Source organism: Rhizobacter sp., assembly GCA_019635355.1.
Taxonomy (GTDB): domain Bacteria; phylum Pseudomonadota; class Gammaproteobacteria; order Burkholderiales; family Burkholderiaceae_C; genus Rhizobacter.
Genome location: JAHBZQ010000001.1, coordinates 4,594,823 through 4,650,917 on the forward strand (window position 1 = coordinate 4,594,823; position 56,095 = coordinate 4,650,917).

At 66.9% G+C, this 56,095-nt stretch carries 56 protein-coding genes and 1 tRNA gene (2 of these 57 cut by a window edge); 37 read left to right on the top strand and 20 right to left on the bottom strand.

All coding sequences use genetic code 11. The features are described from left to right. From cyoA to KF892_21420, 8 genes are all read left to right on the top strand, one after another. Window positions 1-161: the 3' end of a ubiquinol oxidase subunit II gene (cyoA, locus tag KF892_21385; protein MBX3627577.1), read on the top strand. It extends 829 nt beyond the left edge of the window; the window shows 161 of its 990 coding nt (coding positions 830-990); the start codon falls outside the window, past its left edge; the stop codon is at window positions 159-161. Window positions 162-171: 10 nt separating this feature from the next. After that, a complete protein-coding gene (cyoB, locus tag KF892_21390; protein MBX3627578.1) occupies window positions 172-2,178 on the top strand; it encodes a cytochrome o ubiquinol oxidase subunit I in 2,007 nt (668 codons plus the stop codon). Window positions 2,179-2,191: 13 nt separating this feature from the next. Then, window positions 2,192-2,827 (top strand): cytochrome o ubiquinol oxidase subunit III, encoded by a 636-nt coding sequence (cyoC, locus tag KF892_21395; protein MBX3627579.1) that lies wholly within the window; start codon window positions 2,192-2,194, stop codon window positions 2,825-2,827. Next, window positions 2,824-3,240 (top strand): cytochrome o ubiquinol oxidase subunit IV, encoded by a 417-nt coding sequence (cyoD, locus tag KF892_21400; GenBank protein MBX3627580.1) that lies wholly within the window; start codon window positions 2,824-2,826, stop codon window positions 3,238-3,240. Before cyoC ends, cyoD begins: the two co-directional genes overlap by 4 nt. Further along, window positions 3,237-4,067, top strand: coding sequence for an SURF1 family protein (locus KF892_21405; GenBank protein MBX3627581.1), 831 nt, complete (start codon window positions 3,237-3,239; stop codon window positions 4,065-4,067). The genes cyoD and KF892_21405 overlap by 4 nt, the downstream gene beginning before the upstream one ends. After that, entirely contained in the window at window positions 4,042-5,394 is a 1,353-nt protein-coding gene (locus KF892_21410) for a HAMP domain-containing histidine kinase (GenBank protein ID MBX3627582.1), read from the top strand. The genes KF892_21405 and KF892_21410 overlap by 26 nt, the downstream gene beginning before the upstream one ends. Beyond that, window positions 5,384-5,935, top strand: a complete 552-nt coding sequence (locus tag KF892_21415; protein ID MBX3627583.1) for a response regulator transcription factor — start codon at window positions 5,384-5,386, stop codon at window positions 5,933-5,935. Before KF892_21410 ends, KF892_21415 begins: the two co-directional genes overlap by 11 nt. Window positions 5,936-6,033: 98 nt before the next feature. Then, entirely contained in the window at window positions 6,034-7,182 is a 1,149-nt protein-coding gene (locus KF892_21420) for a zinc-binding dehydrogenase (protein MBX3627584.1), read from the top strand. A 23-nt stretch (window positions 7,183-7,205) separates the two neighbouring features. On the opposite strand, the gene KF892_21425 is transcribed toward KF892_21420, so the two are convergent. Then, a complete protein-coding gene (locus KF892_21425) occupies window positions 7,206-9,032 on the bottom strand; it encodes a hypothetical protein (protein MBX3627585.1) in 1,827 nt (608 codons plus the stop codon). Window positions 9,033-9,252: 220 nt separating this feature from the next. Between KF892_21425 and argB the strand changes: the two genes are divergently transcribed. The 3 genes from argB to slmA are packed head-to-tail and all read left to right on the top strand — an operon-like array spanning window position 9,253 to window position 11,542. Then, window positions 9,253-10,167, top strand: a complete 915-nt coding sequence (gene argB / locus KF892_21430; GenBank protein MBX3627586.1) for an acetylglutamate kinase — start codon at window positions 9,253-9,255, stop codon at window positions 10,165-10,167. Between the two features lie 2 nt (window positions 10,168-10,169). Continuing rightward, window positions 10,170-10,868 carry a pyrimidine 5'-nucleotidase gene (locus KF892_21435; GenBank protein MBX3627587.1) on the top strand — a complete coding sequence of 233 codons (699 nt, stop codon included), beginning with the start codon at window positions 10,170-10,172 and terminating at the stop codon, window positions 10,866-10,868. 23 nt (window positions 10,869-10,891) lie between these two features. Beyond that, window positions 10,892-11,542 carry a nucleoid occlusion factor SlmA gene (gene slmA, locus KF892_21440; GenBank protein MBX3627588.1) on the top strand — a complete coding sequence of 217 codons (651 nt, stop codon included), beginning with the start codon at window positions 10,892-10,894 and terminating at the stop codon, window positions 11,540-11,542. Between the two features lie 31 nt (window positions 11,543-11,573). On the opposite strand, the gene KF892_21445 is transcribed toward slmA, so the two are convergent. From KF892_21445 to KF892_21460, 4 genes are all read right to left on the bottom strand, one after another. Further along, window positions 11,574-12,374 (bottom strand): peptidylprolyl isomerase, encoded by an 801-nt coding sequence (locus KF892_21445; GenBank protein MBX3627589.1) that lies wholly within the window; start codon window positions 12,372-12,374, stop codon window positions 11,574-11,576. Beyond that, entirely contained in the window at window positions 12,371-13,369 is a 999-nt protein-coding gene (locus KF892_21450; protein ID MBX3627590.1) for a hypothetical protein, read from the bottom strand. The genes KF892_21445 and KF892_21450 overlap by 4 nt, the downstream gene beginning before the upstream one ends. Continuing rightward, a complete protein-coding gene (locus tag KF892_21455; protein ID MBX3627591.1) occupies window positions 13,366-14,253 on the bottom strand; it encodes a peptidylprolyl isomerase in 888 nt (295 codons plus the stop codon). The genes KF892_21450 and KF892_21455 overlap by 4 nt, the downstream gene beginning before the upstream one ends. Window positions 14,254-14,329: 76 nt before the next feature. Further along, window positions 14,330-14,959 (bottom strand): alpha/beta fold hydrolase, encoded by a 630-nt coding sequence (locus KF892_21460; protein ID MBX3627592.1) that lies wholly within the window; start codon window positions 14,957-14,959, stop codon window positions 14,330-14,332. A 261-nt stretch (window positions 14,960-15,220) separates the two neighbouring features. Between KF892_21460 and KF892_21465 the strand changes: the two genes are divergently transcribed. Genes KF892_21465 through tatC form a run of 9 tightly spaced genes read left to right on the top strand, consistent with a single transcriptional unit; the run spans window position 15,221 to window position 19,580 of the window. After that, a complete protein-coding gene (locus tag KF892_21465; protein MBX3627593.1) occupies window positions 15,221-16,093 on the top strand; it encodes an ATP-binding protein in 873 nt (290 codons plus the stop codon). Further along, on the top strand, window positions 16,090-16,539 hold the full coding sequence (locus tag KF892_21470; GenBank protein ID MBX3627594.1) for an NUDIX domain-containing protein: 450 nt from the start codon (window positions 16,090-16,092) through the stop codon (window positions 16,537-16,539). The genes KF892_21465 and KF892_21470 overlap by 4 nt, the downstream gene beginning before the upstream one ends. A gap of 12 nt (window positions 16,540-16,551) precedes the next feature. Next, the gene (hisI, locus tag KF892_21475; protein ID MBX3627595.1) at window positions 16,552-16,941 is read left to right on the top strand and encodes a phosphoribosyl-AMP cyclohydrolase; all 390 of its coding nucleotides are present in this window, start codon (window positions 16,552-16,554) and stop codon (window positions 16,939-16,941) included. After that, the gene (locus KF892_21480) at window positions 16,938-17,285 is read left to right on the top strand and encodes a phosphoribosyl-ATP diphosphatase (GenBank protein ID MBX3627596.1); all 348 of its coding nucleotides are present in this window, start codon (window positions 16,938-16,940) and stop codon (window positions 17,283-17,285) included. The genes hisI and KF892_21480 overlap by 4 nt, the downstream gene beginning before the upstream one ends. After that, the gene (locus KF892_21485) at window positions 17,282-17,659 is read left to right on the top strand and encodes a hypothetical protein (protein MBX3627597.1); all 378 of its coding nucleotides are present in this window, start codon (window positions 17,282-17,284) and stop codon (window positions 17,657-17,659) included. The genes KF892_21480 and KF892_21485 overlap by 4 nt, the downstream gene beginning before the upstream one ends. A 21-nt stretch (window positions 17,660-17,680) precedes the next feature. After that, window positions 17,681-18,031, top strand: a complete 351-nt coding sequence (locus KF892_21490; GenBank protein MBX3627598.1) for a histidine triad nucleotide-binding protein — start codon at window positions 17,681-17,683, stop codon at window positions 18,029-18,031. A gap of 53 nt (window positions 18,032-18,084) precedes the next feature. Further along, entirely contained in the window at window positions 18,085-18,324 is a 240-nt protein-coding gene (gene tatA, locus KF892_21495; GenBank protein ID MBX3627599.1) for a Sec-independent protein translocase subunit TatA, read from the top strand. Window positions 18,325-18,327: 3 nt separating this feature from the next. Then, window positions 18,328-18,804 (top strand): Sec-independent protein translocase protein TatB, encoded by a 477-nt coding sequence (gene tatB, locus KF892_21500; protein ID MBX3627600.1) that lies wholly within the window; start codon window positions 18,328-18,330, stop codon window positions 18,802-18,804. Continuing rightward, entirely contained in the window at window positions 18,801-19,580 is a 780-nt protein-coding gene (gene tatC / locus KF892_21505) for a twin-arginine translocase subunit TatC (GenBank protein ID MBX3627601.1), read from the top strand. The genes tatB and tatC overlap by 4 nt, the downstream gene beginning before the upstream one ends. A gap of 36 nt (window positions 19,581-19,616) precedes the next feature. Here tatC and KF892_21510 read toward each other — a convergent pair whose 3' ends face one another. Beyond that, window positions 19,617-20,786 (bottom strand): trypsin-like peptidase domain-containing protein, encoded by a 1,170-nt coding sequence (locus KF892_21510; protein MBX3627602.1) that lies wholly within the window; start codon window positions 20,784-20,786, stop codon window positions 19,617-19,619. A gap of 21 nt (window positions 20,787-20,807) precedes the next feature. Between KF892_21510 and KF892_21515 the strand changes: the two genes are divergently transcribed. Together KF892_21515 and pdxA are read left to right on the top strand one after the other, a co-directional pair. After that, the gene (locus tag KF892_21515) at window positions 20,808-21,560 is read left to right on the top strand and encodes a Nif3-like dinuclear metal center hexameric protein (GenBank protein MBX3627603.1); all 753 of its coding nucleotides are present in this window, start codon (window positions 20,808-20,810) and stop codon (window positions 21,558-21,560) included. 28 nt (window positions 21,561-21,588) lie between these two features. Beyond that, a complete protein-coding gene (gene pdxA / locus KF892_21520; protein MBX3627604.1) occupies window positions 21,589-22,578 on the top strand; it encodes a 4-hydroxythreonine-4-phosphate dehydrogenase PdxA in 990 nt (329 codons plus the stop codon). Here the strand turns inward: pdxA and KF892_21525 are convergent, their stop codons facing one another. Next, the gene (locus tag KF892_21525; GenBank protein ID MBX3627605.1) at window positions 22,579-25,305 is read right to left on the bottom strand and encodes a DUF1631 family protein; all 2,727 of its coding nucleotides are present in this window, start codon (window positions 25,303-25,305) and stop codon (window positions 22,579-22,581) included. 163 nt (window positions 25,306-25,468) lie between these two features. Next, window positions 25,469-25,897 carry a large conductance mechanosensitive channel protein MscL gene (gene mscL / locus KF892_21530; protein ID MBX3627606.1) on the bottom strand — a complete coding sequence of 143 codons (429 nt, stop codon included), beginning with the start codon at window positions 25,895-25,897 and terminating at the stop codon, window positions 25,469-25,471. 194 nt (window positions 25,898-26,091) lie between these two features. On the opposite strand from mscL, the gene petA reads away from it, so the two are divergent. From petA to KF892_21560, 6 genes are all read left to right on the top strand, one after another. Beyond that, window positions 26,092-26,691 (top strand): ubiquinol-cytochrome c reductase iron-sulfur subunit, encoded by a 600-nt coding sequence (gene petA / locus KF892_21535; GenBank protein ID MBX3627607.1) that lies wholly within the window; start codon window positions 26,092-26,094, stop codon window positions 26,689-26,691. Between the two features lie 32 nt (window positions 26,692-26,723). After that, window positions 26,724-28,124 (top strand): cytochrome bc complex cytochrome b subunit, encoded by a 1,401-nt coding sequence (locus KF892_21540; protein MBX3627608.1) that lies wholly within the window; start codon window positions 26,724-26,726, stop codon window positions 28,122-28,124. A gap of 26 nt (window positions 28,125-28,150) precedes the next feature. Further along, window positions 28,151-28,921, top strand: coding sequence for a cytochrome c1 (locus tag KF892_21545; protein MBX3627609.1), 771 nt, complete (start codon window positions 28,151-28,153; stop codon window positions 28,919-28,921). Between the two features lie 122 nt (window positions 28,922-29,043). Continuing rightward, window positions 29,044-29,661: a glutathione S-transferase N-terminal domain-containing protein gene (locus tag KF892_21550; protein MBX3627610.1), complete on the top strand. Its 618-nt coding sequence runs from the start codon at window positions 29,044-29,046 to the stop codon at window positions 29,659-29,661. 10 nt (window positions 29,662-29,671) lie between these two features. Next, on the top strand, window positions 29,672-30,202 hold the full coding sequence (locus tag KF892_21555) for a ClpXP protease specificity-enhancing factor (protein MBX3627611.1): 531 nt from the start codon (window positions 29,672-29,674) through the stop codon (window positions 30,200-30,202). A 47-nt stretch (window positions 30,203-30,249) separates the two neighbouring features. Next, window positions 30,250-30,325: transfer RNA gene (locus KF892_21560), tRNA-Thr, on the top strand. 62 nt (window positions 30,326-30,387) lie between these two features. On the opposite strand, the gene KF892_21565 is transcribed toward KF892_21560, so the two are convergent. Continuing rightward, a complete protein-coding gene (locus KF892_21565; protein MBX3627612.1) occupies window positions 30,388-30,669 on the bottom strand; it encodes a DUF721 domain-containing protein in 282 nt (93 codons plus the stop codon). 52 nt (window positions 30,670-30,721) lie between these two features. On the opposite strand from KF892_21565, the gene KF892_21570 reads away from it, so the two are divergent. The 3 genes from KF892_21570 (at window position 30,722) to argJ (ending at window position 35,844) form a co-directional block, all read left to right on the top strand. Next, window positions 30,722-31,714 carry a M23 family metallopeptidase gene (locus KF892_21570; protein ID MBX3627613.1) on the top strand — a complete coding sequence of 331 codons (993 nt, stop codon included), beginning with the start codon at window positions 30,722-30,724 and terminating at the stop codon, window positions 31,712-31,714. Between the two features lie 119 nt (window positions 31,715-31,833). Further along, a complete protein-coding gene (gene secA / locus KF892_21575; protein ID MBX3627614.1) occupies window positions 31,834-34,584 on the top strand; it encodes a preprotein translocase subunit SecA in 2,751 nt (916 codons plus the stop codon). A 30-nt stretch (window positions 34,585-34,614) separates the two neighbouring features. Continuing rightward, complete coding sequence (gene argJ / locus KF892_21580) at window positions 34,615-35,844, top strand: bifunctional glutamate N-acetyltransferase/amino-acid acetyltransferase ArgJ (GenBank protein MBX3627615.1); 1,230 nt, start codon at window positions 34,615-34,617, stop codon at window positions 35,842-35,844. Here argJ and KF892_21585 read toward each other — a convergent pair. Continuing rightward, window positions 35,832-36,605, bottom strand: a complete 774-nt coding sequence (locus tag KF892_21585; GenBank protein ID MBX3627616.1) for a hypothetical protein — start codon at window positions 36,603-36,605, stop codon at window positions 35,832-35,834. The two genes, argJ and KF892_21585, sit on opposite strands and share 13 nt — an antisense overlap. 217 nt (window positions 36,606-36,822) lie before the next feature. On the opposite strand from KF892_21585, the gene KF892_21590 reads away from it, so the two are divergent. Next, window positions 36,823-38,187 (top strand): MFS transporter, encoded by a 1,365-nt coding sequence (locus KF892_21590; GenBank protein ID MBX3627617.1) that lies wholly within the window; start codon window positions 36,823-36,825, stop codon window positions 38,185-38,187. Between the two features lie 6 nt (window positions 38,188-38,193). Here KF892_21590 and KF892_21595 read toward each other — a convergent pair whose 3' ends face one another. From KF892_21595 to ugpB, 6 genes are read right to left on the bottom strand one after another with little or no spacing between them, the layout of a single operon-like run. Beyond that, entirely contained in the window at window positions 38,194-39,792 is a 1,599-nt protein-coding gene (locus KF892_21595) for a hypothetical protein (GenBank protein MBX3627618.1), read from the bottom strand. 53 nt (window positions 39,793-39,845) lie between these two features. After that, window positions 39,846-40,580: a glycerophosphodiester phosphodiesterase gene (gene ugpQ / locus KF892_21600; GenBank protein ID MBX3627619.1), complete on the bottom strand. Its 735-nt coding sequence runs from the start codon at window positions 40,578-40,580 to the stop codon at window positions 39,846-39,848. Beyond that, the gene (locus KF892_21605) at window positions 40,577-41,644 is read right to left on the bottom strand and encodes a sn-glycerol-3-phosphate import ATP-binding protein UgpC (protein ID MBX3627620.1); all 1,068 of its coding nucleotides are present in this window, start codon (window positions 41,642-41,644) and stop codon (window positions 40,577-40,579) included. Before KF892_21605 ends, ugpQ begins: the two co-directional genes overlap by 4 nt. Window positions 41,645-41,661: 17 nt before the next feature. Continuing rightward, on the bottom strand, window positions 41,662-42,513 hold the full coding sequence (gene ugpE, locus KF892_21610) for a sn-glycerol-3-phosphate ABC transporter permease UgpE (protein MBX3627621.1): 852 nt from the start codon (window positions 42,511-42,513) through the stop codon (window positions 41,662-41,664). A gap of 1 nt (window position 42,514) precedes the next feature. Continuing rightward, on the bottom strand, window positions 42,515-43,402 hold the full coding sequence (gene ugpA, locus KF892_21615; protein ID MBX3627622.1) for a sn-glycerol-3-phosphate ABC transporter permease UgpA: 888 nt from the start codon (window positions 43,400-43,402) through the stop codon (window positions 42,515-42,517). A gap of 6 nt (window positions 43,403-43,408) precedes the next feature. Then, the gene (ugpB, locus tag KF892_21620; GenBank protein ID MBX3627623.1) at window positions 43,409-44,722 is read right to left on the bottom strand and encodes a sn-glycerol-3-phosphate ABC transporter substrate-binding protein UgpB; all 1,314 of its coding nucleotides are present in this window, start codon (window positions 44,720-44,722) and stop codon (window positions 43,409-43,411) included. Between the two features lie 211 nt (window positions 44,723-44,933). Between ugpB and KF892_21625 the strand changes: the two genes are divergently transcribed. Then, a complete protein-coding gene (locus KF892_21625) occupies window positions 44,934-48,833 on the top strand; it encodes an FAD/FMN-binding oxidoreductase (protein ID MBX3627624.1) in 3,900 nt (1,299 codons plus the stop codon). On the opposite strand, the gene KF892_21630 is transcribed toward KF892_21625, so the two are convergent. After that, entirely contained in the window at window positions 48,834-49,814 is a 981-nt protein-coding gene (locus KF892_21630; GenBank protein ID MBX3627625.1) for a tripartite tricarboxylate transporter substrate binding protein, read from the bottom strand. 61 nt (window positions 49,815-49,875) lie between these two features. Continuing rightward, the gene (locus tag KF892_21635; protein ID MBX3627626.1) at window positions 49,876-50,685 is read right to left on the bottom strand and encodes an FkbM family methyltransferase; all 810 of its coding nucleotides are present in this window, start codon (window positions 50,683-50,685) and stop codon (window positions 49,876-49,878) included. A 125-nt stretch (window positions 50,686-50,810) separates the two neighbouring features. Here KF892_21635 and KF892_21640 point away from each other — a divergent pair, with 125 nt between their 5' ends. Continuing rightward, entirely contained in the window at window positions 50,811-51,281 is a 471-nt protein-coding gene (locus KF892_21640) for an HIT family protein (protein MBX3627627.1), read from the top strand. On the opposite strand, the gene KF892_21645 is transcribed toward KF892_21640, so the two are convergent. Next, window positions 51,282-52,463 (bottom strand): beta-lactamase family protein, encoded by a 1,182-nt coding sequence (locus KF892_21645; protein ID MBX3627628.1) that lies wholly within the window; start codon window positions 52,461-52,463, stop codon window positions 51,282-51,284. 104 nt (window positions 52,464-52,567) lie between these two features. On the opposite strand from KF892_21645, the gene KF892_21650 reads away from it, so the two are divergent. Together KF892_21650 and ubiE are read left to right on the top strand one after the other, a co-directional pair. Continuing rightward, entirely contained in the window at window positions 52,568-52,969 is a 402-nt protein-coding gene (locus KF892_21650; GenBank protein MBX3627629.1) for a DUF971 domain-containing protein, read from the top strand. A 13-nt stretch (window positions 52,970-52,982) separates the two neighbouring features. Continuing rightward, window positions 52,983-53,714 (top strand): bifunctional demethylmenaquinone methyltransferase/2-methoxy-6-polyprenyl-1,4-benzoquinol methylase UbiE, encoded by a 732-nt coding sequence (gene ubiE / locus KF892_21655; GenBank protein MBX3627630.1) that lies wholly within the window; start codon window positions 52,983-52,985, stop codon window positions 53,712-53,714. 6 nt (window positions 53,715-53,720) lie between these two features. On the opposite strand, the gene KF892_21660 is transcribed toward ubiE, so the two are convergent. Next, window positions 53,721-55,067 (bottom strand): UDP-glucose/GDP-mannose dehydrogenase family protein, encoded by a 1,347-nt coding sequence (locus KF892_21660; protein MBX3627631.1) that lies wholly within the window; start codon window positions 55,065-55,067, stop codon window positions 53,721-53,723. A gap of 235 nt (window positions 55,068-55,302) precedes the next feature. Here KF892_21660 and KF892_21665 point away from each other — a divergent pair, with 235 nt between their 5' ends. After that, on the top strand, window positions 55,303-56,095 hold the 5' portion of the coding sequence (locus KF892_21665; protein MBX3627632.1) for a glycosyltransferase family 2 protein. Its footprint extends 137 nt past the window's final position; the window shows 793 of its 930 coding nt (coding positions 1-793); its start codon is at window positions 55,303-55,305; its stop codon lies off the right edge, out of view.

The following is a 56,095-nucleotide window of genomic DNA, read 5'->3' on the forward strand; positions in this document are numbered from 1 at the left end:
ATGCCGCCGGCGGCATGGGCAAACAAGGCCTCGCCTACCTGGAACGCAAGCCCTGGCGCGACGGCGAACGCGCCTACGTCGCCACCGCCCTGTGCACCCCCGACAACCCGACCGGCTCGCCGCTCCTCGCGGACAGCCAGCCTGCCCTGGCACGCCGCTGAGAGCTTCACGATGTCTTCCGCTTCCCTCGACCTGCAAACCCTCGTCTTCGGCCGCCTCGGCCCCGACGCGATCCCGCACGACCCGATCATCTGGGCCACCTTCGCCGTGGTGGCGCTCGGCGGCACCGCGCTCCTGGCCCTGATGACGCGCTACCGCGTGTGGGGCCCGCTGTGGCGCGACTGGCTCACCAGCATCGACCACAAGAAGATCGGCATCATGTACATCGTGCTGGGCCTGGTGATGCTGCTGCGCGGCTTCGCCGACGCGCTGATGATGCGGCTCCAGCAGTCGATCGCCTTCGGCGACAACCTGGGCTACCTGCCGCCGCACCACTACGACCAGATCTTCACGGCGCACGGCGTGATCATGATCTTCTTCGTGGCGATGCCGCTGGTCACCGGCTTCATGAATTACGTGGTGCCGCTGCAGATCGGCGCACGCGACGTGGCCTTCCCCTTCCTCAACAACTTCAGCTTCTGGATGACGGCCGGCGGCGCCGGGCTCACGATGGTCTCGCTCTTCGTCGGCGAGTTCGCGCGCACCGGCTGGCTGGCGTACCCGCCGCTGTCGGGCATCCTGCAGAGCCCGGGAGTCGGGGTCGACTACTACCTGTGGTCGCTACAGGTGGCGGGTGTGGGCACCACGCTTTCCGGCATCAACTTGATCGCCACCATCATCAAGATGCGTGCCCCCGGCATGACGATGATGAAGATGCCGGTGTTCACCTGGACTTCGCTCTGCACCAACATCCTGATCGTCGCCGCCTTCCCGGTGCTGACCGCGGTGCTGGCGCTGCTCTCGCTCGACCGTTACGTCGGCACGAACTTCTTCACGAACGACCTCGGCGGCAACGCCATGATGTACGTGAACCTGATCTGGATCTGGGGCCACCCCGAGGTCTACATCCTGATCCTCCCGTGCTTCGGCATCTTCTCGGAAGTGGTGTCGACCTTCAGCCGCAAGCGCCTCTTCGGCTATGCGTCGATGGTCTACGCGACCGTCGTGATCACCATCCTGTCGTACCTGGTGTGGCTGCACCACTTCTTCACGATGGGCTCGGGTGCGAGTGTGAACTCGTTCTTCGGCATCACGACGATGATCATCTCGATCCCCACGGGCGCGAAGATCTTCAACTGGCTCTTCACCATGTACCGCGGTCGCATCCAGTTCGACGTGCCGATGCTGTGGACGGTGGGCTTCATGGTCACCTTCGTGATCGGGGGCATGACGGGCGTGCTGCTCGCGGTGCCGCCGGCCGACTTCGTGCTGCACAACAGCCTCTTCCTGATCGCGCACTTCCACAACGTGATCATCGGCGGCGTGCTCTTCGGTCTCTTCGCCGGCATCGTGTTCTGGTTCCCCAAGGCCTTCGGCTACAAGCTCGACCCGTTCTGGGGCAAGTGCTCGTTCTGGTTCTGGCAGATCGGCTTCTTCTTCGCCTTCATGCCGCTCTACGTGCTGGGCCTGATGGGTGTGACGCGCCGCATGAGCCACTTCGACGACCCTTCGCTGCAGATCTGGTTCATCGTCGCCGCCTTCGGCGCCGTGCTGATCGCGCTTGGCATCGCCGCCTTCCTGATCCAGCTGGTGGTGAGCTACATGCGCCGCGACCAACTGCGCGACGTGACCGGCGACCCGTGGGACGGCCGCACCCTGGAATGGTCGACCTCCTCGCCGCCGCCGGCCTACAACTTCGCCTTCACGCCCGTCGTGCACGACAACGACGCCTGGCACGACATGAAGCGCCGCGGTGCGCAGCGCCCGACCTCCGGCTTCAAGCCCATCCACATGCCGGCCAACACAGCCGCGGGCATCGTGATCGCCGGCCTGTCGACCGCGCTCGGCTTCGCGCTCATCTGGCACATGTGGATTCCGGCCGCGCTGCTCTTCGTGGCCACCATCGGCGCCACGATCTTCCACACCTTCAACTACAAGCGCGACTACTACATCCCGGCGGATGAAGTGACCCGCAGCGAAGACCAACGCACGCTCGCGCTGGCCACCGCGCGGGCTTGAGGGCGACCCCACCATGACGATGCTTCAACCCGCTCTCGCCACGGCTGGCGCCCAGGACGCGCCGGTCTTCTACGACAACGGCGACCACCACCCGCAGCAGGGCACGCTGCTCGGCTTCTGGCTCTACCTGATGAGCGACTGCCTCATCTTCGCCGTGCTCTTCGCCACCTACGCCGTGCTGGGTCGCTCGTATGCGGCCGGCCCGTCGGGTGCCGACCTGTTCGACCTGAACCTGGTCGCCATCAACACCGGCCTGCTGCTGCTGTCGTCCATCACCTATGGCTTCGCGATGATCGGTGCGCAGCACAAGCGCAAAGGCCAGGTGCTGGGCTGGCTCGCGATCACCGGCCTGCTGGGCCTGGGCTTCCTCGGCATCGAGTTGTATGAGTTCGCGCACCTCATCCACCAAGGGGCGGGCCCGCAGCGCAGCGCCTTCCTGTCGGCTTTCTTCACGCTGGTCGGCACGCACGGCCTGCACGTCACCTTCGGCTGCATCTGGCTCGTGACGCTGATGGTGCAGGTGGGCAAGCACGGCCTCATCCCCGAGAACCAGCGCCGGCTGATGTGCCTGTCGATGTTTTGGCACTTCCTCGACGTCGTCTGGATCGGCGTCTTCACCTTCGTCTATCTGATGGGAGTGATGCCATGAGCGGCACACACGCAGGCACTCACGAGGAACTGGCGCACGGCGCGCACGACGCGGGTCACAGTGAAGACCATGCACACGGCGACGAGGGCTACCACTTCAGCGTCAAAGGCTACGTGATCGGCTTCCTGCTGGCGGTGGTGCTGACGGCCATCCCGTTCTGGCTGGTGATGGGCAAGGTGCTGCCCTCACCGGGCCTCACGGCCGCGGTGATCCTCGGCTTCGCGGCGGTGCAGATCGTGGTGCACATGGTGTATTTCCTGCACATGAACTCGAAGATCGAAGGCGGCTGGTCGATGCTCGCGCTGATCTTCACCGGGGCGCTGGTGCTCATCATGCTGGCCGGTTCGATCTGGGTGATGTACCACCTGAACACCAACATGATGCCGGTGCACGACATGCGGAACATGCCATGACGACCACTTCCCTCCAGACGCCCGTCGACCACAGCGACGACAACGAAGACTTCGACGCCAGCACCGCCTCGGCCCGCCCGGTGTTGTGGGTGACGCTGCTGCTCGCCGGCCTCTTCGCGCTGGCCGGCTTCGTGGCCCTCGGCATGTGGCAGGTCAACCGCCTCAACTGGAAGACCGAGCTGATCGAGCGCGTCGACCAGCGCGTGAAGGCCGCGCCGGTGGCCGCACCCGGCCCCGCCGAATGGGCCGGGTTGAGCGAGGCCAGCGCCGAGTACCGCCGCGTCACGCTGCGTGGCCGTTATGTGCATGAGCAAGAGACGCTGGTGCAGGCGATGACGGCACTCGGCAGCGGCTATTGGGTGCTCACGCCGATGCGCACCGAGCAGGGTTTCGTGGTGCTGGTCAACCGCGGCTTCGTGCCGCCCGACAAGCGCGACCCGGCCACCCGGCCCGTCGCCACGGGCGATGCGGTGCAGTCGGTGGAAGGGCTGCTGCGCATGTCGGAGCCGCGCGGCCGTGTGCTGCAGGACAACGACGCTGCCGCCAACCGCTGGTACTCGCGTGACGTGGCCGCCATCGCCGCCGCGCGCGGCGTGGGCGATGCGAAGTCGGTGGCCCCGTATTTCGTCGACGTGGCCGCGGCCAACGACGCGCCGCTCGACTGGCCGCGCCCCGGCCTCACCGTGCTGCACTTCAGCAACAATCACCTGATGTATGCACTGACGTGGTTCGTGCTCGCGGGCATGGTGGCGGCCGCGATCGCCTTTGCGGCGGTGGCGGAGATCCGTGCCTCGCGCCGCCGTGCCGCTGCGCAGCAGGGTGCCTGAGGCCGCACACGCCACGCCGGCGCAGGACGCCGGCCAGGCCCCCGAGAAACTCGCGGGCCGCAACAACCTCCTGCAGCTGATCCAGCTGCGCTGGCTCGCGGTGGCGGGCCAGCTCGCCACCATCCTGGTGGTGCACTTCGCGCTCGGCATCACGCTGCCGCTGCCCGAGATGCTCTCGCTGCTGGGCGCGCTCGCCGCCTTCAACCTCGCGTGCTGGCTGCGCAGCCGCACCGCACCGCGGGTGAGCGACACCGAGTTGCTCGGCGGGCTGCTGGTCGACGTCTCCATCCTGAGCGCCCAGCTGTATTACGCGGGCGGCGTCACCAACCCGTTCATCTTCCTGTACTTGCTGCAGGTGGCCGTGGCCTCGGTGATGCTGCGGCCGAGCTACGCGTGGACCATCGTCGGCGTGACGAGCGGGTGCTTCGTCGCGCTCACGCAGTGGTACCAGCCGCTCAAGCTCACCGGGCTCGACGCCGCGGCCCTGTCGGCGCCCTACATCGGCGGCCTGCTGCTGTGCTTTCTGCTCAACGCGGGGCTGCTGGTGGTCTTCATCGTGCGCATCGAGCGCAACCTGCGCCGGCGCGATGCCCGCCTGGCTGACCTGCGCCAGCGCGCCGCCGAAGAAGAGCACATCGTGCGCATGGGCCTGCTCGCCTCGGGCGCGGCGCACGAGCTGGGCACGCCGCTCGCCACGCTGTCGGTGATCCTCGGCGACTGGTCGCGCATGGCGCCGTTTGCCGCCGAGCCCGAGCTGCGCGAGGAGATCGAGGAGATGCAGATCCAGATCCAGCGCTGCAAGACCATCGTGAGCGGCATCCTGATGTCAGCGGGCGAGGCGCGCGGCGAGGCACCGGTGCAGACCACGCTGCACGCCTTCCTCGACGACCTCGTGTCGCACTGGCGCCGCACGCGCGCCGCGGAGGGCCTGCACCATGAGCGCATCGACGTGCCCGACCTGCCGATGATTTCCGACTTCGCGCTGCGCCAGATGATCGACAACGTGCTCGACAACGCCCTCGAAGCGGCGCCTCACGCCGCGCCACGGCTCATCGCGCAGTGCGAGCACGACGAGCTGGTGCTGCGCGTGCAGGACGAAGGCCCCGGCTTCGCGCCCGGCATGCTCGAGCGCTTCGGCAAGCCCTACCAGTCGAGCAAGGGGCGGGCAGGGGGCGGGCTCGGGCTCTTCCTGTCGGTGAACGTGGCCCGCTCGCTGGGCGGGCGCATCAGTGCGCGCAACCGGATCGAGGTTGGCGCCGAAGTGGAGATCCGCCTGCCGCTCGCGGCCTTGGCCCCCGCTGAGGACAATGCGCCCGATGAGCACTGAAGACAACGTGCCCGACCCGCTGCTGCTCATCGTCGAAGACGACGATGCGTTTGCGCGCACGCTGGTGCGCTCGTTCGAGCGGCGCGGCTACCAGGTGCTGCGCGCGACCAGCCTCGACGACGTGCGCGCGCTGCTGGCCGAACAGACGCCCGAGTTCGCCGTGGTCGACCTGCGGCTCGCCGGGGGCGCCTCGGGGCTCGCGTGCGTGCAGGTGCTGCACGAGCACGACCCGACCACCGTGATCGTGGTGCTCACCGGCTACGCGAGCATCGCCACCGCGGTCGAGGCCATCAAGCTCGGCGCTCGCCACTACCTCGCCAAGCCGGCCAACACCGACGACATCGAAGCTGCCTTCGAACGCGAGCAGGGCGACGCCGGGGTCGAGCTGACCGAGCGCACCACCTCCATCAAGACCCTGGAGTGGGAGCGCATCCACGAGACCCTCGCCGAGACCGGCTTCAACATCTCGGAGACGGCCCGACGGCTGGGCATGCACCGGCGCACCCTCGCCCGCAAGCTGGAAAAGCAGCGCATCAAATAGCCCTTCCGGTGGGTGGCATGTTGGCGACAGCCTCGCCGGATCGCGCTTCCTACACTGCGCCTCTTTCCCATCCCATTTGGGCCACAGAGGAGACCTGCATGAGCACCCCCACCATCCCCGCCACCGCGCTGCAACTGCGCTCGCTCGTCAAGAAGAGCGGCGAACTCGAACTCTCGCTGCAAAGCGTGCCCGTGCCACAGCCGGCCGACGACGAGGTGCTGGTGCGCGTGGAAGCCACGCCGATCAACCCGTCGGACCTGGCGCTGCTCTTCGGCCTGGCCGACATGTCGACCGCCAAGGCGTCCGGCACCGCCGCCAACCCGGTGATCACCGCCCAGGTGCCCGAGAAGATGATGCGTGGCCTCGCTGCCCGACTGGATGAGTCGATGCCCGTCGGCAACGAAGGCGCCGGCACGGTGGTGAAGGCCGGCTCGTCGCCGGAAGCGCAGGCGCTGGTCGGCAAGACGGTCGCCATCCTCGGCGGCGCGATGTACGGGCAATACCGCGCCGTGAAGGCCAAGCAGGCCCTGCTGCTGCCGGCCGGCACCACCGCGGCCGAAGGCGCGTCGTGCTTCGTCAACCCGCTCACCTCGCTGTCGATGACCGAAGTGATGCGCCGTGAAGGCCACAAGGCGCTGGTGCACACCGCCGCGGCGTCGAACCTCGGCCAGATGCTCAACAAGATCTGCATGAAAGACGGCATCGCGCTCGTCAACATCGTGCGCAAGCCCGAGCAGGCCGAGATCCTGAAGAAGATCGGCGCCAAGTACATCGTCGACTCGAGCAGCCCGAGCTTCATGGAAGACCTCACCAAGGCGCTCATCGAGACCGGCGCCACCCTGTGCTTCGATGCCATCGGCGGCGGCAAGCTCGCCAGCCAGGTGCTCACGGCGATGGAAGCGGCGGCCAACGCCAACGCCAAGGAATACAGCCGCTACGGCTCCAACGTGCACAAGCAGGTCTACATCTACGGCGGCCTGGACCGCGGCCCGACGGAGCTGACCCGCAGCTTCGGCATGCAGTGGGGCGTGGGCGGCTGGCTCTTGACGCCCTTCCTGCAGAAGATCGGCTTCGCCGACGCGCAGAAGCTGCGCGAGCGTGTGGCCGCTGAACTCAAGACGACCTTCGCCAGCCACTACACCCGCGAGGTGTCGCTGGCCGAAGCGCTGTCGCTGGAGGCGATCAACGCCTACGGCAAGCAGGCGACGGGCACCAAGTACCTGATCACGCCGCAGAAGGGGCTGTGAGCAGGGGCTGAGAGCACGCGCGCTCAGCGCACGTTGGCGGGCTTTTCGTCGCCGCGTGCCGAGCGCAGCCAGTACTTCAGGGTGGCCTCGGTCGGGATGTAGAGGCGCAGCTTGAAGCCTTTGCCGAGGCGGTCGTCGGCGGCGAGTTCGCCGTCGTCGATGCCCTTCGCGTTGTAGCCGAGCGCGAGCACGATCTTGCGCTTCATCTGCACGGACAGCTCGGCCCCGTAGCCGCGCTGCACGCCGTAGAACTCGTCTTTCCAGTGCGCGACGTGGAAGCCGAAGCGCCAGCGCCTGTCGAGCTGGTAGGTGGGGCGCAGCACGTAGAGGTCGGTGATGCGCTGCGCGCCCGCCTGGAACGACTCGTCGCGGTCCCAGCGGCGTGAGCCGCGCAGCAGCAGGTCGATCTTGTCGGTCGGCTGGTATTCGAATTCACCGAAGGCGATGCGGGCGCGGCGCTTTGCGGCACCCGCTGTCGTCACACCGTCCTGCTGCGGCTCGCGCGCCAGCACGGTGAAGCGCCAGAAGGTGCTGAGCTTGCGCTCTTCGGGTTCCTGCCAGCCCAGGCCCATGCTGGCGTCACCGGAGACGACCGGAATCTCGCCCGCCACCGTCGACTTCAGCTCGGTCGCGCTGGCGCGGGTGACGAAGAGCATGTTCTCCCCCACGCGCTGCGTGTAGTCGGCGCTGGCGAAGTCGCTGTTGCGCACCGGCGTGCGCACGGCCTGCAACTCGGTGCCGAGTGCGCGGTGGGGGAAGTCGTTGTGCTGGATGCGCAGGTCGAAAAGCGTCGAGCGCAGTGCGTCGCCCGCGACCGGAATGCCCGATTCGATGAGCGACTGCGATTCCCACTTCGGCGCCAGCGTGTGGGTGTGGCGCCAGCCGACCACGAGCAGCGCGTCGTCGTCCGACGCCAGGCTCTGGTGGCGCACCTGCGCGTAGACCATGCCGTCTTTCGAGCCTTCGGGGATCTCGCCGCCGATCACCCGCTTGTAGGTGGTGCGCTCGTCGACCCCGGTAGACGACAGCAGCCCGAGCTGCGGCGCTTCGCGCCAGTACACGCGCGAGCCGCTCCAAGCGCCACCGGGGCGGTAATCGGCGCCGAACTCGGTGCGCGCGTCGGCCAGTCGCTCGTCGCCCGGCGCCATCTCGGGCTTGATGGCGCGCTGGTGCTGAGCGCTGAACGCGAGGCCGGGGGCGGCTTCCCACTGGGCCTGCACGCCACCGAAGTTGGCCTTCGGTTGGCGGTCGGACCACGGCTCGCGCAGGCCCCGGTCTTCCAGTTCGGCGTGGTGCACGAAGCCTTCCACCCACAGGTCGCGCGGGCCGTAGCGCAGGCCGAGTTGCGCATCGGTGCGGGCGACGTTGAGGGTGTCGTCATGCAGGTGCCGGCCGCTCGTCTGCAGCGAAAAGCCGTGGCCGAGCGTGGTGCCGATGGAGCCGCCGTTCTCGAGGCCGGTGCCGTCGTGCTGGTTGTAGAAGCGCACGTCGTTGATCTTGCCGGCGTGCGTCAGCTCGTAGGTGCGCGAGGGCCGCCCCGCGGCCGGGATGCCGGTGCCGGCGTTGTTGAGCAGGCCGGTCTGGCGTTCGTCGAGCGAGAGCATCCAGCGCTTGCCGAGGTCCACCGTCTTCTTCTGGCCGAAGACGCGGTAGCGCCGCTCGTAGTTGGGGCCGAGGGCGTCGACCAGCAGCTCGTTGAGGAACTCCTCCCAGGAGTCGAGCGTGTCTTCCACGCGCTGCTTGAGCTTGTCGACCGGGCCGGTTTCGCTTTCGGGCACCGATTCGGGAGTGGTCGAGTCGGCCGGCAGCGTGGGGGCCGAGGCCGCAGGCTCCGCCGGGGAGGGCGGCACGGGGGGAGCGGCTGGGGCTGGCTCTTGCGCCGCCGCCAAGGCACACAGCCCTGCAGCGAGGGCCAGGACGAGTGCGCGTGGGGCGGATCGGAGCATGAACATGGCGCGCAGTGTCGCAGTGGTCGCCCTTTTCATCTGTAGGAGGACGTCGCGCGCCGGCCGCAGCGAAACGGTCGACCCCTACAATTTGCCGCATCCAACTCTCCTCACCGCGCCGCCCATGAGCACCGCTGCCCCCGCCCACACCGCCGAGCTGGCCAACATCGCGCCGCGCGACAAGGCGGAGATCCTCGCGCAGGCCCTGCCGTACATCCGCAAGTTCCACGGCAAGACCATCGTCATCAAGTACGGCGGCAACGCGATGACTGACCCCGAGCTGCAGCAGGACTTCGCGGAAGACGTGGTGCTCTTGAAGCTGGTGGGCCTGAACCCGGTGGTGGTGCACGGCGGCGGCCCGCAGATCGAAGACGCGCTGGCGAAGATCGGCAAGAAGGGCACCTTCATCCAGGGCATGCGCGTCACGGATGAGGAGACGATGGAAGTCGTCGAGTGGGTGCTGGCCGGCCAGGTGCAGCAAGACATCGTCGGCCTCATCAACGTGGCCGGCGGCAAGGCGGTGGGCCTGACCGGGCGCGACGGTGGCCTCATCCGCGCACGCAAACTGAAGATGGTCGACCACAAGGACCCGAGCAAGGTGCACGACGTGGGCCAGGTGGGCGAGATCGAATCGATCGACCCATCGGTGGTGAAGGCGCTGCAGGACGACCAGTTCATCCCCGTCATCTCGCCGCTCGGCTTCGGCGCGGAGAACGAGAACTACAACATCAACGCCGACGTGGTGGCGGGCAAGCTGGCCGAGGTGCTGAAGGCCGAAAAGCTCATCATGCTGACCAACATCCCCGGCGTGCTCGACAAGAACGGCAAGCTGCTCACCAACCTCTCGGCGCGCGAGATCGACGAGCTGTTTGCCGACGGCACGATCAGCGGCGGCATGCTGCCCAAGATCCAGTCGGCGCTCGACGCGGCGAAGAACGGCGTGAACTCGGTGCACATCATCGACGGGCGTGTGCCGCACGCCATGCTGCTCGAGATCCTCACCGAGCAGGCCTACGGCACGATGATCAGATCGCATTGAGCTTGCACGCTCGCCAGCGTGTCTGGCTCTTCGACCTGGATGACACCCTGCACGACGCGAGCCATGCGTCGATGCCGGGCATCAACCGAGGGATGACGGACTACGTCGCCAAGTACCTCGAGCTTTCGTTTGAAGACGCCTCGGCGCTGCGTGCCCAGTACTGGCGGCGTTATGGCGCCACGCTGCTCGGCCTCATCCGCCACCACGGCGTGAAGGCCAGCCACTTCCTCGAAGAGACGCACCAGCTGCCCGGCCTCGAGGCGCAGCTGCGCATGAGCGCCCATGACCGCGCGGTGCTCAAGCGCCTGCCGGGCCGCAAATACATCCTGACCAATGCGCCGCGTGCCTATGCGCTGCGGGTGTTGAACGCGCTCAAGCTCATCGACTTCTTCGACGGCGTGATCACCATCGACGAGATGCAGATGTTCGGCCACCTGCGGCCGAAGCCCGACGCGCGCATGCTGCGCCATGTTGCAGCGCAACTGAAAGTGCCGCCCAGCCGCTGCGTTTTGGTGGAAGACACGCTGCAGCACCAGAAGGCGGCACACGGCATCGGGATGAAGGGCATCTGGATGCGGCGCTACCTTCACGCAGCCCGGAAGAGTGTGAACAACGGCATGCAAGTTGGCGTTCACCCATGCCCTGCGCCCTCCTATGTCTATGCAAGAATTCGTTCGCTCAAGACCCTGCTTGCCTTGTGACTAAACAAGGTTCGAACGACGAGATGACCGACGCCACCCTGCCTGAAGAAGCGAACGCGCCATCCGCCACCGCCGTGGCCGAACCCGGTCGCAAGCGACCCAAACCTGGCGAACGCCGCGTGCAGATCCTGCACACGCTGGCCAGCATGCTCGAACAGCCGGGCGCCGAACGCATCACCACGGCCGCGTTGGCCGCCAAGCTCGAAGTCTCGGAAGCGGCGCTGTACCGCCATTTCGCGAGCAAGGCGCAGATGTTCGAAGGCCTCATCGAATTCATCGAGCAGAGCGTGTTCACGCTCGTCAACCAGATCAGCGAACGCGAGACCAGCGGCCAGGTGCAGGCGCAGAAGATCCTGTCGGTGCTGCTGCAGTTCGGCGAAAAGAACCCCGGCATGACCCGCGTGATGGTGGGCGATGCGCTGGTGTTCGAAAACGAGCGCCTCGTCTCGCGCATGAACCAGTTCTTCGACCGCATCGAGTCGCAGCTGCGCCAGAGCCTGCGCCTGGCCGCTGAATCGGCCGGCTCGCAGACGCCGACCGTCGATGCGAATGCGCAGTCGTCGGTGCTGACGGGTTTTGCCGTCGGCCGCCTGCAGCGTTATGCCCGCTCGGGCTTCAAGCGCATGCCCACCGAACACCTCGACGGCGCGCTCGCGCTGCTCGTCCCCGCCTGAGCGGGGCGCGGGCGCCGAGGGCTCCGGCCGCTCAGGGCGCCTGCAACACCGTCAGCTTCGCTTCCTTGCGCCACTGAGCCACCTGCGCCTGCAGGCGCTCCATAGCGATCTGCTTGCGCATCTCGGCCTTCACCCTCTCGTAAGGCGGCTTCGGCTGCGTCTGGATCGATGTGAGGCGAATCACGTGCCAGCCGAATTCCGTCTGCACGGGTTGCTTCGTGTATTGCCCGGGCTTCAGCGCTTGCGCCGCTGCGGCGAAGGGCGGCACGAGCTGGCTCACCGACATGCTGCCCAGCGCGCCACCGCGCGGCACGGTCTCGGTGTCGAGCGTGTGCTTGCGCGCGAGCGCCGCAAATGACGCGCCGCGGTCGAGCTGGGCGATCAGGTCGCGCGCGGTCTTCTCGTCTTTCACGAGGATGTGGCTGGCATCGATCTGCACGTCGAGCTGCAGGGTGCGGTAACGCTCCTGGATGTCGGCCTCGGCGATTTGCATCTCGTCGGCCTTCTGCTGCAGGAAGCGTTGGCCGAGCAGCGTCTTGTGGGCGAGTTCGAGTTCGGCGCGTGTCTGCGCGCGTGAGGCCACACCGGTCGACTTGGCGCGCTGGCTCAGCAGTTCCATGTCGACGAGGTCGTCGAGCATGCGGCGGCGCTCTTGCATCTCGGGCGGCGCGCCCCCGGCGGCACGCGACCGCGCCAACTCGTCGAGCATGGCGCGGCTGAGGGGCTGGCCGTTGACGAGCGCGGCGGCGTCTGGCGGCAAGGCGGGGTCGGCGGCCCAGGCGGCCGGTGCCGTGAAGCTGGAGCAGATCAGGAGGAGGGCGAAGGCTCTCATGGTGCGGTGCTGCGGTTGCGGTCGTAGGCGCGGGCGGCGGCCAGTTCTTCTTCCTTGAAGTGCTGGCGCAGCGCGGCGTCGAGCTGGGCGGCCATGTCGGGCGATGCGCTGGCGACGATGGCTTTCTTCTGCTGGGCGTAGGCCTGGTAGCGCGACTCCCACTGGTCGCGCTGGGCTTCCATGTCGGTGATGGCCTTGGCCGCGTCTTCGCCGAGGTAGCGCCGGCGCAGCTGCTCGACCTGTGCAGGGGTGGCCCCCTGCTGACGCAGGGTCGCCACCTGGGTGTCCATCTCGCCGAGCGAGGCCGACACCGGTGCTTGCAGGCCCGGCAGGTCGCGCGGCATACGCTCGCGCAGGGCGCTGATCTGTGCGGCCTTTTCCTGTGCCGAGAGCTTGGGGTCGGCCTGGATGGCGTTCATCGCCAAGTCGAGCCGGGTGAGCTCTTCTTCGGCGCCGAAGAGGGCGCGCGCCGTGTTCTCGTCGAAATGCTGGCGGCGCAGGGCCACGGTCTTGTCGAGCAGTGCCTTCAGCTCCTCGGGGGTGCCGGGAGCTTGCTGCTCGGCGGCCTGGGTGGTGGCGGCACGTTGGTAGGCGTCGTAGTTGCGCACGAGGGCGATGGCCTGGGTCGCGGCCTCGCCGGGCATCGAGCGGCGCAGCGCGTCTTCGAGCCGCTGGAAGTCGGCCGGCGTGGCCTCGGGCCCGAGCAGGCCGAGCAGCACGTCGAGCGCAGCGCGGGTGTTCATGTCGACGGTGAGGTCGCCGGCGGCACCGAGTTCGAGCAGGCGGGACGCCTCTTCGATGGTGCGCGGCATGCTGTCGGTGAGCCCGGCGCGTGGTGCGGTGCCGGAGCGGGCAAGGTCGCCCGCTGGCGTCGCGGCGGCGGTGGCCTGCGCCGCGACGGGGTCGGTGCTGCCGGAGGTGGCGAGCCACGAGCCGATGCCCACCGCGCCCAGCGAGGCGGCGATCAGCACGAGGCGGAAGGCGCGCGGGCTCATGGCGATTCGGCCAACTGGACCTTGGCTTCGCGCCGCCATTGTTTTTGCTGCGCCTCGACCTTGGCGTGCACGATCTGCGGGTGCAGCCAGACGCGGGCGGTGTCGAGGGTGGGGCGCTGCGCCAGCGGCTCCAGGCCTTCGAGGCGCATCACGTGCCAGCCTTGCGGCGTCTGCACCGGCTGGGCGGCGTGCTCGCCTGGCTTCAGGTAGCGCACGGCCGCGCCCATCTCGGTGGGCATCTGGTCCATCAGCATGACGCCGAGGCTGCCGCCACGCAGGCGGTTGTCGGCGTCGATGGAATAACGCTTGGCCAGCTCGGCAAACGGCCGGCCTTGCTTGAGCTGCTCGAGCACGGCCTGCGCCGTGGCCTGCTCGGCGACCAGGATGTGCGCCAGCTTGAACTGGTACGGCGGCACACGCTCGTCGTAGGCCTGCGCCAGCTCGGCGTCGGTCACCTGGAAGCCTGCGATCTGCTCGCGCACCATGGCCTGGGCCAGGATGGTCTTGGCCTGCAGTTCGCTTTCGGCGATGAAGGCGGGCTGTTTGTCGACACCGTGCTCGCGTGCCTTGCGGGCGAGCAGTTCGATGTCGACGAGTTCATCGAGCAGGCGCTGGCGGCCCAGGCTGGGGGCGCTCGCCGCAGAGGCGGCGCTGGCGGCTGCCGTGGGGGCGTCGTAGGGGTTGGCCGAGCCGGCGTACTGGCGGGCGATCTCGTCGAGGAGCGATCGGGTGAGCGGCTCGCCGTCGAGCAGGGCCACGGCATCGGGCTTGGCGGGGGTCGGGGCGCTTGCGGCCGTGTCGGGCGTGGTGGGCTTGCACGCGCTCAGCACAGCGAGGCCGGGCAGCACGGCCAGGGCGAGGGTTGAAATGCTCGATCGGATCATGGACATGTTGCATCAGGCCCGCCGGGCAGCGGGTGCCGCCCGGCGGAGTACAGCGGATGAACGCTCAGTGGGCGGCTCAGCGCAGCGCTGCGCGCACCGCGTTGTACACGCTGCCGTCGGTCAGCAGGGCCAGGTGGTTGATCGGCGCCACCTGGGTGCTGTTGCCGCACATGGCGTTGGTGGCGGGGATGATCACACCGTCGAGCGCCGACCACAGCGAGCGGTCGCAGCCACGGCCGGCCAGGCGCAGGAGGAAGAGCGAGCCGGGCCACATGTCGTAGCAGGCCGGGCTCACGCAGGCGTAGGCCGAGGTGGTGCCCAGGTGGGGCGTGCCCAGGGTCACGAAGCGGCGCATCTGCGACGAGCCCCCGTTGAACACGCGGTAGGCGCGCGACACGAGGCCGCCGTTGGAGTGGGCGACGATGCTGATCTTTTCGCCACCGTGGCGGGCGCGCACGGTGTTGACGTAGCTCGCGAGCTGGGCGCCGCTGGCGGTGTCGGAGCTGAGGAACGAGTTGTAGTTGAAGCCGTACAGCTTGTTCGACGGGTAGCCGCTGGCGGTGAAGCGGCTGATCATGGTCGACCAGTTGCCCGAATTGCCGCTGTAGCCGTGCACGAACACGATGGGTTCCGTCTGGGCGGCAGCCTGGCCGCAGGCCAGCACGGAGGCGAGTGCGACACTCGCGAGAATGGCGGTGCGTTTCATTTGGTAGGGTCTCCTGCAATGGTTGGAAGAACCCGGAGACGGGCGCGTCCGCCTGCTTCCGGTTTGCCACTCGTTGCCGGAGGTGCTGACGCCGTGGGCCCTTGCAGGCGCTGCACCCCAAACAAACTACCAAGAGGCAAGCTAATTGTGGACGCCTGTTTAGTTTTAGGTCGTCTCGTTTTCCCCGCTCTGGAAAACCCGTGGATGGCAACTCCTTACTGTCACGGGCCCGTGGCATTTTTCCGCTTTGATTGAATGGCTATGTTGACCGACTCGCTGACGCACCTCATTGCACGCGCCGAAACCCTCATCACCCGGCTGGAAGCCGCGCTGCCACAGGGTTTGCAGGCCCCCGACTGGTCGGCCTCGACCGCCTTCCGCTACCGCCGCCGCCACAACCGCACGGTGCTGGAGCCGGTGCGCCACGTGGCCACCATCCGGCTCGGGTCGCTGGTCGAGGTGGCGCCCCAAAAAGAGCGACTCCTGCGCAATACCGCACAATTTGTGGATCACCGTGCAGCAAACAATGTTCTGCTCACAGGGGCCCGCGGTACGGGGAAAAGTTCGCTAGTGAAGGCTTGCCTCAATGAGTTTTCCGACCGGGGTTTGCGGCTGATCGAGATCGACAAGGCCGATCTGGTGGACCTGCCCGACATCGTCGACCTCGTGGCGGGCCGGCCGGAGCGCTTCATCGTGTTCTGCGACGACCTCAGCTTCGACGAGGGTGAGCCGGGCTACAAGGCGCTGAAATCCATCCTCGACGGCTCGGTCTCGCAGGCATCCGACAACGTGCTGATCTATGCCACCAGCAACCGCCGCCACCTGCTGCCCGAGTACATGAAGGAAAACCTCACCTACCAGCACACCGAAGACGGCGAGGTGCACCCGGGCGAGGTGGTGGAAGAAAAGATCTCGCTCAGCGAGCGCTTCGGCCTGTGGGTGAGCTTCTACCCGTTCACGCAGGACGAATACCTTGCCATCGTCGGCCAATGGCTGCGCAACCACGGTGTGCCCGAGGCGGCGATCACCGCCGCCCGCCAGGAAAGCCTGGTGTGGGCGCTGGAGCGCGGCTCGCGCTCGGGCCGGGTGGCCTTCCAGTTCGCGCAGGACTACGCCGGGCGGCACGCGGCATGAGCAGCACCGCTGGCGAAAGAACGCCCGTCGACGTGGCGGTGGGGGTGCTGGTCGACGCGGAAGGACGCTTCCTCTTGACCTCGCGCCCCGAGGGGAAGGTGTACGCCGGCTATTGGGAGTTCCCGGGCGGCAAGCTCGAGGCTGGCGAGACCGTCGAGCAGGCGCTGCGGCGCGAGCTGCATGAAGAGCTGGGCATCACCATTGGCGACGCCCACCCGTGGAAGGTGGAGATCGTCGACTACGAACATGCCCGCGTGCGCCTGCACTTCTGCAAGGTCTACGCGTGGCAGGGTGAATTCGAGATGCGCGAGCGCCAGAGCATGGCGTGGCAGACGCTGCCGGTGGCGGTGAAACCCGTGCTCCCGGGCACCGTGCCGGTGCTGGATTGGTTTGCCACCGAGCGTGGTTTCAGCGGTCCTACGCACGAAGCGGTGCCACCCCGATAGGTAAACTGCCGCATGGATTTTCTCGACGCCATCAAGTGGGATGCCGACGGCCTGGTGCCCGTGATCGCCCAGGAGGCCACGACGCAAGACGTGCTCATGTTCGCCTTCATGAACCGCGAGGCGGTGCAAGAGACCGTCAAGCGAGGCGAGGCTGTGTACTGGAGCCGCTCGCGCAAGCGCCTGTGGCACAAGGGCGAAGAGTCGGGCCACCTCCAGAAGGTGCACGAGATGCGCCTCGATTGCGACAACGACGTGCTGCTGCTCAAGGTCACGCAGCTCGGGCACGAACCGGGCATCGCCTGCCACACCGGCCGTCACAGCTGCTTCTTCCAGAAGCTGGAAGATGGCGTGTGGAAGGCGGTCGAGCCTGTGCTGAAAGACCCGGAGAGCATCTACAAATGAGTGGCAACGACACGCTTGCGCGGCTGGCCGAGGTCATCGAGTCGCGCCGTGGCGGCGACCCCGACAAGAGCTACGTGGCCCGCCTCTTCCACAAGGGGAACGACGCCATCCTGAAGAAGATCGGAGAAGAAGCCACCGAGACCGTGATGGCCGCCAAGGACGGCGACGCGCAGAAGGTCGTCTACGAGGTGGCCGACCTCTGGTTCCACTCGATGATCGCGCTGGCGGCCTTTGGCCTGAAACCTGCTGATGTGCTGGCGGAACTGGAGCGGCGCGAGGGCCTGTCGGGCCTGGAGGAATTTGCGGCCCGCAAGGTCAAGGGACGCGAGGTAGACGGCATATGAACGACACGATCGACATCGGTGAAAAGGAGCGCTCGCTCAAGACGGTGGGCCACATCAGCTATGCGCTGCACACCGTGGTCGCGGTGGGCGCCGTGCTGCCCGGTGTGCAGGCCAGCGTGGTGTTGCTGGTCATCGCCTTCGTGCTCGACCTCGTGAAGAAGGACGAGGCGGCCGGCAGTTGGCAGGAGTCGCACTTCCGCTGGCGCATTCGCTCGGTGCTGTGGGCCGGGGGCTTGTATCTCGTGACGAGCCCCCTGTGGCTGCTCGTCCTGGTGCCGGGGTGGATCGCGTGGGCGATCATCTCCGTCTGGTTCCTCTACCGCGTGGTGCGTGGATGGGTGAACCTCAACAACCACACCCCCATGCCCGACTGATGTTGCGTTTTTGAGATCAACATGACACACGACCCCAACTGCATCTTCTGCAAGATCGTCGCCGGGCAGATCCCGAGCCGCAAGGTGTACGAAGACGACGACCTGCTCGCCTTCCACGACATCGCCCCGTGGGCGCCCCAGCACGTGCTGGTCATCCCCAAGGAGCACATCGAATCGCTCTACGACACCACGCCCGAGAAACACCAGGCGCTGCTCGGCCGCATGCTGGCGCTGGCGCCGGTGCTGATGAAGCAGCTCGGCGTGACCGGGGGCTTCCGCGTGCTGGTCAACAACGGCCCCGACGGGCGCCAAGAAGTGCCGCATTTGCACCTTCATGCCATGGGCGGCCCGCGCCCCTGGGCCAAGGGTTGAACCCTGGCGCGTGAGCGTCACCTAAACTTCCATATTCCCTTCAGGAGATCCACATGGGTTCATTCAGCATCTGGCACTGGCTCATCGTCTTGGCCATCGTCGTCCTGGTGTTCGGCACCAAGAAACTCAAGAACATCGGCAGCGACCTCGGCGGCGCCGTCAAGGGTTTCAAGGACGGCATGAAAGACGGCTCCGCGGGCAACGACGCTCCCCCCGCTGCCAACCAGCAAGTCACGGCCAACAAGGCCCAGGACCCCAACACCGTCGACGTCGACGCCAAGACGAAGTCCTGATCCTTGATTGATTTCGGCTTCGACAAACTCGCGCTGATCGGCGCGGTGGCGCTCATCGTCATCGGGCCCGAGAAGCTGCCGCGTGTCGCCCGCACGGTGGGCCACCTGCTGGGCAAGGCGCAGCGTTATGTGGCCGACGTGAAGGCGGAGGTCAACCGCTCCATCGAACTGGAAGAGCTCAAGAAGATGAAGGGCCAGTTCGAGGACGCGGCGCGCGACGTCGAGCAGAGCGTGACGAGCGAAGTCAACCAGGCCACCGCCGCGCTCGAGAACGCCTGGGCCGACGCCGAGCCGGCCCCGTTCACCGGCGGCATGCACGACGCCGTGCCCGTCTACAAGCACCCGCGCAAGAAGTGGCGCGTCAAGCGCAGTGCGATGCCGCTTTGGTACAAGCAGCGCACCGGCATCCGCGCCAAGGCCCAGTCGGGCGCGGCGCGGGTGGCGCGTTTCCGTCCGCCTCGTAGCGGATCTTCGGCATGAGCACAGAAGAAAAACCCGACGAACTCGCCGGAACCGAACAGCCTTTTGTCGCCCACCTCGTCGAACTGCGTGATCGGCTGATCCGCGCCACGATCGCGATCCTGGTGTGCTTCGGCGTCCTGATGGTGTGGCCGGGCTCGGGTGCGCTGTATGACTTGCTCGCCGCGCCTCTGGTGTCTCACCTGCCCAAGGGCGCCACGCTGATCGCGACCAACGTGATCTCGCCGATCCTGGTGCCGCTCAAGATCACGCTGATGTCGGGCTTCCTGGTGGCGCTGCCCTATGTGCTGTACCAGACCTGGGCCTTTGTCGCGCCGGGCCTCTACACGCACGAGAAGCGCCTGGTGCTGCCGCTGGTGGTGTCGAGCACCATCCTCTTCTTCGTGGGCGTGGCCTTCTGCTACTTCCTCGTGTTGCCGGCGATGGCGCAGTTCATCCAGAACTTCGCGCCCACCAGCATCACTGCCGCGCCAGACATCGAGCAGTATTTCGGCTTCGTGCTCACGCTCTTCATCGTCTTCGGCCTCGCCTTCGAGGTGCCGATCGTCGTGATCGTGCTGGCGCGGCTGGGCATCGTGTCGATCGAGCGGCTGAAGGGCTTTCGCGGCTACTTCATTGTGCTGGCGTTCATCATCGCCGCGGTGGTCACGCCGCCCGACGTGATCTCGCAGCTGGCGCTGGCGATCCCGATGTGCATCTTGTACGAGCTCGGCATCTGGGCCTCGGTGCTCTTCATCAAGCACACCAAGGCACCGGAAGAGAAGACGACCACTTGAAGAAGAAACGGCGCCTCGGGCGCCGTTTTTTTTGACTCAGCGCTCGCGCGGCGGGCCGGATCGGGGCCGCTGGGCCACCACCACCTTGAGTTCGAGCGTGCGGTCACCGCGCTGCACCGACAGTGTTGCCGCGGTCTGCGGCTTGAGCGCCGCCACTGCCGCGAGCAGCTGCACCGTGTTGGCCACGGGCGTGTCGGCCACTTTCACCACCACGTCGCCCGGGCGCACGCCGCCCGCGGCGGCCGGGCCGTTCTGCAGCACGCCGGTGATCAGCACGCCTTGCTTGATCGGCAGGTTGAAGGTCTCGGCAATCTCGGGCGTGAGGTCGCGTGGCTCCACGCCGATCCAGCCCCGGGTGACCTGGCCATCGCGGATGAGACCTTCCATCACCAGCCGTGCCGTGTTCGCGGGGATGGCGAAGCCGATGCCCATGCTGCCGCCCGAACGCGAGTAGATGGCAGTGTTGATGCCGAGCAGGTTGCCTTGCGCGTCGACCAGCGCCCCGCCTGAGTTGCCGGGGTTGATGGCTGCATCGGTCTGGATGAAGTTCTCGAAGGTGTTGATGCCGAGCTGGTTGCGGCCGAGCGCGCTCACGATGCCCGAGGTCACGGTCTGGCCCACGCCGAAGGGGTTGCCGATGGCCAGCACCACGTCGCCCACCTGTGCCGACTCGACGCTGCCGAAGGCGATGACCGGCAGTTTGTCGAGCGAGATCTTGAGCACCGCCACATCGGTCTCGGGGTCGGCACCGACCACCTTGGCGCGTGCCTGGCGGCCGTCGGAGAGCTGCACTTCGATGTCGTCGGCGCCTTCGATCACGTGGTTGTTGGTCAGCAGGTAGCCGTCGGCCGAGACGATCACGCCCGAGCCCAGGCCGATCTGGGGTTGCTGCTGCCGCTGTGGCTGGTCGCCGAAGAAGAAGCGGAACCACGGGTCTTCGGTGTGCGGGTTGCGCTGCGGCGTTTTGCTGGCGGTGATGCTCACCACGGCCGGCGTGGCGCGCTTGGCGGCGGCCGAGTAACTGGGCACGTTGCCGATGCCGACCGCTGACGCGGGCAGGGCCGGGGCCTGGAGGATGGACACCGCGGCGGGAAGGCCGGAGACGGTGTCACGGCGGATCCACTCGGGCTTGAGGGTCGCGATCACGAACCACAAGGCCACCGCCACCGTGACGGCTTGGGAGAAAATGAGCCACGTCCTGCGCATCAACCCGATCCTGAAATCTTCATGGCCACACGCTCTGACATCGAGACGTACCTCGGCGCCTTGCTCGACGTGGGGAAGTTCCGGGATTATGGGCCGAACGGTTTGCAGGTCGAGGGCAAGCCCGAGGTGAAGAAGCTCGTCTCGGGGGTGACCGCGAGCCGTGCGTTCATCGAGGCGGCGATCGAGCAGCAGGCGGATGCCATCCTCGTGCACCACGGCCTTTTCTGGCGCGGCCACGACGGCCGTCTCACCGGCTGGCTGAAGGCGCGGGTCGAGCTGCTGATGGCGCACGGCATCAATCTCTACGCCTACCACCTGCCCCTCGACGCCCACCCCGAGTACGGCAACAACGCGCAGCTCGGCGTCAAGCTCAAGCTCGTGCCCGACGGGCGCTTCGGCGAGCAGGACATCGGCTTCGTCGGAGCACCGGCGCAGCCGCTGACCACCGCCGCGCTGAAGGCCATGCTGACCTACCGGCTTGGCCGCGAGCCGGTGATGGTCGAGGGCCGCCCCGGTGTGACCTTGCAGCGCATCGCGTGGTGCACCGGCGGCGCCCAGGGGTACTTCGAGTCCGCGATCGCCGCCGGCGCCGAGGCCTACATCACCGGCGAGATCTCGGAGCCGCAGGCCCATCTGGCGCGCGAGACGGGCGTGGCCTTCTTCGCCTGCGGCCACCATGCGACCGAGCGCTACGGTGCGCCGGCCCTCGGGGCGCACGTGGCCGAGAAGTTCGGCCTCGAGCACCAGTTCATCGAGATCGACAACCCGGCCTGACGTGAGCACCGCGCCGCTGGTCATCACGATGGGCGATGCCTGCGGCATCGGGCCCGAGATCATCGCCAAGGCGTTTGCCTCGGGTCAGGCACAAGGCGCGTTCGTCCTGGGCGACGTGGCGGTGATGCGCCGCGCGGTGGCGCAATCGGGGCAGGGCCTGGCTGTCGCCACGATCGAGCGGCCAGGCGATGCAGACGACTGCCCGCCGCGGTGCGTGCCCTTGCTGCAGGCCAGTGGATTGCCGGCCGATCTGCTGAAGGCGGGTGTGGGGCGCGTGGATGCCCGCGCCGGTGCGGCCGCTGCCGCTTGCATCGAACAGGCTGTAGGCCTGGTGCGGGCCGGGCGGGCGCGGGGCATCGTGACCGCGCCCATCCACAAGGAGGCGTTGTCGGCGGCCGGCGTCGGCTTCCCGGGCCACACCGAGATGCTGCAGGCGCTGGCTGCCGTCCCGGGCGAGGCGCTGCCGCCGGTGCGCATGATGCTGGCCAACGAGGAACTGCGCACCGTGCTCGTGACCATCCACATGTCGCTGCGCAAGGCGATCGATGCGGTGACCTTCGACGCGGTGCTCGAGACCCTGCGCATCACCGATCGCGCCATGCGCCGCGTCGGCATCGCGGCGCCGCGCGTCGCGGTGGCGGGGCTCAACCCGCATGCGGGCGAGGGCGGGTTGTTCGGCGATGAAGAGCTGCGGATCATCGCGCCCGCGATCGCGGCCGCACGGGCCGAAGGCATCGACGCCACCGGGCCGTTCGCACCCGACACCGTCTTCATGCGCGCCCGCCATGCGCCCGGCCACCCGGGTGAGTTCGACGTGGTGGTGGCGATGACGCACGACCACGGCCTCATCCCGGTGAAGTACCTCGGCGTGGAGCAGGGGGTGAACGTGACGCTCGGTTTGCCCTTCGTGCGCACGAGCCCTGACCACGGCACCGCGTTCGACATCGCGGGCACGGGCCGTGCCGATGCGTCGAGCCTGATCGCCGCCTTGCGCATGGCGCGGCGGCTGTCGGCGTAGCTACTTGCTGTTGGCCGTGAGCGCCGCGAGCTGCTTGCGGGCGCGTGCGGTCGCCCGCTCGATCAGATAGGAGCTTTCGAACGCCTTGAAGCGCCCGGTCTCGCACATGCGCGAGAGCATGCGCGCGGTGAGCGACACCGTCTCGGTGTGGCGCTTGCCACGGGTGAAGACGAAGAAGGCGCGCCCCGGGCTCACGTAGCTCAGGCGTACCTTCTGCCACTGGTCGTTCAAGTGCATGCGGTACGCGAAGCCGAGCTTCACGTGGTCCATCAGCTGCACGCCCTGCGTCGGCTCCGCGGGCTCGGCCGAGGCGTCGAGGTTGATGTCGAGCGTGGCGGCAAGGTCGAGGTTGAGGTCGACCGGCGAGGTGTCGGGCGCGCTGTTGACGGGCTCGGGCTCGGCCTCGACGGCGGTGAGGTCGATGTCGACGTCCTTCGACCAGTCGACCGCCGTCTCGCTGACGAGGCCGATCTGTTGGGCCTCGGTATCGGAGAACTGCGGCTCGAGGGCGGCGGCAGCGGCGCCGCCGGCAGTGCTCGTGATCGGCACGTCGCGCAGCAGCGCGTCGGGCTCGGGCACTGGCGTGTTGAACACGCCTTCGACCTGCTTGGCCAGCAGGTTGTAGTCGAGCTCGCTGAGCGGTGGAGCCTTGAGCGAGTCGGCGTGCGCGGGCAGTAGCTTGCCGAAGAAGTCTTTCTGCGCTGCCTCGGGCCAGCCGACGAGCTTCATGCCCTCGTTCAGGTCCTTCATCAGCGGCGGCAGCTGCATGAGGAACTTCTTGCGCAGCGCGGGCGAGCCCTTGGGCTGCACGCTCATGACGAGGTCGCGGCCGGCGCGCTTCAGGCGCTGCACCGTCTCGGACTGGGCGCCTTCGCGGCGCGTGGCGAGCGCGATGGTCTGGCTCCACACCTGGGCCAGGAAGTCGCGCAGATAGTCGGGCAGCGACAGAGGGCCGAGCGCGGTGCGCAGCTGCAGCATGTAGCGCTGCTGCACCCGCAGGTCGGACTCCTTGCCGTCGAGCACCGAGACGGCCTTGGCCGTTTCCTCGACCTCGGCCTTGGCCTGCTGGGCGACGAAATTCTCGAGCGCGGTGAGCTTGCTCGAGTACAGCTCGATCTGGTCGAAGTCGCCCTGGACGATCTCCTGCACCAGCTCGCGCACCCGCGCCATGAACTGCTTGCCGGTGCCTTCGTCGAGGTCTTCGAAGGCCGCCGCCAGCGAGGCCATGCGGTTGACGAAGCGGCGCACCGGGTGCTTGCGCGACGAGAAGAAGCTGTTGTCCTGCAGCGCCACGCGCAGCACCGGCAGCTGCAGGCGGGCGATCTGGCGCGCCATCTGCGGCGGCACGCGCGGGTCGGAGAGGATCTGGTCGAAGAGGCTGCCGACCACGTCGATCACCATGTGATCGAGGGCGCCGGTGGACGCCTGGCGCAGCTCGTCGCGGTGCGCACGGATGAGGTTGGCGGCCATCAGGCCGGAGGCGAGGTCGCCGTAGCCGCTGCCGCTTGTCACCGCGCCGCCGGCGGATCGCGCGCTGCCGAAGCCGCTCGTGCCGCCCAGGCCAGAGGGTGCGGTCGGTCCTCCGAGATCGGCTGGACGTGTGGCGAGGAACGTCAGGCGGCGGATCAGCGCCATCATCTCCGCGTCGGCCTGGCCCCCCGGGGCGCCGGTACCGGATGGTCCGGCGCGGCCGCCCAGGCCACCGCGCCCTGCGCCCTCGGCTGCGCTGCGGCTCGTGCTGGTGGGGCTGGCCTGGGACGCGGTGGCCCCGGGCGGCCGACCGCCATAGGAGGCCGGTTGACTAGGCACGCCCGCGTAGCCACCCCCTTGTCCAGCGACGCCGGGCCCGGATCCGCCGGCACCGTGGCCTCCTCCCAAGCCCGCGAGTCCCGGCCCGACACCCACGCCACCTCCACGTCCCGTGGCCGGCCCGGACCGGCTCGGTGTGCCAGCATTGGTGTCTTCGAAGCTGGCGTGAGCACTTCCGCTGAAATGTCCGCCTCCGGTGGACTGGTCGTGCTCGCGGCGCAGCTTGTCGTAGCCGGAAATCACGTGGTCGCGCGCGATCTCGTTGCCAGGCCCTTCAACGCCGCGCACGGTGAGGCCCACCGGCTGGATCCCGCGGGCGCGGAAGTCTTTCAGGATGTCGGCATAGCACTGCGGCATGACGCGAGACATGCCGATCGCCAGCTCGCGGGCCAGGATCTTGCGGCAATCGCGGTCGTTGCTGACCGAAGTGATCGCGCGGTACATGGCTTCGCCCAGCACCTCCCCGCGCAAGGGGTTGCGCTCATGTTCGGCACGGCCGATGCCGAGCAACTGGCCGGTGTACGAGGCGATCTCGCGCAACTCCCATTCGCAGCCATGGCTGATGGCCTGGCCGATGCGGTCGGCGTGCATCTGCTCTTCGACTTCGTTGTCGTCGACGAGGCTGAGCGACTGCCAGTCGGTTTCGGCCAGGCTGCGGCCGGTTTCGCGGTTGGGGCTGAGCTCGCGCGTGACGCGCTTGGCGAGGGTATCGGCGAACACGAGCACGAAGGTGCTCATGTGGCGCCGCAGGTCAAGCTGGGTGTTGATCAGCGCGTCACGGTCGAAGATGCGCGTGGCGGCCGAGGCCAGCACGCCCAGATGGTCGCTCACACGATCCGCGACCGTGGCCGTGGTCGTCTTGATGTGATGCATGGCTGCGTCGAACGCAGCCTGGGCGCGTGGGTCGGTCTGATTCATCTCGAACGGTGCCGAGCTCGGCCGGCCGGGACGCGCTCATGTCTCGCCTTTTGAGCGCACGTCCTGCAAGTATGGGGCCAAACCGACGGCGGCCGCCACGGCGTTGCCCCGCGGCGACGGGCCGCCTGGGGCCGCAAATCAACCGCCCGTGCCGGCGGCCTGCCTACTTCTTGAGCGCGTCGCGGATCTCGCGCAGCAGCACCACGTCTTCCGGCGTGGCGGCTGGCGGGGCGGGTGGTGCCTCTTTCTTCAGGCGGTTGATCTGCTTGACCATCATGAAGATGATGAAGGCGAGGATCACGAAGTTGAGCGCCACGGTGATGAAGTTGCCATAGGCGAAGAGCGGCACGCCGGCCTTGGTGAGCGCCTCGTAGGTCATCGGGCCTTTGAAATCGGCCGGCGGAGCCGACAGCATGATGAAGTAGCTGGAGAAGTCCAGCCCGCCGATGATCTTGCCGATGACGGGCATCACGAGGTCCTTGACGATCGAGTCGACGATCTTGCCGAAGGCCGCGCCGATGATGACGCCGACCGCCAGGTCGACGACATTGCCCTTCATCGCGAATTCCTTGAACTCGGTGGCGAATCCCATGGGTTCCTCCTGAAAATGGGTGCGGCACAGTATTGCCGAGCCCCCCGGGATGTCAAGGCGCGCCGGCGGCCTGTGGCCTGCTCGCCGCGCGGCACGAGGCAGCGGCCGATGGGCTTGACACGTCCGCTAGAATCGTCGGTTGCCCCCTGATTAGAAGCTTTCTTCTGTAAAGAAGACGTATTCCGAGGACCTCCATGAGTGACCAGCAAGTCGATCAAGGCCGCCGCACGTGGGTTGCCATCGCCTGTGGTGCAGGCGCAGTCGGTGGTGTCGCCACCGCCGTGCCCTTTGTCAGCACCTTCCAACCCTCTGAGCGGGCCCGTGCGGCTGGCGCGGCTGTCGAAGTCGACATCAGCTCGCTGAAGCCGGGCGAAAAGGTCACCGTCGAATGGCGTGGCAAGCCGGTGTGGATCATCAAGCGCACCCCCGAGCAACTGGCCGCGCTGCCCAAGATCGACGCCCAGCTGGCCGACCCGAAGTCGACCCGCAAGCCCGACGAACTCACCCCCGAATACGCCCGCAACGAGCACCGCTCGATCAAGCCCGAGATCCTGGTCGCCGTGGGCATTTGCTCCCACCTCGGCTGCTCGCCCTCCGACAAGTTCCAACCCGGCGCGCAGCCTTCGCTGCCCGACGACTGGGCCGGCGGCTTCCTCTGCCCGTGCCATGGTTCCACCTTCGACATGGCTGGCCGCGTGTTCAAGAACAAGCCCGCCCCTGACAACCTCGAAGTGCCTCCGCACATGTACCTGTCTGAGACCCGCCTGCTGATCGGCGAAGACAAGAAGGCCTGACCCCAGGCGCAGAGGCAATTCAGGAGAACAATATGGCCGAGTTCAAGCAAGTCAGCCCCAATGCCCCGATCGGCGAGAAGCTGATGACGTGGGTGGACAACCGTTTCCCCGCGAGCAAGCTCTACAAAGAGCACATGAGCGAGTACTACGCTCCGAAGAACTTCAACTTCTGGTACGTCTTCGGCTCGCTCGCGCTGCTGGTGCTGGTGATCCAGATCGTCACCGGCATCTTCCTCGTGATGCACTACAAGCCCGACGCGAACCTGGCGTTCGCCTCGGTCGAGTACATCATGCGCGACGTGCCCTGGGGCTGGCTGGTGCGCTACATGCACTCCACCGGCGCCAGCGCCTTCTTCATCGTGGTCTACCTGCACATGTTCCGCGGGATGATCTACGGCAGCTACCGCAAGCCGCGCGAGCTGGTGTGGATCTTCGGCTGTGCGATCTTCCTGTGCCTGATGGCCGAAGCCTTCATGGGCTACCTGCTGCCCTGGGGCCAGATGTCGTACTGGGGCGCCCAGGTGATCGTGAACTTGTTCGCGGCCGTGCCCTTCGTCGGCCCCGACCTGGCGCTGCTGATCCGCGGCGACTACGTCGTGTCTGATGCGACGCTGAACCGCTTCTTCAGCTTCCACGTGATCGCCGTGCCGCTGGTGCTGCTGGGCCTCGTTGTCGCGCACATCATCGCGCTGCACGAAGTGGGCTCCAACAACCCCGACGGCGTGGAGATCAAGGCCAAGAAGAACGCGGCCGGCATCCCGCTCGACGGCGTGCCGTTCCACCCGTACTACACGGTGCACGACATCTACGCGACGAGCATCTTCCTGTTCTTCTTCGCGGCGGTGGTGTTCTTCGCGCCCGAGTTCGGTGGCTACTTCCTCGAGTACAACAACTTCATCCCGGCCGACCCGCTGAAGACCCCGGCGCACATCGCTCCGGTCTGGTACTTCACGCCGTACTACTCGATGCTGCGGGCCACGACCGATCAGATGGTCTACGTGCTCGTCGCGCTGGTCGGCCTGGGTGCCGTGCTGGCCATCGTGCGCGGTGGCTTCTCGGGTCTGGGCAAGCTGGCCATTGCGATCGGTGCGCTTGTCGCCGCCGGCCTGCTGCTGACCTTCGAGGCCAAGTTCTGGGGCGTGGTCGTGATGGGCGGTGCCGTCATCATCATGTTCTTCCTGCCCTGGCTGGACCGCGCCGAAGCCAAGTCCATCCGCTACCGCCCGAGCTGGCACAAGGTGATGTACGGCATCTTCGTCGTCGTGTTCGCGGTGCTGGGCTACCTCGGGGTGCAGCCACCGTCGCCCACCGGCGAAAGGGTGTCGCAGGTCGGCACGCTCTTCTACTTCGGCTTCTTCCTGCTCATGCCCTGGTGGAGCCGCATCGGCCAATCCAAGCCGGTGCCTGACCGCGTGACCTTCAGCGCCCACTGACGAGACGCAAGCCGGAATCACACACCATGAAGAAACTCATCCTCATCCTGCTGGCGTCGTTCGGCTTCACCGCGGGCGCCGTGGCGGCCGAAGGTGGCATCGCCTGGGACCGTTTCCCCGTTGCGAAGACGACCGACGTGGCATCGCTGCAAAACGGCGCCAAGCTCTTCGTCAACTACTGCCTGAACTGCCACTCGGCCTCGTTCATGCGCTACAACCGCCTGCGCGACATTGGCCTGTCGGAAGACCAGATCAAGAAGAACCTCATGTTCGCCACCGACAAGGTCGGCGACACGATGAAGACCACTCTGGACCCGAAGCAGGCCAAGGAATGGTTCGGCGGCGTGCCGCCCGACCTGACCGTGATCGCCCGTTCGCGCGCCGACATCGGCAAGGGTTCTGGCGCCGACTACCTCTACACCTACCTGCGCAGCTACTACCGCGACGACACCAAGGCGACCGGCTGGAACAACCTCGTCTTCCCGAGCGTGGGCATGCCGCACGTGCTTTGGGAGTTGCAGGGCCAGCGCGCGCCGAAGTACGTCGAGGAGAAGGACCCGCACCACGAAGGCAAGACCGTGCACCGCTTCGTCGGCTACACGCAGCTCACCCCGGGCACGCTGAGCCAGAACGACTACGACGAAGCCGTGGGCGACCTGGTGGCCTTCCTGCAGTGGATGGGCGAGCCCGCCCAGCACGACCGCGTCAGGCTCGGCGTCTTCGTGCTGCTTTTCCTGGCCCTCTTCACGTTCATTGCGTGGCGCCTGAACGCCGCCTTCTGGAAAGACGTGAAATAAGCGAACGCGAGGCGGCCGGGATCCCCGGCCGCTGACCGTCTGCGGAGTGGAGCGCTGCCACCCTGGCCCGCCCACTCCGTTTGTGTTTTGCAAGACCTCATCTGCTCAAAGGAGCCGCCATCATGATGGTGCTTTACTCCGGAACCACCTGCCCCTACTCGCACCGCTGCCGCTTCGTCCTGTTCGAGAAGGGCATGGACTTCGAGATCCGCGACGTCGACCTCTTCGCTAAGCCCGAAGACATCGCGTTGATGAACCCGTACAACGAGGTCCCCATCCTGGTGGAGCGCGACCTCATCCTGTACGAGTCGCACATCATCAACGAGTACATCGACGAGCGTTTCCCGCATCCGCAACTGATGCCGGGTGACCCGGTGGCCCGTGCGCGCGTGCGCCTGTTCCTGCTCAATTTCGAGAAGGAGCTCTTCGCCCACGTCAACGTGCTCGAGGGGCGCAGCACCGGTGCCAAGCCGAACGACAAGCAGCTCGAGAAGGCTCGCTCGCAGATCCGCGACCGTCTGACGCAGCTCGCGCCGATCTTCCTGAAGAACAAGTTCATGCTGGGCGACGACTTCTCGATGCTCGACGTGGCCATCGCCCCGCTGCTGTGGCGCCTCGACTACTACGGCATCGACATGTCGAAGAACGCCGTGCCGCTGCTGAAGTACGCCGAGCGCATCTTCTCGCGCCCCGCCTACATCGAAGCGCTGACGCCTTCCGAGAAGGTGATGCGCAAGTAAGCGCACTCGCATGAGCCTGATCCCGACGACACCGGGCAATGCCGGGACATCCACCCGGCCTTACCTGATCCGTGCCCTGCATGACTGGTGCACGGACAACGGCTTCACGCCGTATCTGGCGGTGTACGTCGATGCCAGCGTGCAGGTGCCGTTCGAGTATGTGAAGAACAACGAGATCGTGCTCAACGTCGGCTTCGAGGCCACCACCTCGCTCAAGCTCGGCAATGAGCTGATCGAGTTCAAGGCACGCTTCGGCGGTGTGTCGCGCGACATCGCCGTGCCGGTCGATCACGTGATCGCGATCTACGCACGTGAGAACGGGCAGGGCATGGCCTTCCCGGTGCCCAGCGAGCCGGCCACGGTGGCGTCACCCGAGCCCGCACCCGTCGCGGATCGGCCGACGCAGCCGGGAGGCCTGCGTCTCGCCACCGGCGACGCCTTGCCGGCCACCGACGCGCCTGCCGGCAAGCCCACCGATGACGGCGAGCCGCCCGAGCCTCCCGCGGGTGGCGGACGGCCTGCGCTCAAGCGCATCAAGTAACCATCGTGAACGGACGCAAGTCCTAGAATCACAAGCGTTTTGCGTTTGCCCTTGTAGCTCAGCTGGTAGAGCAGCGGTTTTGTAAACCGAAGGTCACGGGTTCGAATCCTGTCGGGGGCACCATCTCTTCGAGTTCTTCTCAGCGGCACTGATACGTCTCGTATCAGCTCGGCGTTTGCGTGGCCTTACGCCGATTGAACCTTGATCCTGATTGAAGTAACCTGCCATCCCCGTTGCTTGAGTGCATCCTCGAGCCGAGGTTGAAGCTGGCGCAGCTTGGCTGCCACGGCGGCGTTCGCCGCCAGCAACGACCACCCGTCGCCATCCACGGGTCCGGGTTTCACGTGAGCGGCCAGAGCCGCCGGCAAGACAGGGCGCACAGCGTCGAAGCGGTCGTTCGATTCCCGCATCAGCTGTTGCAGGCGCGCAAGAGGGGGGCTCGAGGCCATGGCTTCCTGCATGCGCATGGCGTTGGGGGTGACCGGGGGCTGCTTCGGGTTCACCGCAAGGAGTTTAGCGATGCAGATCATGATCACCCACGGCAACATGGCGCGCACGCGCGTCCTGCACTTCAACCGCCTGCAGCTGATCGCCCTCGCCATCGGTTTCCTGATCGGGCTCTTGGCCTTGTCGGGCACCATCTACCACGTCATCTTCCTCAAGGCCGCCCGCGAAGGCTGGCCGGTGGTGAGCCAGATCGTGCGCCTCGTGGTGCGTGACGAGTTCGCCCAGCGCGACCGCTTCATGCGCGAGAACCTCGATGCCATGGCGCAGAAGGTCGGCGAGATGCAGGCCAAGCTCATCAAGCTCGAAGCCATCGGCGAACGGGTCTCGGGCCTGGCCGGCGTGAAGCCGGACGAACTCAAGCAGATCGCCCCGGCCTTGCGTCGCGGTGGACAGGGTGGCCCGTTCGTGCCGGCCCGCAAGCCGTCGCTGGAGCAGCTCAACGGCATGATGGACTCGCTCGACGAGTCGGCCGAGCAGAGCGCCGACCTCTTCACGATGATCGAGTCGCGCCTGTTCGAAAAGCGCCTCGAAGCGCTGATGGTGCCCAACAGCCCGCCGATCAACGGCGGTGTCGGCTCCGGCTTCGGCTTCCGCTCCGACCCGTTCTCGGGCCGGCCGGCGCTGCACACCGGCCTCGACTTTCCCGCCGACGTGGGCACGCCCATCATGGCGGCCGCGGGTGGCGTGGTGCGTTCGACCGACTTCCATCCGGCCTACGGCAACCTGCTCGAGATCGATCACGGCAATGGCCTGGCGACCCGCTACGCCCACACCTCCAAGATCCTCGTGAAACCAGGGGACCTCGTGAAGCGTGGTCAGGTCGTGGCTCAGGTCGGCACCACCGGGCGCTCGACCGGGCCGCATCTGCACTTCGAGGTGAGCGTGGAAGGCGTGCTGCAAAACCCCGCCAAGTTCCTCTCGGGGAAGGCGCCGCCCGCCCTGCCGCGCACGGCCGCCGCCACTGCCAACACAGCAGCCCCAGCCACGGTGCAGGCACCCCGCTGACCCACCCGGCGGGGTCAAACCCGCGGTGTAAGATTCGCGGCTTTTCCCGCGCTGCGCGGGCTCTGTGCGCGCGTGCGTCCAGGGCTTGCAGTCCCTCGCTCCAAATCCCCTGACGCTGCATGTTGCCCAAAGTCCTGACTTCGATATTCGGTAGCCGCAACGACCGCCTGCTCAAGCAGTACCGGGCAGTGGTGCAGCAGATCAATGCGCTGGAGACGCAGTTCGAGAAGCTCGACGATGCGGCGCTGAAAGCCAAGACCGACGAGTTCCGCAAGCGTGCGGCCGCAGGCGAGTCGCTCGACAAGCTGCTGCCGGAAGCCTTCGCCGTCGTGCGCGAAGGCAGCAAGCGCGTGCTGAAGATGCGCCACTTCGACGTGCAGCTCATCGGCGGCATGGCGCTGCACAACGGCAAGATCGCCGAAATGCGCACCGGCGAAGGCAAGACGCTGATGGCCACCTTGCCCGTCTACCTGAACGCGATCACCGGCAAGGGTGTTCACGTGGTGACGGTGAACGACTACCTGGCCCGCCGCGACGCCGAATGGATGGGGCGCCTCTACACCTTCCTCGGCCTCACTGTTGGCGTGAACATGCCGCAGATGCCGCGCGAGGAGAAGCAGGCCGCCTACGCCGCAGACGTCACCTACGGCACCAACAACGAGTACGGCTTCGACTACCTGCGCGACAACATGGTCCACGAGACCGCCGATCGTGTGCAGCGGGGCCTGAGCTACGCCATCGTCGACGAGGTCGACTCGATCCTGATCGACGAAGCCCGCACGCCGCTCATCATCAGCGGCCAGGCCGAAGACCACACCGAGCTCTACGTGCGCATCAACGCCGTGGTGCCCAAGCTCAAGAAGCAGATCGGCGAAGCCGACCCGCGCACCGGCGAAGGCGTGATCGAGCCGGGCGACTTCACCGTCGACGAGAAGTCGCACCAGGTCTTCCTCACCGAAGAAGGCCACGAGAACGCCGAGCGTGTGCTGGCCGAAGCCGGCCTGCTGGTCGAGGGCGCGAGCCTTTACGACCCGCAGAACATCACGCTGATGCACCACGTGTACGCCGCGCTGCGGGCCAAGCACCTCTACCACCGCGACCAGCACTACGTGGTGCAAGACGGTGAAGTGATCATCGTCGACGAATTCACCGGCCGCCTGATGACGGGCCGCCGCTGGTCCGATGGCCTGCACCAGGCCGTCGAAGCCAAGGAAGGCGTGCAGATCCAGAGCGAGAACCAGACGCTCGCCTCGATCACCTTCCAGAACTACTTCCGCATGTACGGCAAGCTGTCGGGCATGACCGGCACGGCCGACACCGAGGCCTATGAATTCCAGGAGATCTACGGCCTCGAGACCGTGGTCATCCCGCCCAACAAGCCGACCGCCCGCAAGGACGAACTCGACCTCGTCTACAAGACGAACAAGGAGAAGTTCAACGCGGTCATCGAAGACATCCGCAGCTGCCACGAGCGTGGCCAGCCGGTGTTGGTGGGCACGACCTCGATCGAGAACTCGGAGCTGATCTCCGAGAAGCTCAAGGCCGCCAAGCTGCCGCACCAGGTGCTCAACGCCAAGCAGCATGCGAAGGAAGCCGAGATCGTGGCCCAGGCCGGCCGCCCGGGCGTGATCACCATCGCCACCAACATGGCCGGCCGCGGCACCGACATCGTGTTGGGCGGCAACGTCGAGAAGCAGGTGCAGCTGATCGAGGCCGACGAGTCCATTCCCGAAGCCGACAAGGCCGCGCGCATCAAGCAGCTGCACGACGAATGGCAAGGCCTGCACGAGAAGGTGAAGGCCGCTGGTGGCCTGCGCATCATCGCGACCGAGCGCCACGAATCCCGCCGCATCGACAACCAGCTGCGTGGCCGATCCGGCCGGCAAGGTGACCCGGGCTCCTCGCGCTTCTACCTGTCGCTCGAAGACCCGCTGATGCGCATCTTCGCCGGCGACCGCGTGCGCGCCATCATGGACCGCCTGAAGATGCCCGAAGGCGAGGCCATCGAAGCCGGCATCGTCACGCGCAGCATCGAAGGTGCGCAGCGCAAGGTCGAGGCTCGCAACTTCGACATGCGCAAGCAGCTGCTGGAGTACGACGACGTCTCCAACGACCAGCGCAAGGTCATCTACCAGCAGCGCAACGAGATCCTCGAAGCGGCCGATCTCACGGCCCAGATCACCAACCTGCGCGAAAGCACGCTGACCGACGTGGTGCACACCTACGTGCCGCCCGAGAGCGTGGAAGAACAGTGGGACCTCGACAGCCTCGAGAAGACGCTGCGCGAAGAGTGGCAGCTGGAGCTGGCGCTCAAGGCGCACGTGGAGAAGAGCGCCGCCGTGTCGGCCGAGGACATTGTCGAGATGGTCGTGAAGGCCGGCAACGACGCCTTCCAGGAAAAGCTCGACCGCGTGGGCACCGAGCAGTTCATGCCCTTCGAACGCATGATCCTCTTGCAGTCGATCGACCAGCACTGGCGCGAGCACCTGGCCGCGCTCGACTACTTGCGCCAGGGCATTCACCTGCGCGGCTATGCGCAGAAGAACCCGAAGCAGGAATACAAGCGTGAGGCCTTCGAGCTCTTCAGCCAGCTGCTCGACGTGGTGAAGATGGACGTGACGCGCGTGCTGATGACCGTGCGCATCCAGACCCAGGAGCAGGTGGCCGAAGCGGCCGAGGCCATCGAGCAGCGTGCCGAGGCCATCTCCAACGTCACCTACACGCACCCGAACGAAGACGGCAGCGTGTCGCAGGAGACCGATGCCGCGCAGGCCGTGGCCGACCAGTACCTCGGCAAGGTCGGTCGCAACGACCCCTGCCCGTGCGGCAGCGGCAAGAAGTACAAACAATGCCACGGGAAACTCGCCTGAGTTTCTCGGCCCCTCGACCAGGAGCCTTGCATGCCTGTGAACCTGAACGCGCCTGACCCCAAGGCGCTCTTCCCCGTTTCCGGCGTCAAGCTGGGCATCACCATGGCGGGTGTGCGCAAGGCGAATCGCCGCGACCTGACCGTCATCACGCTGGCCGAAGGCTCCCAGGTGGCCGGCGTCTTCACCAGCAACCGCTATTGCGCGGCGCCGGTGCAGCTGTGCCGCCAGCACCTCGCCGGTGGCGCTGCGTTGCGCGCGATGGTCATCAACACCGGCAATGCCAACGCCGGCACCGGCGAAGACGGCTTGGCCCGTGCGCGCGCCACTTGCGTGGCGCTGGCGAAGCAGCTGAAGCTCACCCCTGAGCAGGTGCTGCCGTTCTCCACCGGCGTGATCATGGAGCCGCTGCCGGTCGACCGCATCGAGGCCGGGCTGCCCGCCGCCATCGCCGACCTGAAGGAAGACAACTGGGCGACCGCAGCCGAAGGCATCATGACCACCGACACGCTGCCCAAGGCCGCGTCGCGCCGCATCAGCCTCGGTGGCAAGACGGTCACCATCACCGGCATCAGCAAGGGTGCCGGCATGATCCGCCCCAACATGGCGACGATGCTCAGCTTCCTCGCCACCGATGCCGCCATCGCGCCTGCGCTGATGCAGGGCCTCACACAACAGGCTGCCGACCGTTCGTTCAACCGCATCACGATCGACGGTGACACGTCGACCAACGATTCGTTCGTGGTCGTCGCCACGGGTGCTGCCGGCAACGCGCCCATCACCCAGCTCGACAGCGGCGACGGCGCGCTCCTGCGCGACGCCGTCTTCGCCGTGGCGACCGAGCTCGCACAGGCCATCGTGCGCGACGGCGAAGGCGCCACCAAGTTCATCACCGTGCAGGTCGACGGCGGCAAGACCGAGGCCGAGTGCAAGCAGGTGGCCTACGCCATCGCGCACTCGCCGCTGGTGAAGACGGCGTTCTTTGCCAGCGACCCCAACCTTGGCCGCATCCTTGCCGCGGTCGGCTACGCCGGTATTGCCGACCTCGACCAGTCGCGCATCGAACTCTTCCTCGACGACGTGCACGTGGTGACGAGTGGCGGGCGCAAGCCGAGCTACCAGGAAGCCGACGGCGCGCGGGTGATGAAGCAGGCCGAGATCACGGTGCGGGTCGACCTCAAGCGTGGCAGCGCCCAGGCCACGGTGTGGACCTGCGACCTCAGCTACGACTACGTCAAGATCAACGCCGACTACCGCAGCTGAGCGCGGTGCGTGTGGCCGCTGGCGTGCAGCAGCACGCCCGCGGCGAGTGCGGCCATCAGGTGCTTGAGCGTGTGGCCGCTCACGGTGTGCAGTGTGATGCCCAGCACGGCGGCATCGGCCACCTCCAGCGCTTTGGCGAAAGCGTAGAGCGCGAGCGCCGTCCACCATGCCGATGCGGGCACTGCCGCCGTGGTGAGTGCGCGCAGGCGCAGCAGCAGCGCCGCCGGGATCAGCAGCATCGGCATGAATTGCACCAGCACGTAAGGCCGCAGGTCACCGGCGCCGAGGGCATTGCCGATGCCCCACCAGGCCACCGCGGCCGTGCCGCTCACCAGCGCGATGCCGACCACGGCGGGTGACTGCCAGCGGGCGTGCACACGCTCGGCGAGGAAGGCACACAACAGCGCGGCACAGGCCCAGGCGATGGGCAAACGATCGATCAGCAGTGAGAGGTCGTTCGGTTGCCAGTGGTAGACCGACGACCCGAGGGCGGTCGCGCCAATGGCCATGCAGAACGCTTGCCAAGCCGCACCCGCGCCGCGCAGGCGCGGCCAGGCCCAGCCCGCAGCCAGCGCGAAGGGCAGGTTGCTCAGCACGTTCCATGCGTGGGGCACGACACCCAGGGCGCGCGCATCGGCGAAGTGGTGGTAGTCGGGCCATTGCACGAGAGGGCCATGCAGGGCGAGGCCCGTGATGGCCAGCAGGGCCAGCCACAGCAGCACGAGACTGTGCCGGGAAGCGGATTGGAGGTGAGCGGGCATGGCGTGGCGCAGGTGAAGACCTCGCCATCGTGAGCGCCCGAGCCGGTGCTGCCAAGCGCCGGTGCGCCGGGTACGAGGGCCTCGCACCCGCGGTATCACGCCGAGCCACCGCGGTGGCTGCCATGGGACGAGCCCCTAGTTTGTTGCAGGTCTTCGACAGCATGCACATTTCCCACATTGCAACGTGTGACGCTTGCCACACGCGTGCCACAGAAGAATGAGGAGACCCTCGATGTTGAAACGGCTGGCGAGCCTGTGGAGGCACCGGCAGCGCTGGCTGGCGCTGCCGCCCCACGACCTGCTGCGCGACGCGGCGTATCGGCGCCTGTGGAGCTCGATCCTCATCAGCTCCTTCGGCGGACAGGTGACGATGCTCGCCTTGCCGCTCACGGCGGCGGTGCTGCTGCATGCCACGCCGATGCAGATGGGGCTGCTCACCGCGACGGAGATCGTGCCCTTCGTGCTCTTCTCGCTGCCGGCCGGCGTGTGGCTCGACCGCGTGCGCAAGCTACCGGTCTATGCCTTCGGCGAGTGCCTGCTGGCGCTGGTGGTGGCAAGCGTCACGCTCGCGTGGTGGCTCGGTTGGCTGACGATGACCTGGCTCTACCTCGTCGGCTTCATCATCGGCTCGGTGTACACCGTGGCCGGCTCCGCTGCGCAGATCGTGCTGACGCAGGTGGTCACGCGCGACCGCCTGGTCGAAGCGCATGCGAAGAATGCGCTGGCCACCTCAGGCGCCGAGGTGGCCGGCCCCGGCGTGGCCGGCGCGCTCATCAAGCTCGTGGGGGCGCCGCTCGCCCTGCTGGCCGATGCGGTGCTGCTGGTGGTGTCGGCCCTGATCCTGCGCGGCATCGAGATCAAGGAAGACCGCCGAGCGCTGCGAGACGCCGACTTCTGGCGTGACCTCAAGACCGGCGTGCGCTTCGTGCTCGGCACGCCCTTGCTGGTGTCGCTCGCGGTGACGATGGGCCTCTGGCAGATGTGCCACCACGCGGCCATCGTGGTGCAGATCCTGGTGGCCACGCGCACGCTCGGGCTGAGCGAGCAGCAGGTCGGCCTGAGCTACGTGGGCATGGGCGTGGGCACCATCGTCGCGAGCGTGTTCGGCAACCGCATCAGCCGGCGTGTGGGCCCGGGGCCGAGCCTCCTGATCGGCTTTGCGGTGTGTGGCGCGGGCTGGCTGCTGCTCGCGGTGGCGCCGGCCAACCGCTGGGGCGTGGCGGCGTTCGCCGCGATGCTGGTGCTCTTCAGCGCGGGTGCGGTGCTCGTCTTCATCAATTTCCTCGCGATGCGACAGGCGGTGACGCCCGAGCCGCCGCTGGGCCGCATGACGAGTGCAATGCGCTGGTTCACGCTGATGCCCGCGGGACCGGGGGCGCTGCTCGGCGGCCTGCTGGGCCAGACCGTCGGGCTGCAGGCGGCGATGGGCTTTGCCGGTGCCACGGCGCTGCTGCTCGCGGTGGCGGCGTGGCGCTACTCGGCGATCGCGGAGGTGAAGACGCTGCCGAAGGCGGAGCTGGCCGAAGACTGGGTGGGGGCCGAGGCCAGCGTGTCGCCGGCCTCGGTGCTGGAGCGCACGTGACGGGTGTCAGGGGATGTGGGTCGTGAGGCGCACCAGCGAGTTGGCCGTGCCGGGGCGGGCCAGGTAGAAGTCCGTCACGAAGCCGGGTGTCGACAAGAGCGCAGCGGTGGCGGCGAGCACAGTCGGCCGGCCGCTGAAGCCCCAGCCGCTGACGTAGAGGCTGAAGATATCGGCGCTGTTGTACGAGAGCGTGCCCAGTGCCGTGGTGCTGCCGGACTGGAGGTCGTGCGACCTGATCGTGCCGTTGGTGCAGTGGCCTGCGCTTGGCACGTCGCACCACATCACGGTGTCGAGGTTGCCGATGGACATGTTCTGCACCGCCGGGTTGCTCACCGGCATCGGGTAGCCGCTGTTGAGGGCGGTGATCAGCCGGTCGTTGCTGCCATCGATGCCGATGCGGCGCATCACCCGCGACGAGCCCAGGTTGCTGTACACCACGTCGTTGCCATGGACGCCGACCACGTACTTCGAGCCGAAGGCGGTGGCCAGCGCCAGTGGCGTGCCGCCCAGCTTGGGCACGGAGAACACCTGGCCGACGCTGGTGTCGGCGCCCTGTTGGACGACGACGTGGCCGTTGGTCATCCCGCGCAGGGTCACGCTGCTGCCATCCGCACTGGCCATCGTGGCGAGGTTGCTCACCGTGCCGCTCGCGTCGATGCGGCGCAGCAGGAACCCGCTGATGCAGTACATCGCGATGTCGTCGCTCACGCATTCGGCATCGCCATTGCTGCTGACGGTGATCGAGAAAGGCGTGGACGGCGAGGAGAGCGTGGCCGAGCCGGCAGACCAGTCGAGGCGGACGACCGAGGTGCCCGATCTCGCGTAGGCGCTCGTGGTGAGCGGCCCGCCCGGCCGGAAGGCCAGCAGTTCGAGCGGCAGTCGTCCCGCGCCACCGACGACGTCGCTCACGTAGGCGAGGGTGGGGCTGTAGAGCGCCAGCTTGGCGGGAACCGTGCGGCTGTCGTAGGCGATGAAGCCGAGCAGCGCAGCGCTGGCCGGGTCCGGCAGCGCGCTCGTGATGCGCACGCCGTCGGGCAGCGAGGTCGGGAGATCGGTGGCCGGCGTGCCGTGGCGGACGAACACCGTGCGGTTGTCAGGGCCGGCGAAGCAGCTGCCGTCGGCGCCCGAGGTGGTGACTTCGACCCAGCCGTCATCGCCGCTGCTGTATGAGAACGGGTGCCAATCGTCGACAGAGCACGCGTCGGCCACCGACGAGATCTGCCGTGGCTGGGTGTTCTGGTTCTTGCGCAGGCTGACCTGGAACAGGCGCCCGTTGCGCACGTAGTACACCGCGGTGCTGCTGCCCAGCGTCAGGCGGCGGCCGGTGGTGTCGAAGCTGAGGTGCGACACCTCGAGGTACTGGTCGACGAGCGTCGAGAGCCGCAAGGGCGTCGGCTGTGCCGGGTCGACCACCACCAGGGTTTCGGCCTGGCCGGTGGGGCCGAAGCCTGCTACCAGCAGCTCTTCCTGCGCGGGAGGTGGGGGCGGCGGAGGGGGCGGCGTGCCGGGGGCGTTGCTGCCGCCATCGTTGCCACCACCACCGCATGCGCTGACGAGCAGCACAGCACTGCACAGCGCCCACAGGCGGGCGCGAGACTTGTTCATGGTTTCCTCCCTCTGTTGATTCCTACCGGCTTCTTCGAGCCGGCCCGCCGATTCTAGAAAGGCGGGAAGCGGTCCACCGCGTCGGTGATCAGCCCGTCGATGCTGGCGTCGAGCAGGCGCTGCGCGTCTTCCGTTTCGTTGACGGTGTAGCTCAGCACCCGCAGCCCTCGGCCATGCGCCTGGGCGATCGACTGGGCATCGAGCACGCGGTGGTTGGCCACGATGGCCACGCAGTCGAGCGCCAGCGCTTCGGTGAGCCAGCCGTCGCGCAGGCTGTCGAGCAGCAGCGCGCGCGGCAGCTCGGGGCGTACCGCGCGTGCGGCGGCGAGGGCGTCTGGCTGGAAGGAACTGAGCAGAGGCTTCACCGCTTCGTCGGCCCACAGCGTGGCGGCACGCTCGGCCACCACCCGCCCCGTGGCTTCGTTGTGGCCCGGGGTCGGCTTGATCTCGATGTTGAGCGCAAAGCGGTTGCGGATGCAGTAGGTGGCAATGGCGTCGAGCGTGGGCAAGGGCTCGCCGGCGTAGGCGCGGCTGTGCCAGCCGCCGGCGTCGAGTTGAGAGAGCGCAGACCAGCTGCGATCGGCGGCCACGCCTTCTTCCGGGGTGGTGCGCTGCAGGGTCGCGTCATGCAGCAGGAAGGGCACGCCGTCGGCGGACAGCTTCACATCGCATTCGAAGGCGCGGTAGCCGTGCGAGGCGCCGAGCCGGAAGGCGGCCAGCGTGTTCTCAGGCGCGAGCTTGCCCGCGCCGCGGTGGGCGATCCACTTCGGATAAGGCCAGACGTTCATGCTGCGTCCACCCGCCGCTGCGTGGCCGGGTCGAACCAGTGCAGCTGCGAGGCCGGCACGTGCAGCGGCACGGTGCTGCCCGTCTCAGGCGCCGCCGCCGTGCCCTCCAGCCGCAGCGTGAACGGGTGGTGCCCCAGCAGGCCGTGCACCAGCCGCTCGGCACCGAGCATCTCGACCAGCTCTACCTTGAGCGGCCAGCCGCTCGTGGCCGCGCTCGCGTGTTCGGGGCGCAGGCCAAGGATGAGTTCGCCCTGGCGCGGCGCGGGGGCCGGCAGTGGCAGGCTCAGCCCGTCGAGCAGGAAGCTCTGGCCTTCCACCCGGCCGGGGATGAGGTTCATCGGCGGCGAGCCGATGAAGCCCGCAACGAACGTGGTGGCCGGTCGGGCATACACCTCTTCCGGCGTGCCGAACTGCTCCATGCGGCCGGCGTTCATCACCATCATGCGCTGGGCAAGCGTCATCGCCTCGACCTGATCGTGCGTGACGAAGAGCGAGGTCACGCCCAGGTCGGCGTGCAGCTTACGGATCTCGATGCGCGTCTGCGAGCGCAGCTTCGCGTCGAGGTTGGAGAGCGGCTCGTCGAAGAGAAACACCTGCGGCTGGCGCACGATGGCACGGCCCATCGCCACCCGCTGGCGCTGGCCGCCCGACAGCTCGCGCGGCTTGCGGGCGAGGAAGGGCGCCAGTTGCAGGATGGCGGCGGCCTTGTCGACACGCTGCTTGATCTCGTCCTTCGGCACCTTGGCGATCTTCAGGCCATAGGCCATGTTCTCGAACACGGTCATGTGCGGGTAGAGCGCGTAGTTCTGGAACACCATCGCGATGTCGCGCTCCGAGGGCTCGACGTCGTTGACGACACGCCCGCCGATGGCGATCTCGCCGCCGGAGATCTCTTCCAGACCCGCGACCATGCGCAGCAGCGTGCTCTTGCCGCAGCCCGACGGGCCCACGATGACCACGAACTCGCCATCGGCGATCTCGGCGTCGACGCCGTGGATGACGGGGTTGGCCTTCGGCCCCTTGCCGTATTGCTTGATGACCTTGCGGAGTGAGATGGCGCCCATGTTTTGTTTCTCGGTCGCTATTTTTCGGTATCCACCAGGCCCTTGACGAACCAGCGCTGCATGAGCAGCACCACCGCCGCGGGCGGCAGCATGGCGAGCACGGCGGTGGCCATCACGATGTTCCAGTCGGTGGCGGCGTCACCGCCGCTGATCATGCGTTTGATGCCAATCACCACCGGGTACATGCTTTCGTCGGTGGTCACGAGCAAGGGCCAGAGGTATTGGTTCCAGCCGTAGATGAACTGGATGACGAAGAGCGCCGCGCAGCTGGTGGCCGACAAGGGCACCAGCACGTCGAGGAAGAAGCGCATCGGGCCGGCGCCGTCGATGCGGGCGGCTTCGGCGAGTTCATCGGGCACGGTGAGGAAGAACTGGCGGAAGAGGAAGGTGGCGGTGGCCGAGGCGATCAGCGGCACCGTGAGGCCGGCGTAGCTGTTGAGCAGGCCGAAGTCGGACACCACCTGGTAGGTGGGCCCGATGCGCACTTCCACCGGCAGCATCAGCGTGACGAAGATGCCCCAGAACACAGCCATGCGGAACGGGAAGCGGAAGTACACGATGGCAAAGGCCGACAGCAGCGAGATCGCGATCTTGCCGAAGGCGATCACGAGCGCCGTGACGAGGCTGATGAACATCATGCGGCCAACCGGCGCATTGGAAGCCGCGCCCATGCCCGTGCCCTTGAGCGCGGCGATGTAGTTCTCGACGAGGTGCGAGCCGGGCACGAGCGACATCGGCGCCTGCAGGATCTCGTCGGCGGTTTGCGTCGACGCCACGAAGGTCACGTAGAGCGGGAAGGCGACGATGAGCACGCCGAGGACGAGCACGACGTGGGCGAGGATGCCGAGGGTGGGGCGGCGTTCGACCATCTCAGTAGCTCACCTTCTTTTCAACAAACCGGAACTGGATGACGGTGAGCGCGATGACGATCCCCATCAGCACCACCGACTGCGCCGCCGAGCCGCCGAGGTCGAGCGCCTTGAAGCCGTCGTAGTAGACCTTGTAGACGAGGATGGCGGTGTCTTTCCCCGGGCCGCCCTGCGTGGCGGCGTCGACGATGGCGAAGGTGTCGAAGAAGGCATACACCACGTTGATCACGAAGAGGAAGAAGGTGGTGGGCGAGAGCAGCGGAAACTGGATGGTCCAGAACCGGCGCCACGGGCGCGCCCCGTCGATGGCCGCCGCTTCGATCAGCGAGCGCGGAATGCTCTGCAGGCCCGCGAGGAAGAAGAGGAAGTTGTACGAGATCTGCTTCCACACCGCGGCCAGCACGATGAGCGTCATCGCATGTTCGCTGTTGAGCAGGTGGTTCCAGTCGATGCCGAAGGCGCGCAGCGCATACGACACGATGCCGATCGAGGGCGCGAACATGAAGAGCCACAGCACCCCGGCCACTGCCGGCGCCACGGCATAGGGCCAGATGAGCAGCGTGCGGTAGACCAGCGCGCCGCGCACCACGCGGTCGGCAAACACCGCGAGCAGCAGCGAGAGGCCGAGGCCCAGCCCGGCCACCAGCACCGAGAAGATCGCCGTGGTCTTGAAGCTCGCGACGTAGGTGTCGTCGGCGAAGAGGCGGGCGAAGTTTTCCAGCCCCACCCACTCGGTGGAGGTGCCGAAGGCGTCGGACTGCTGGAACGACTGCAGCAGCGCCTGCGCCGCCGGCCAGAAGAAGAACGCACCGATCACGGCCGCCTGGGGTGCGACCAGCACCCAAGGCAGCCAGGCGGAGCGGAAGACGACTCGCTTTTCGGAGGCCACGGGGGCTTATTTGTTGGACTTCTCGAAGCGCTCCAGCAGCTCGTTGCCTCGCTTCACTGCACTGTCCAGGGCCTCCTTCGCGCCCTTCTTGCCGGCCCACACCTGCTCGAGCTCTTCATCCACGATGGCGCGGATCTGCAGCATGTTGCCAAGGCGCACGCCGCGCGACTTGTCGGTCGTCTTGCGGATCATCTGGTTCACCGCGGTGTCGGTGCCGGGGTTCTGCTTGTAGAAGCCCGACTTCTCGGTGACCTGGAAGGCGGCCATCGTGACCGGCAGGTAGCCCGTGCGCTGGTGGCTCTTGGCCTGGACTTCGGGGTCGCTCAGGTAGTTGAAGAAGGCGGCCACGCCCTTGTATTCGGCCGGCTTCTTGCCTGCCATCACCCACAGCGAAGCGCCGCCGATCACGGTGTTCTGCGGCGTGCCGGGCACGTCGGGGTAGTAGGGCAGGGGAGCGATGCCGAAGTCGAACTTGGCGTTCTTCTTGATGCTCGCATAGGTGGACGACGAGGCCGTGGCCATCGCGCACTCACCCGAGTAGAAGGGCGCGTCGGGCAGGTTTCCGCGGCCGCGGTAGACGAAGAGCCCCTGCTTGGCCATGTTGGCCAGGTTCTCGATGTGGCGCACGTGCAGCGGGCTGTTGAACTGCAGGCGGGCGCTGTTGCCGCCGAAGCCGTTGTTCTGGCTGGCGAAGAGCGTGTTGTGCCAGGTCGAGAAGCTTTCGAGCTGCGTCCAGCCCTGCCAGCTGGTGGTGAAGGGGCAGGTGATGCCCGAGGCCTTGAGCTTGGCCGCGGCGGACACGAGCTCGGGCCAGGTGGCGGGCGGCTTGTTGGGGTCGAGGCCGGCCTTGCGGAAGGCGTCCTTGTTGTAGTTGAGGACGGTGGTGGAGCTGTTGAGCGGGTAGCTCAGCATCTGGCCATTCGGTGCGGTGTAGTAACCGACCACGGCCGAGATGTAGCCCTTGGGGTCGAACTTGTAGCCGGCGTCGGCCAGCACCTTGCCGGCCGGCACGATGGCGCCCTTGCTCGACATCATGGTGGCGGTGCCCACCTCGAACACCTGCGCGATGTGCGGTGCGTTGCCGGCGCGGTAGGCGGCGATGGCCGCGGTCATGGATTCTTCGTACTGCCCCTTATAGGTGGGGACGACCTTGTAGTCCTTCTGGCTGGCGTTGAAGCCGTTGGCCAGGTCGACCACCCAGTCGTTGAGGCCGCCGGTCATGGAGTGCCACCACTGGATCTCGACCTGGGCCTGGGCGGGTGCGGCCAGGGCGATGGCGAGTGCGGGGGCGGCGAGGGCAAAGCGGACGATTTTTTTCATGGGGTCTCCGGGGATGGGTCAGGTCTGGCTTTTGGCCAGCCCGACAGTGTGAGTCGAGCTCGTGACAGGCGTGTTTATGTCGTGCGCGGGCAGGCCGATCAACGGGGATAACCCGCCGACAGGGCCATGGGGTGAGCGCCCCGGGCGCCCGGGAGGTGGGCGGTATCATTCGCGTCCAAGTGCTAGCAGGCGAGAGGGTCGCCTGAAGTCCATGAACGCACCCATTCCGCTCGACCAGATTGCCGCGGCCCATGCCGCGCCCCACGCGCCGCGCCTGCGCGAAATTCCCTACAACTACACCTCCTTCTCAGACCGCGAGATCGTCATCCGGCTGCTGGGCTCGCGGGCCTGGGAGCTTTTGAACAAGCTTCGCGACGAGCGCCAGACCGGCCGCTCGGCCCGCATGCTGTACGAGGTGCTGGGCGACATCTGGGTGGTGCAGCGCAACCCGTATCTTCAAGACGACCTGCTGGACAACCCGCGCCGCCGCAAGCAGCTGATCGATGCACTGAACCACCGCCTGGGCGAGGTGCAGGCGCGCCGCAAGCCCGAGGGGCATGACGACAGCGCGGGCTCGCGCGACGCCTCGGTCGGCGAGCTGCTGACGCTGGCGCACGCGGCGGTGAAGTCGTTTGCCGATCTCTTCGACAAGACCGCCGAGCTGCGCCGCCGAGCGACCAAGGTGCTGGGCCGCCACACGGCGAAAGACAACATCAAGTTCGACGGCCTGTCGCGTGTGTCGCACGTGACCGATGCGACCGACTGGCGCGTGGAATACCCCTTCGTCGTGCTCACGCCTGACAGCGAGGCCGAGATGGCGGCGCTGGTGAAGGATTGCATCGAGCTCGGCCTCACCATCATCCCGCGTGGGGGTGGCACCGGCTACACCGGCGGCGCCGTGCCGCTGACCTGGAACAGCGCGGTCATCAACACCGAGAAGCTCGAGGCGATGACCGAGGTCGAAATGGTCAAGCTGCCCGGTCTCGACCGCGAGGTGGCGACCATCTGGACCGAAGCCGGCGTGGTCACGCAGCGCGTGGCCGATGCGGCCGAGCGTGGCGGCCATGTGTTCGCCGTGGACCCGACGTCTGCCGAAGCCTCGTGCATCGGCGGCAACATCGCGATGAACGCCGGCGGCAAGAAGGCCGTGCTGTGGGGCACCGCGCTCGACAACCTCGCCTCCTGGCGCATGGTCACGCCTGACGCGAAGTGGCTGGAGGTGGTGCGCCTGGACCACAACCTCGGCAAGATCCACGACGTCGAGTTCGCGACCTTCGAGCTGCGCTACTTCGATGCCAGCGGCAAGACGCTGGAGCGCACCGAGACGCTCAAGATCCCCGGCCGCACCTTCCGCAAGGAAGGCCTCGGCAAGGACGTCACCGACAAGTTCCTCGCCGGCCTGCCCGGCATCCAGAAGGAAGGCTGCGACGGCCTCATCACCAGCGCCCGCTGGGTGGTGCACAAGATGCCGGCACACACGCGCACGGTGTGCCTGGAGTTCTTCGGCAACGCGCACGATGCGGTGCCTTCGATCGTCGAGATCAAGGACTTCATGTTCGCCGAGCAGAAGAAGCCCGGCGGCGCGATCCTCGCCGGCCTGGAGCACCTGGATGACCGCTACCTCAAGGCCGTGGGTTATGCGACCAAGAGCAAGCGCGGCGGCCTGCCGAAGATGGTGCTGATCGGCGACATCGCCGGCGACGACCCCGATGCAGTGGCCCGCGCCACCAGCGAGGTGGTGCGCATGGCCAACGGCCGCGCCGGCGAAGGCTTTGTGGCGGTGAGCGCCGATGCGCGCAAGAAGTTCTGGCTCGACCGCAAGCGCACCGCGGCCATCAGCCGCCACACCAACGCCTTCAAGGTCAACGAAGACGTGGTGATCCCGCTGCCGCGCATGGGCGAGTACACCAACGGCATCGAGCGCATCAACATCGAGCTCTCCTTGCGCAACAAGCTGGCGCTGGTCGATGCGCTGGAAGCCTTCTTCCAGCGTGGCAACCTGCCCTTGGGCAAGAGCGACGACGCAGGCGAGATCGCAAGCGCCGAGCTGCTCGAAGACCGCGTGCAGCAGGCCCTCTCGCTGCTGCGCGAGGTGCGCGAGTTGTGGAGCCATTGGCTGCACCACCTCGACGACACGCACCCCCAAAGCGGCCGCACGTTCTTCGCCGACCTTCAGGACCATTCGCTGCGCGCATCGTGGAAGACGCAGATCCGCGCCAAGCTGCAGGCCATCTTCGCCGGCTCGGCCTTGAAGCCCATCGTCGACGAAGCCCAGCGCATCCACAAGGAGGTGCTGCGCGGACGTGTGTGGGTGGCGTTGCACATGCATGCCGGCGACGGCAACGTGCACACCAACATCCCGGTGAACAGCGACAACTACGAGATGCTGCAAACGGCGCACGAAGCCGTGGCGCGCATCATGAAGCTCGCACGTTCATTGAACGGCGTGATCTCGGGCGAGCACGGCATCGGCATCACGAAGCTCGAGTTCCTCACTGACGAGGAGATCGCCGACTTCACCGCCTACAAGCAGCGTGTGGACCCCGAAGGGCGCTTCAACAAGGGCAAGCTCTTGCGAGACCCGGCGCTGAAGGCCGACCTGACCAACGCCTACACGCCAAGCTTCGGCCTGATGGGGCACGAGTCGCTGATCATGCAGCAGAGCGACATCGGCGACATCGCAGCCTCGATGAAGGACTGCCTGCGCTGCGGCAAGTGCAAGCCGGTGTGCGCCACGCACGTGCCGCGCGCCAACCTGCTCTACAGCCCGCGCAACAAGATCCTCGCGACCTCGTTGTTGGTCGAAGCCTTCCTCTACGAAGAGCAGACGCGCCGCGGCGTGAGCATCAAGCACTGGGCCGAGTTCGAAGACGTGGCCGACCACTGCACCGTCTGCCACAAGTGCCTGACGCCGTGCCCGGTCAACATCGACTTCGGCGACGTGTCGATGAACATGCGCAACCTGCTGCGCAAGATGGGCAAGAAGAGCTTCCGCCCGGGCAACAAGATGGCGATGCTGATGCTCAACGCCACCAACCCCGAGACGATCAAGCTCCTGCGCGCCGGCATGGTCGACGTGGGCTTCAAGGCCCAGCGTGCCGCCAACAACCTGCTGCGCGGCCTCGCGAAGAAGCAGACGGCTGCGCCGAAGTCGACGGTGGGCACCGCGCCGATCAAGGAGCAGGTGATCCACTTCATCAACAAGAAGCTGCCGGGCGGGCTGCCGAAGAAGACGGCGCGTGCGCTGCTCGACATCGAGGACAAGAACTACGTCCCGATCATCCGCGACCCGAAGAAGACGAGCGCCGACACCGAGGCGGTCTTCTACTTCCCGGGCTGCGGCTCTGAGCGACTCTTCTCGCAGGTCGGCCTCGCCACGCAGGCGATGCTCTGGCACGCCGGCGTGCAGACGGTGCTGCCGCCGGGATACCTCTGCTGTGGCTACCCGCAGCGCGGCTCGGGCCAGTTCGACAAGGCCGAGAAGATGATCACCGACAACCGGGTGCTCTTCCACCGTGTGGCCAACACGCTCAACTACCTCGACATCAAGACCGTGGTGGTGAGCTGCGGCACCTGCTACGACCAGCTGCAGGGCTACCAGTTCGACAAGATCTTCCCCGGCAGCCGCATCATCGACATCCACGAGTACCTGCTGGAGAAGGGCATCACGCTGCAGGGCGGTGGCGGCTATCTCTACCACGACCCCTGCCACAGCCCGATGAAGCTGCAGGATCCGATGAAGACGGTGAAGGCGCTTGTCGGCGACAACGTGCTGAAGAACGAGCGCTGTTGCGGCGAGAGCGGCACGCTGGGCGTGACGCGGCCCGACATCTCGACCCAGGTGCGCTTCCGCAAGGAAGAAGAGCTGCGCAAGGGCGAGGCCGCGCTGCGGGCGACGGGTGCGGTGGCCGAGAAGGCCGACGTGAAGATCCTCACCTCGTGCCCGAGCTGCCTGCAGGGCCTGAGCCGCTACGGCAACGACCTTCAGAACGGCCTGCTGGAGGCCGACTACATCGTCGTCGAGATGGCCAACCAGATCCTCGGGCCCGACTGGATGCCCGAGTACGTGGAACGCGCCAACGACGGCGGCATCGAGCGGGTGCTGGTCTAGTTACTCGGCTGAGAGGCCGCGCTCCTTGATGAGCGCGTGCCAGAAGGCGGTCTCCTTCTGCAGGAAGCTCGCGAGCGCGGGCCCGTCGGACGGTGTCACTTCCAGGCCGAAGTCTTCGAGCTTGGCCTTCACCTCCGGCGTGGCGATTGCCTTGTTCATCTCGGCCGTGAGGCGCGTGGTGATCTCGGCCGGCGTGCCCTTGGGCACGAAGAGGCCTTGCCAGGCGGTGACCTCGAAGTCCTTCACGCCGAGCTCGTCGAGGGTGGGCACGTCGGGCAGCGAAGGGATGCGCTTCTTCGACATCACCGCCAGCGCCTTGACTTTGCCGCTGCGAATCTGTGGCAGGCCGGCGGCGGTGTCGAGCACCATCATCGGCACCTGGCCGGAGATCACGTCTTGTACCGCGAGCGCCGTGCCGCGGTAGGGCACGTGCACGACGAAGCTCTTGGTGCGGTCTTTCAGCAGCTCCATCGCCAGGTGGTGAGGGCTGCCGATGCCGGGCGAGGCGTAGCTGTACTTGCCGGGGTTTTTCTTCAGCTCATCGAGCAGCTGCCGGCCGCTCGTGAAGCCGGCCCCGGGGTTGACGGCGAGGATCAGCGGGAAGCGCGCCATGAAGCCCACGGGGGCCAGGTCCTTCGGGTCGTAGGGCAGCTTCTTGTACATCGCGCTGTGGAACACCATCGCGCCGTTGTCGCCGGTGACGATCGTGTAGCCATCGGGTGCGGATTTGGCCGCGTTGTCGGTGCCGATGATGCCGGCCGCACCCGGGCGGTTGTCGATCACGATGGTCTGGCCGAGTTGCTTGCCGAGTTGAGGTGCGAGCTGGCGCGCCAGGAAGTCGGAACCACCGCCGGCCGGGTAGGCCACGACCCAGCGCACGGGTTTGCTGGGCCAGGTGTCGGCAAAGGCGAGGCCAGGGGCGGCGAGAGCGCCTGCAAGGGCGAGGCCGAGCAGGCGTCGGTTCAGGAGGGGTGCGGTCATGGGATGCGCTCGAGGGAGATGGAGTGGGCCATCTTATCGAGCGCCTGCGCCGCAAGGGGCCTCAGCCGTGCTTGGCGTGCGTGTCGTACCAGCTCACCTTGTCGACCAGGCGGCGCAGGACGGGCACGTTCTTCAGCAGGCGACGCAGCAGCGTGTTGTCGCCCAGCGTCTTGTAGAGGATGAAGATCGGAATGTAGGCGCGGATCGCCTGCTGACGGGTCAGCCACGGGCCTTCGAGATCTTCGCCGAAGGGGCCGGTGGTGCCGCCGACGAACTTGTGATGGACCATGCTGCCGTCGCGCGCCTTGTACTGGCCGTCACGGTGCAGGCGCTGGTCGACCACCTTGAAGCGGCGGTACCCGAGGCGCTCGAAGGTGTCGAACTCGTCCATCAGGCCGCGCCACGAGGTCTTGTTCGATTCGACCGAGATGTAGGCCGGGCGGCAGCTCATGCCCTCGAGCCCGTGCACGCAGAGCATGTCGGCGCCTTCGACGTCGATCTTCAGGTAGTGCGGGCAGCCATGCTGCTCGATCACCTTGGAGAAACGGATGCTCTCGACCTTGATCTCTTCCGAGTCGGCGCCCATGCCCTGGTTGCGCTTGGCCCACTCGGGGTCGGCGGTGCCCCAGACCGAAAGCTTCTTGTTGACCCAGAAGCTGATCGTGCCGGGCGTCTCGCTGATGGCCTTGTCGACGACGGCGAAGGTGCCGCGTTCGATTTCCTGGCGGTAGCGGCTCTTCAACTCGGAGGCCAGCTCGGGGTTGGCTTCGATGCCCACCACGCGGTAGCCCAGCTTCAGGTAGAACTCGGTGTCTTCTCCCCGGTGGGTGCCGACGTCGAAGATCAAGTCGTGTGAAATTGCGGTACTCAAGGAATCCCTCCAGTGCGGCCGATTCATGTCGTGCTTCTTCTGATCGCATCGCGGCCGGCTTGCGTGCGGTCGCGTCGACTGTCATGCCGTTTTGGCCGCCTGACAATCCCCTCAACAATGTGCCCATGACCCACGTTTTCCAGCCCCTTCCCGATGCACCACCCGCGTGCGAGCTTTGTCATAACGCCGGGGGTCGACTGCTTTGGCAGCACGGCGACTGGCGTGTCATCCGAGTGGACGACGAGGCCTTCCCGGCCTTCTACCGGGTGATCTACCGGCGGCACGTGGGCGAGTTTTCGCAACTGCCGGGGCCGGAGCGGCAGCGTTGCATGCAGCTGGTGGCGGCGGTCGAAGAGGTGCTGCTGGGCCGGCTGCGGCCGACCAAGGTCAACCTGGCGGCCTTCGGGAACATGGTCCCGCACCTGCACTGGCACGTGGTGGCCCGCTTCGACTGGGACAGCCACTTCCCCCAGCCGATCTGGGGCGCCAAGCAGCGTGAGGTCACGCCGCCGGCGGTGGCCCGGCTGGCGGTGACGCTCCAGGCCTTGGACGAAGCGGTGGTGGCGGCACTGGATGGGGCGGCGGGCGCCGCCTGATCAGTGCCCGAGCGCTGCGTAGGCGAGGCGCTTGAACTCGAACGAGAAGGGGTGCCAGAAGCCTTGCTGGCGCTGCGTCATCGCCAGGCCTGCGATGTTGTGGCGCGGGTTGATCCACCAGTGCGTGCCACCGATGCCGCCCCATTCGAACTCGCCCAGGCCGCCGGATGGGTCGTAGGCGCTCGGCTTGACGGTGATGGCACCCCCGAGGCCGAAAACCTTGCCCGGCACCGGGCCGACGGTCGGGAAGCGGATCGACACGCCTTCGGGCAGCTGGTTGCTCATCATCAGCGCGAGCGTCTCGGGCTTGAGCAGGGCCTTGCCGCCGGGCATGAGGCTGCGCATCAGCGCGACCATGTCGGGCAGGGTGGTCACCAGGCCGCCGCCGCCGGACTGGCTGGGCACGGGCACCGTGAAGGCCTTGGGATAGGGCCAGTCGTCGGCGCGGGTGAGGCCCGGGGCCATCGGGTTGGTGGGTGCCGCACCCGCATACATGGCCGCCAGCCGCGGTAGGTCATGTGCGGGCACGACGAATTTCGTGTCGACCATGCCCAGCGGTTCGAGGATGTGGGCCTGGAGGTAGTCACCAAACCGCTGCCGGCTCACCACCTCGACGAGCCGGGCCAGCACGTCGCTCGCCACCGAGTATTCCCAACGCGTGCCGGGCTGGCTCGACAGCGGCAGGCCCGACAGGGCTTCCATCATGTGCGAGAGGCTCAGGAGCGGCGACAGCACCTGCCGTTCGGCGTAGGCCTTGTAGAGCAGCGTGCCGGGGTCGAGCAGGCCGTAGCTCAGGCCGGAGCTGTGGCTCATCAGCTGGCGGATGGTGATGGGGCGTGTGGCCGGCTCGGTGTCGGCGAGCGAGGTGGCGCCCTCGCGCAGCACCTGGCGGTTGCCCAGCGCGGGGATGAAACGCTCGATCGGGTCGTCGAGCTGGAACTTGCCCGCTTCATGCAGCTGCAGCGCGGCGATCGTGGCGATGAGCTTGGTGTTGGAGAACGCGCGGAAGATGGTGTCGTCGCGCATCGGCACGCCGTTTTCCTTGTCGGCCAGGCCCACGTGGTGCACGTCGAGCAGGTCTTGGCCGCGCAGCACGGCGCACGAGACGCCGGCCAGCAGGTTGCCGTCGACATAGCGTTTCATGGCAGCGTGAATGGGTTGGAAATCGGTGGCGGCGGTCATGGCGGGTCCTGCGGATGAACATGAAATATAAGGTGCACACCTTATAGCACATGCGAGAGGTGCGCTGGTCTACACTGCCCCTCCTACCACCCGTTCACGTGCCCATGCCTGCCCCTCAGCCGACCTCGATCACCGTGCACCAGCAGTCGCGCGTGCTGGAGGTGGGTTTTGCCGATGGGCAGCAGTTCCGCATCCCGTTCGAGCTGATGCGGGTGTATTCGCCTTCGGCCGAGGTCAAGGGCCATGGCCCGGGGCAGGAGACGCTGCAGACCGGCAAGCGCCTGGTGGGGCTGGTGTCGCTGGAGCCGGTGGGCAACTACGCCGTGCAGCCCACGTTTTCAGACGGCCACAACACCGGCATCTTTTCGTGGGAGTACCTGTACTTCCTCGGCTCGCAAGAGACACAGCTCTGGCGCGACTATGAAGAGCGCCTGCGCCAGGCCGGCGCCAGCCGCGATGACGCCATGCCGGCGCCTCCGGCCCCCGGTTGCGGCCATCACCATTGATTGGAGTTCGACCATGAGCAGCACGCATTTCGGCTACCAGACCGTCGACGAGGCCGAGAAAGCCGGCAAGGTGCGCGGTGTGTTCGACTCGGTGGCGTCGCGCTACGACGTGATGAACGACATGATGTCGCTCGGCCTGCACCGCGCCTGGAAGGCGTACACGGTGGCCGTGGCGGCGCTGCGCGAAGGCGACAAGGTGCTCGACATCGCCGGCGGCACGGGTGATCTGGCGAAGGCCTTCGCCAAGAAGGTGGGCGAGCGCGGCACCGTGGTGCACACCGACATCAACGAAGCCATGCTGCGCCAGGGGCGTGACCGCCTGCTCGACAAGGGCCTGGCGCTGCCGACGTCGATCTGCGATGCCGAGTCATTGCCGTTTGCCACCGGCAGCTTCGATCTCGTGAGCGTCGCCTTCGGTTTGCGCAACATGACCCACAAGGACCGGGCGCTCGCCGAGATGTGCCGTGTGTTGCGGCCCGGTGGCCGCCTGCTGGTGCTCGAGTTCTCGAAGGTCGCCGAGCCACTGCAAAAGCCCTACGACTGGTACTCGTTCAAGGTGCTGCCGATGCTCGGCAAGTTGATCGCGGGAGATGCCGACAGCTACCGCTACCTGGCCGAGTCGATCCGCATGCACCCGGGCCAACAGGAATTGAAGGCCATGATGAAGACGGCCGGTTTCGGCCACGTCGACGTGCACAACCTCAGCGCCGGGGTGGTGGCGCTGCACGTCGGCATCAAGTGCTGACGAGGTTTACGCGCCCGGCTTGAGCTGGGCAGTGCCGCGGCCGATGCCCTGGTAGTCGAAGCCCAGGTCGCGCATCAGCGCTGGCTCGTAGAGGTTGCGGCCGTCGAAGATGATGGGCTGCTTGAGCAGGCGCTTGATCTGGTCGAAATCGGGGCTCTTGAACTCGCGCCATTCGGTGAGGATCAAGAGCGCATCGGCGCCTTCGAGCGTGGCGGCCACGTTGTCGACGATCTGCAGCGACTTCACATGGTTCAGCACACGCTCAGCTTCGTGGGCCGCGACCGGGTCGTAGGCCACGATGGTGGCGCCGCGCTCGGCCAGGGCCTGGATCACGTCGCGGCTCGGGGCGTCGCGCATGTCGTCGGTGTTGGGTTTGAAGGCCAGGCCCCACATCGCGAAGCGGCGGCCGGTGAGGTCGCTGCCGAAGCGGGCGACGACCTTGTCGACGAGCACCGTCTTCTGGTGCTGGTTGGCACGGTCGACGGCGTTGAGCACCTTCAGGTCGATGCCGTATTCCTTGCCCGTGCGCATGAGAGCGTTCACGTCCTTCGGGAAGCAGGAGCCGCCGTAGCCGGTACCGGCGTAGAGGAACTGGTAGCCGATGCGTGGGTCGCTGCCGATGCCCTTGCGCACGAGCTCGATGTCGGCGCCGACCTTCTCGGCCAGGAGCGCCAGCTCGTTCATGAAGCTGATGCGCGTGGCGAGCATCGAGTTGGCGGCGTACTTGGTGAATTCGGCGCTGCGCACGTCCATCACCAGCAGGCGCTCGTGGCTGCGGATGTAGGGAGCGTACAGGGCACGCATCAGCAGGATGGAGCGCTCGTCGTCGGCGCCCACCACGATGCGGTCGGGGCGCATGAAGTCTTCGACGGCTGCGCCTTCCTTCAGGAATTCGGGGTTGGAGACGACGGCGAAGTCGACCTGCTTGTCGCGCTTGGCCAGCTCTTCGGCAATGACGGCGCGCACCTTGTCGGCCGTGCCGACGGGCACCGTGCTCTTGTCGACCACGACCTTGTAGTCGGTCATGTAGCGGCCGATGTTGCGCGCTGCGGCCAGCACGTATTGCAGGTCGGCCGAGCCGTCTTCATCGGGCGGCGTGCCCACGCCGATGAACTGCAGCGTGCCGTGGTTGACGGCGAGTTGCACGTCGGTCGTGAACTGCAGGCGGCCTGCGTTGACGTTGCGTTGAACGACCTCTTTCAGGCCCGGCTCGTAGATCGGGATGCCGCCATCGTTGAGCACCTGGATCTTCTTCGCGTCGACGTCGAGGCACACCACGTGGTTGCCCATTTCCGACAAGCAGGCGCCCGTGACGAGACCCACATAGCCCGTCCCGATGATCGTTACTTTCACTCGTTCTACTCCGCTGGTGTTGGGGTGCGATTGTCGTGCGCGAAGTCACTGTTTCTCGCGGGTTGTAGGTGCGTGGACCGCCCGAGTTGCGGGGGTGTCGCACAGCCTGCGCTGTCTACAATTTCGAGGCACTGACTGTCGCAGGCGATGCGGCATGTTGCCAGCAAGCCCTTGCTGTGACTTCCCCCTGTGTACAGGGGGATCGAAGTGCACATGATCACCCTTGAAAGCCGCCATGCGTGAGAAGCCCGCCAAGTACGTGTTGATTTCGCCGTGTCGCAATGAAGCCGACTACATGCGGCAGACGCTCGACACGGTGGTCGCGCAGTCGCTGCGTCCGACCAAGTGGGTGATCGTCGACGATGGCTCGACCGACGAGACGCCGGAGATCCTGAAGGAGTACGCGAGCAAGCACGAGTGGATCGAGATCGTGACGCGTGCCGACCGCGGCCATCGTGCGGTCGGTCCCGGCGTGGTCGATGCGTTCTACAGCGGCTACGCGGCCATCATTCCCGACGACTACGACTTCGTCTGCAAGCTCGACCTTGACCTGCGCCTGCCGCCGCGCTACTTCGAGATCCTCGTGGACCGCATGGCCGCCAATCCGCGCCTGGGCACCTGCAGCGGCAAGGCCTACCTCGAAGACAACGGCCAGCTCATCAGCGAGCGCCACGGTGACGAAAACTCGCTGGGCATGACCAAGTTCTACCGGGTCTCGTGCTTCAAGGACATCGGCGGCTTCGTGCGCGAAGTCGGCTGGGACGGCATCGACGGCCACAAGTGCCGCATGAAAGGCTGGACGGCCATCAGCTGGGACGAGCCCGAGCTGCGTTTCGTGCACCTGCGCACCATGGGCGCCAGCCACAAGGGCATCTACACCGGCCGCTACCGCCAGGGCTACGGCCAGTACTACATGGGCACCGGGCTGCTCTTCCTCACGGCCAGCGTGGTGTCGCGCCTGAACCAGAAGCCCTACGTGCTGGGCCAGCTGACCATCCTCTGGGGCTGGATCTACAGCTTCCTGCAAG

Coding starts and splice junctions, on each gene's coding strand:
- cyoB (MBX3627578.1), top strand. CDS start 172: ATGTCTTCCGCTTCCCTCGACCTGCAAACCCTCGTCTTCGGCCGCCTC.
- cyoC (MBX3627579.1), top strand. CDS start 2,192: ATGACGATGCTTCAACCCGCTCTCGCCACGGCTGGCGCCCAGGACGCG.
- cyoD (MBX3627580.1), top strand. CDS start 2,824: ATGAGCGGCACACACGCAGGCACTCACGAGGAACTGGCGCACGGCGCG.
- KF892_21405 (MBX3627581.1), top strand. CDS start 3,237: ATGACGACCACTTCCCTCCAGACGCCCGTCGACCACAGCGACGACAAC.
- KF892_21415 (MBX3627583.1), top strand. CDS start 5,384: ATGAGCACTGAAGACAACGTGCCCGACCCGCTGCTGCTCATCGTCGAA.
- KF892_21420 (MBX3627584.1), top strand. CDS start 6,034: ATGAGCACCCCCACCATCCCCGCCACCGCGCTGCAACTGCGCTCGCTC.
- argB (MBX3627586.1), top strand. CDS start 9,253: ATGAGCACCGCTGCCCCCGCCCACACCGCCGAGCTGGCCAACATCGCG.
- slmA (MBX3627588.1), top strand. CDS start 10,892: ATGACCGACGCCACCCTGCCTGAAGAAGCGAACGCGCCATCCGCCACC.
- KF892_21445 (MBX3627589.1), bottom strand. CDS start 12,374: ATGAGAGCCTTCGCCCTCCTCCTGATCTGCTCCAGCTTCACGGCACCG.
- KF892_21450 (MBX3627590.1), bottom strand. CDS start 13,369: ATGAGCCCGCGCGCCTTCCGCCTCGTGCTGATCGCCGCCTCGCTGGGC.
- KF892_21455 (MBX3627591.1), bottom strand. CDS start 14,253: ATGATCCGATCGAGCATTTCAACCCTCGCCCTGGCCGTGCTGCCCGGC.
- KF892_21460 (MBX3627592.1), bottom strand. CDS start 14,959: ATGAAACGCACCGCCATTCTCGCGAGTGTCGCACTCGCCTCCGTGCTG.
- KF892_21465 (MBX3627593.1), top strand. CDS start 15,221: ATGTTGACCGACTCGCTGACGCACCTCATTGCACGCGCCGAAACCCTC.
- KF892_21470 (MBX3627594.1), top strand. CDS start 16,090: ATGAGCAGCACCGCTGGCGAAAGAACGCCCGTCGACGTGGCGGTGGGG.
- hisI (MBX3627595.1), top strand. CDS start 16,552: ATGGATTTTCTCGACGCCATCAAGTGGGATGCCGACGGCCTGGTGCCC.
- KF892_21480 (MBX3627596.1), top strand. CDS start 16,938: ATGAGTGGCAACGACACGCTTGCGCGGCTGGCCGAGGTCATCGAGTCG.
- KF892_21485 (MBX3627597.1), top strand. CDS start 17,282: ATGAACGACACGATCGACATCGGTGAAAAGGAGCGCTCGCTCAAGACG.
- KF892_21490 (MBX3627598.1), top strand. CDS start 17,681: ATGACACACGACCCCAACTGCATCTTCTGCAAGATCGTCGCCGGGCAG.
- tatA (MBX3627599.1), top strand. CDS start 18,085: ATGGGTTCATTCAGCATCTGGCACTGGCTCATCGTCTTGGCCATCGTC.
- tatC (MBX3627601.1), top strand. CDS start 18,801: ATGAGCACAGAAGAAAAACCCGACGAACTCGCCGGAACCGAACAGCCT.
- KF892_21510 (MBX3627602.1), bottom strand. CDS start 20,786: ATGCGCAGGACGTGGCTCATTTTCTCCCAAGCCGTCACGGTGGCGGTG.
- KF892_21515 (MBX3627603.1), top strand. CDS start 20,808: ATGGCCACACGCTCTGACATCGAGACGTACCTCGGCGCCTTGCTCGAC.
- pdxA (MBX3627604.1), top strand. CDS start 21,589: ATGGGCGATGCCTGCGGCATCGGGCCCGAGATCATCGCCAAGGCGTTT.
- KF892_21525 (MBX3627605.1), bottom strand. CDS start 25,305: ATGAATCAGACCGACCCACGCGCCCAGGCTGCGTTCGACGCAGCCATG.
- mscL (MBX3627606.1), bottom strand. CDS start 25,897: ATGGGATTCGCCACCGAGTTCAAGGAATTCGCGATGAAGGGCAATGTC.
- petA (MBX3627607.1), top strand. CDS start 26,092: ATGAGTGACCAGCAAGTCGATCAAGGCCGCCGCACGTGGGTTGCCATC.
- KF892_21540 (MBX3627608.1), top strand. CDS start 26,724: ATGGCCGAGTTCAAGCAAGTCAGCCCCAATGCCCCGATCGGCGAGAAG.
- KF892_21545 (MBX3627609.1), top strand. CDS start 28,151: ATGAAGAAACTCATCCTCATCCTGCTGGCGTCGTTCGGCTTCACCGCG.
- KF892_21550 (MBX3627610.1), top strand. CDS start 29,044: ATGATGGTGCTTTACTCCGGAACCACCTGCCCCTACTCGCACCGCTGC.
- KF892_21555 (MBX3627611.1), top strand. CDS start 29,672: ATGAGCCTGATCCCGACGACACCGGGCAATGCCGGGACATCCACCCGG.
- KF892_21565 (MBX3627612.1), bottom strand. CDS start 30,669: ATGCGCATGCAGGAAGCCATGGCCTCGAGCCCCCCTCTTGCGCGCCTG.
- KF892_21570 (MBX3627613.1), top strand. CDS start 30,722: ATGCAGATCATGATCACCCACGGCAACATGGCGCGCACGCGCGTCCTG.
- secA (MBX3627614.1), top strand. CDS start 31,834: ATGTTGCCCAAAGTCCTGACTTCGATATTCGGTAGCCGCAACGACCGC.
- argJ (MBX3627615.1), top strand. CDS start 34,615: ATGCCTGTGAACCTGAACGCGCCTGACCCCAAGGCGCTCTTCCCCGTT.
- KF892_21585 (MBX3627616.1), bottom strand. CDS start 36,605: ATGCCCGCTCACCTCCAATCCGCTTCCCGGCACAGTCTCGTGCTGCTG.
- KF892_21590 (MBX3627617.1), top strand. CDS start 36,823: ATGAGGAGACCCTCGATGTTGAAACGGCTGGCGAGCCTGTGGAGGCAC.
- KF892_21595 (MBX3627618.1), bottom strand. CDS start 39,792: ATGAACAAGTCTCGCGCCCGCCTGTGGGCGCTGTGCAGTGCTGTGCTG.
- ugpQ (MBX3627619.1), bottom strand. CDS start 40,580: ATGAACGTCTGGCCTTATCCGAAGTGGATCGCCCACCGCGGCGCGGGC.
- KF892_21605 (MBX3627620.1), bottom strand. CDS start 41,644: ATGGGCGCCATCTCACTCCGCAAGGTCATCAAGCAATACGGCAAGGGG.
- ugpE (MBX3627621.1), bottom strand. CDS start 42,513: ATGGTCGAACGCCGCCCCACCCTCGGCATCCTCGCCCACGTCGTGCTC.
- ugpB (MBX3627623.1), bottom strand. CDS start 44,722: ATGAAAAAAATCGTCCGCTTTGCCCTCGCCGCCCCCGCACTCGCCATC.
- KF892_21625 (MBX3627624.1), top strand. CDS start 44,934: ATGAACGCACCCATTCCGCTCGACCAGATTGCCGCGGCCCATGCCGCG.
- KF892_21630 (MBX3627625.1), bottom strand. CDS start 49,814: ATGACCGCACCCCTCCTGAACCGACGCCTGCTCGGCCTCGCCCTTGCA.
- KF892_21640 (MBX3627627.1), top strand. CDS start 50,811: ATGACCCACGTTTTCCAGCCCCTTCCCGATGCACCACCCGCGTGCGAG.
- KF892_21645 (MBX3627628.1), bottom strand. CDS start 52,463: ATGACCGCCGCCACCGATTTCCAACCCATTCACGCTGCCATGAAACGC.
- KF892_21650 (MBX3627629.1), top strand. CDS start 52,568: ATGCCTGCCCCTCAGCCGACCTCGATCACCGTGCACCAGCAGTCGCGC.
- ubiE (MBX3627630.1), top strand. CDS start 52,983: ATGAGCAGCACGCATTTCGGCTACCAGACCGTCGACGAGGCCGAGAAA.